Raw genomic sequence first — 57,671 nt, 5'->3', positions numbered from 1 at the left:
ACGCGCTGAACGCGGTGCTGATCGGCTCGGCGGTGCACTTCGTGACCATCCCCGCGTGGGGCGCGCTGTCGGACCGGATCGGGCGCCGGCCGGTGACGCTGATCGGGGCGGCCGGCATGGCGGGCTGGGCCTTCGCCTTCTTCGCACTGCTGGACACCCGTTCGTTCCCGGTGATCGTGCTGGCCGTGACCGTCGGGCTGCTGTTCCACGGCGCGATGTACGGGCCGCAGGCGGCGTTCATCTCGGAGATGTTCGACACCGAGGTCCGCTACTCGGGCGCCTCGCTGGGCTCCCAGCTGGCGTCCATCGTCGGCGGTGCGCTCGCCCCGATCATCGCGGTCGAGCTGCTGAAGGACTACGGCTCGGCGCTGCCGGTCGCCGTGTACCTGTGCGCGGCGGCGCTGGTCACGGTGGTGACGGTGGCCCTCGCCCGGGAGACCCGCGGCCGCAGCCTGGCGGCCCCGGCGGGCGACGGGGCGGCCGCCGTGCGGCAGCCGACGGCCCGCTGACCTCCGGGGCACGGGACCGTATGCTCACCGGGGTGACAGCTTCAGCCGGTGCCGGTGCCCAGCCCGGCGGCGGGGCCGGTGCGGCCGGCGCCGCCGCCGGGCTGCGCCGGCTGCTGGACCTGCTGGCCGGGGGCGCGCCCGCCGAGGACTTCGCGCGCCCTGCCGCGGAAGCCCGGGCGGCGGGCCTGCCGGCCGCGGCGGTCGCCGAGGTCGAGGAGGCCACGGCGGTGGCGCTGCGGGTCCGGCGGACCATCGGCCAGCACCGGCGCCGGGAGGCCGAGCTGACGGCGCTGTTCGACACGGCGGGCGACCTGGCCCGGCTGCGGGACCTGGACGCGGTGCTGCGGGCCATCGTGCACCGGGCGAAGCTGCTGCTCGGCACGGACGTCACCTACCTGTCGCTGAACGACGAAGCCGCCGGGGACACGTACATGCGGGTCACCGACGGGTCGGTGGCGGCGGCCTTCCAGCAGGTGCGGCTCGGGCTCGGCGAGGGACTGGGCGGACTGGTGGCGCAGAGCGCCCGGCCGTACGTGACGAGCAACTACCAGGCGGACACCCGGTTCCGGCACACCGACGCCATCGACAGTGCGGTCGCCGAGGAGGGCCTGCGGGCCATCCTCGGCGTGCCGCTGCGGGTGGGCGCGCGGATCATCGGGGTGCTGTACGCGGCGGACCGGGCGCCGCGCGGGTTCACGGCCGACGAGGTGGCGCTGCTGTCCTCGCTGGCCGACCACGCGGCCGTCGCGATCGACGGGGCGAGGCTGCTGGAGGAGACCCGGGCGGCGCTGGACGAGCTGAACGCGGCGTCGGTGACGATCCGGGCGCACAGCGAGGCCATGCGGCGGGCGGAGCGGTCCCACGACCGGCTGACGGACCTGGTGCTGCGGGGCGGCGGGGTGACCGAGGTGGCGGTGGCGCTGGCCGGGCTGCTGGACGGCGGGATCGTGGTGCACGACAGCGAGGGCATCGAGCTGGCGCGGGCCGGGGCGGGCCCCGCGGGTCCGCCGGCGGCGGCCGCGGTGGCCCAGTCGCGGGCGAGCGGGCGGGCGGTGCGGGCCGGCGGGAGCTGGCTGTGCGCCGTGATGGCCGGTCCGGAGCCGCTGGGGAGCATCGCGCTGACCCGGCGGGACGGACTGGGCGACGCGGACCGGCTGCTGTTCGAGCGGGCGGGCGTGGTGACGGCCCTGTTGCTGCTGCTGGGCCGGTCGGTGGCGGAGGCCGAGGACCGGATCCGCGGGGAGCTGCTGGACGACCTGCTGTCGGGGACGGCGGAGCCGTCCGGGCTGTCCGGACGGGCCCGCCGGCTGGGCGTCAACCTGACGCGGGGACATGCGGTGTTCGCGGTGGCGGCGCCCGGGGTGCCGGGGCCGCGGCTGCTGTCGGCGGTGGCCCGGCTGGCACAGGCCCGGCGGGGGCTGGCGGGGCCGCACCGGGACGAGGTGGCGTTCATCGCGCCCGCCGAGGAGCCGGGCCGGCTGGCGCAGTCCGTGGCGCAGGAGCTGGGCGGGCTGCTGGACGCCGAGGTCACGGTGGGCGCGGCGGGTCCGGTGGACGGGCCGGGCGGGCTGCCCGCCGCCCACGCGGAGGCCCGGCGCTGCCTGGCGGCGCTGCGGGCGCTGGGGCGCACCGGCCGCGGCGCGGCGCTGGCCGACCTCGGGTTCGTCGGACTGCTGATCGGCGAGCGGGCGGACCTGTCGGCGTACGTGCGGGGCGAGCTGGGGCCGGTGCTGGACTACGACGCGGAGCGCGGCACGGACCTGGTGCACACCCTGGCGGCGTACTTCGCGGAGGGCAGCAGTCTGACGCGGACGAAGGACGTGCTGCACGTCCATGTGAACACCGTCGTCCAGCGGTTGGAGCGGGTCGGGACGCTGCTGGGTCGCGACTGGAACACGCCCGCGCGCACCTTGGAGCTGCAACTCGCCTTGCAGCTGCATCGCTTGACGAACAGTCAATAGCTTTTCCGGATGGGGCCGTACGGGCTCACCGGAGCCGGTCTAGGGCGGCGAGCACGGGTGCGGCGCCGTCCTCCGCGGCGAGGGCGGCGGCCAGCCGGGCACCGCGCTGCCGGTGGCCGGGGTCTTCGACGGCGCGGCGGACCGCGGCGGCGAGCCGGTCCGCGGTCAGGTGCTGGAACCGCAGGGCGGCGGGGGCGACGCCGAGAGCGGTGAGACGGGCGGCCCAGAAGTGCTGGTCGAGCTGGACGGGAACCGGTACGGCAGGCACTCCGGCGCGCAGCCCGGCGGCGGTGGTGCCGGCCCCGGCGTGGTGGATCACCGCAGCCGTGCGGGGGAACAGCCAGGCGTGCGGCACGTCGGCGACGGTGAGCAGGTCGTCGCCGTCGGCGTGCAGGCCGCTCCAGCCGCTCTGCACGATGCCGCGGACCCCGGCGGCCCGCAGGGCTTCGGCGAGCAGGGCGCTGAGGCGGTCCGGCCGGTCGGTGACGAAGCTGCCGAAGCCGGCGAACACCGGCGGCGGTCCCGCGTCGAGGAAGGCGGCGAGCCTCGGGTCGGGCCGCCAGCCGGGCGGGACGGGCGGCCACCAGTAGCCGCCGACCCGGTGGCCGGGGGGCCAGTCCGCGGGGCGGGGCACGACGTGCGGGCTGTAGCCGTGGTGGACGGGGCGGTCCGGGTCGAGGCCGAGCGGACCGGTGAACGTACGGCGGGGCAGGCCGAGTTCGCGTCGCAGCGCGGTGACGGACGGGGCGAACAGCCGGTCGCCTGCGGCCCACAGGGCCTGGGCGGCGAGCCGGTTGCCGTGCCGGCCGAACGAGCGGGCGCCGCTGACCAGGGGCGGGTGTGCGCCGGTGGGGGTGACGGGCTGGAGGTGGGCGCCGAGGCACGGCAGCCGGTGGGCCTCGGCGAGGGCGGCGCACATCGGTTCGGTCAGCGGCGAGGCGATCAGCACGTCGGTGCCGGCGCGGACCGCGTCGACGATCCCGGCGGTGAGCCGGGGCATGAACGCGCGGGCCATCCGGATCACCCGGGCCAGTGCGACGGGCGCGCTGACCGCGCGGGCGAGGCCCTGGCCGGCGGCGGAGGCGAGGATGTCCTTCGGGTCGACGGGCAGCGGCCGGAAGCCGAGCCCGTGGCGGCGGACGGCCGCCTCGAACCGGGCGTGGGTGGCGAGGTCCACGGTGTGCCCGGCGGCTGCGAGCCGCACTCCGAGCCCGGTGTACGGGGCGACGTCGCCCCAGGATCCCGCCGTCACGATGAGTACGCGCACGACCCCACCATGCCAGGCATCCGCCGATATTCCATCCCGCCCGACCCCTGAGACCCTGCGGGTCGATCCCGGCCCGGCCGGCCCCTTGCCCTCGCGGGGGCTCCGGACCGGGCCGGGCCAATCCAGCCCCTCCGGCGCTTGAGGAGCGGGTCCGGGCAGAGCCCGGTGCCCGGCGCCGCCACCTCCAGCCTCTCCGGCGTTTGAGGAGCGGGTCCGGGCAGAGCCCGGTGCCCGGCGCCGGCCGGGTTGCCCTTCTTGGGGCTCCGCCCCAAACCCCGCTCCTCAAACTCCCCCAGCCCCAGGGGGCCGGGAGGTACCCCCTGGAGGGGCTGGATTCTGCCCCCCGCCCGGTGGGCAGCCGACCCAAGGAGTCACACAGCACGGTGGACAACCGGCCCTGGCGGGCTGGTTGCGGGGCTCCGCCCCAAACCCAGCTCCCGCCGGAGGGGCTGGATATTGCTCCGCCCGGCGGGCAGCCGACCCAAGGCGCTGGATTGGCCCCGCCCGGCGGGCAGCCGGCCCAAGCAACCGGAGGCGGTCCAGACCGGCGGGCAGCCGAGGCCGGCGTAAGGCGCGGCGGCGGCAGCCCCGGCAGGGGATGCGACCGCGGGCCGGCGGGGCGCATCCTGGCAGTGTGACCGGGTACGGCGTGGCCGGGCACCCAGCCCCACCGGGGCCGCCGGCTCCGGACGGGGACGCGCACGGGACGGCGGCGGCGCCGGGCGGTCCGGACGCGCTGACCCTGGCGCTGGCCCGGGCCACCGTGAGCACGACCGAAGCCGTCGGCGGGTACGCCGGCGGCGTCTACCTGCGCTCGCGGACCGACGGCCTCCTGCGGCTGTCGGTGCTGGCCGGACTGCCCGGCCGGCTGTTCGGCCCGTGGTGGCGGATGCACGTGAACCGGCCGTTCCCGGTGGCCCAGGCCCACCGCACCGGCCAGGCGGTGCACCTGGCGGACGCCGAGGAGGCGATGCGGCGGTTCCCTCAGCTGATGGCGGGGCTGCCGTTCCCGTTCGGATCGCTGTACGAGCCGGTGGCGGGCGGCGGCGAACGGTACGGGGTGCTGATGGTGCTGCGCCCGGCGCAGGCGGGGGCGCCGGTGGGCGCGGCCGACCGCCGGGCGATGCGGGACGGCGCGGCCCGGCTCGCCGCGGCCCTGGCCGCCCTGGAGGCGGCGGGCACGCCGGCCGAGTGGGAGGCCGAGCCGGTGTGCGTGCAGCTGCCCGAGCCGGCCGCGCCGCCGGTGCGCAGCGGGCACTTCACCTGGGACCTGGACACGGGGGCGATGGCGGCGGACGCCGGGCTGTGCGAGCTGGCCGGGGTGGATCCGGCGGCGTTCCGCGGGACGGCGGCCGAGCTGATGGCCCGGTGGGCGCCGGAGGACCGGTTCGGCATCCGGGCGGCGGCCCTGGCGCTGGGCGGCCCGGAGGGGCCGTCGACCCGCCGGATGCCGCTGCGCGGCACGGACGGGCGGATCCTGCTGCTGGAGATGACGGCACTGCCGGACCGCCGGCTGACCGGGTTCGTGCTGGATCCGGGCGCGGGCGCGGTGCCCGACGAGGCGGCGGACCGGCTGCCGCAGGCGGTGGTGTCCGTCGACCGGCTCGGGCGAGTGACGTACGCCAACCCGGGGACTCGGGCGGTGCTGGGCGTGGGACGGGCCGAGCTGACCGGCCGGGTGCTGTGGGAGGCCCTGCCGTGGCTCGGGCACCCGGCGTACGCGGACTACTTCCGGTCGGTGCTGCTCTCCGGGGACCACGTCAGCTTCCCGGCCCGCCGTTCGCCGCGGGAGTGGCTGACGGTGTTCCTGCACCCCGACCGCAACGCGGTGACCGTGACCTTCGCGGCCACCGAGCATCCGGCGTACACCCCGGGGTCGGTGGTGCGGCCGGGTGCCGGGACGGGCTCCCCCGCGGACCGGGCGGCCGCCCTGTACCGGCCGGTCGCGCTGGCGATCGCGCTGACCGAGGCGGTCACGGCGCGGCAGGTGTCGGCGGTGGTCACGGACGAGCTGCTGCCCGCGTTCGGCGGCCGCCAGCTGGCGATCTACCTGCTGAACGAGCGGCACCTGTACCTGGCGTGGGAGACCGGTTTCCCGCACGGGTTCCTGGACCGGTTCGACGGGGTCTCGCTGGACGAGCGGCTGCCGGGCGTGGAGACGCTGACGTCCGGCCGGCCGATCTTCTTCGAGTCGATGGAGCACCTGGCGGCCGCGTACCCGGGGATCCCGCTGGACTCCGACGTCGGTGCCCGGGCCTTCCTGCCGCTGATCGCCTCGGGCCGCCCGGTCGGCTCGTGCATCCTCGGCTTCGAAGCGCCGCGCGGCTTCAGCCCCGAGGACCGTACGGTGCTGACCGCCCTGGCCGGTCTGATCGCGCAGGCCCTGGAGCGGGCGCAGCGGTACGACACCGAGGCGGCGCTGGCCCGCGGGCTGCAGGACGCGCTGCTGCCGCACCGGCTGCCGCGGCACGAGGGGCTCGACACGGTGGGCCGGTACCTGGCGGGCACCCAGGGCATGGACGTGGGCGGCGACTGGTACGACGTCATCGAGGCGGGTGACGGGCTGCTGGCGCTGGTCATCGGCGACGTCCAGGGGCACGGGGTGGCGGCTGCCGCGACGATGGGCCAACTGCGCAGCGCTGTACGGGCGTTCGCGCTGGGCGGGAACAGCCCCCAGGATGTGGTGCGGGGCACGAACCGGCTGCTGATCGACCTGGATCCGGGCCAGTTCGCGAGCTGCTGCTACGTGCTGCTGGACCCGGTGACCGGTGTCGCGCGGGCGGCCCGGGCCGGGCATCCGCAGCCGCTGCTGCGCCGGGCGGACGGGGTGACCGAGGTGCTGGACCTGCCCGGCGGGGTGGTCCTCGGGGTGGACGGGTCCGCGTCCTATCCGGTGGCGGAGCTGGCGCTGGAGCCGGGCGCGGTGCTCGCGCTGTACACGGACGGGCTGGTGGAGCAGCCGGGGACGGACATCGACCTGGGCGTGGAGCGGCTGCGCGGCGCGCTGGCCGGCGCCGGCCGGGTGCCGCTGGGCGACCTCGCCGACCGGCTGATCGGCGAGGCCCTGCGCACCGCCGACCGCCCGGACGACATCGCCCTCCTGCTGGCCGCCCGCAGGGCGCCGGGGCCGCAGGAGGGGTAGCCGGTCCGGCCCGGGCACCCGGTCCGGGAGGCGTGTCAGAAGAGGGTCGCGAAGCGCTGCCAGCCGGTGCCGATCCGGACGCGGGGGGCCAGCGTGGCGGTGCCGCCGCGGCCGGTGGCCGAGTAGCGGTAAAGGTCGCCGCGGGCGTCCCGGGCCACCAGGTCGGCCTTGCCGTCGCCGTCGAGGTCACCGGGCGCGACCAGGGCGTCGTACGTGTTCCAGCCCGCGCCGATCAGTACGCGGGGCCGGAACGGGGTGGCGGCCGTGCCGGTGCCGGCGTACAGGTAGAGGCGGCCGGTGCGGTCGCGGGCCAGCAGGTCGGCGCGGCCGTCGTTGGTGAGGTCGCCGCTGCCGGCGAGCACGTCGTACACCTGCCAGCCGCCGCCGATCTTCACGCGGGCGCCGAGGGCGGTGTGGAAGGCGCCGTTGCCGGGGTGCAGCCAGAGGGTGCCGGCGGAGTCGCGGGCGAGCAGGTCGCCGCGGCCGTCGCCGCTCAGGTCGCCGGGGCCCGCCGTCAGCCCGTAGGACCAACTGCTGGATGCGAGGCGGCCGTTGAGGTAGAGCGCCGTGCCCTGCACCTGGAGGAACGTGGCGTGGTTGCGCAGGTGCAGGGCGGCTGCGTAGCCGGTCTTCATCCCGGCGGGCAGGGTCGGGTCGGCGGGGTCGGAGATGTCCCAGGGCGGGCCGTACCGGCCGTCGGCGCGGGTGTCGTGGCGCAGCCAGCGCCAGTCGGCGGTGATGCCGACGGTCTGACCCTTGCCGTAGACGGGCGGCGCGCCGCCGCCGGCGGTGAGCCGGCGGTGCTGCCAGCCGTCGCCGTGCCGGACCGCCGGGCCGAACGTGCCGTCACCGAGGGCGGAATGGCGCTGGAGGGTGCCGTCGGGGGCGCGGCCGAGGAGGTCGCCGAGGCCGTCGCCGTCGAGGTCGTCGGCGCCGACGAGGAGGGGGTAGCGGTTCCAGCCGGTGCCGGCGGCGACGCGGGCGCGCAGCGGGGCGGCGGCGTCGCCCGTACCGCGGTAGAACCACAGGGTGCCGTCGAGGGAGCGGGCGAGGAGGTCCCCGGTGCCGTCGCCGTCGGCGTCGCCCGGCGCGGTGATCTGGTCGTAACCGCCCCAGCCGTGGCCGACCTTGGCGCGCGGGGCGAACGGTCCGCCGGCGGTGCGGCCGGTGCCCCGGTACAGGTAGAGGTCGCCGCCGGGTTCGCGGGCCAGCAGGTCGGGGCGGCCGTCGCGGGTGAGGTCGCCGGCGGCCACCACCCGGTTGTAGATCTGCCAGCCGCGGCCGGTCCAGCGGGCCGGTCCGGTGCCGGTGGCGGCGGCCGTGTGGAGGGTGAGGCGGCCGTCGGCGGACAGTGTGAGCAGTTCCGGCCTGCGGTCCCCGTCGAGGTCGCCGGCCGGGATCAGGTCCTTGAACACCTCGGCGAGGTCGGCGGCGTCCAGGGCGTACGGGGCGGGCGCGTACCCGCGGCCGCTGGTGAAGACCTGGGTGAGGGTGTCGTACCCGGTGGCGACGAGGTCGCCGCGGCCGTCCCGGTCCAGGTCGAAGCGGGGTGCGGCGGGCGCTGCGGCCGCGCGGCCGGGGTGCGGGGGCGGGCCGCCGGCGCCGGGAGCGCCCGGGGCGGGTGCGCCCGGGGCGGGTGCGCCCGGGGCCGGTGCGGCGGCCGCGGCGAGCGCGAGGGCGCATCCGGCGGCGGTGAGGCCGAGGCGTGTGCGGCGCGGCAAGGACACGGGTCCCCCCTGAGGTCGGCGGTCCGGCGGTGGTGCGCGGTGCGTCGTACCCACAGCGTGCAGAGCCTTCCCGCGCTGCGGGCGGCCGACGCGGCGGAGTTCACGCCGAGTTGGCCGCCCGTACGCGTGCAGCCCGCGGCCGCCGTCAGACCTGGTACCGGTCGGGGGCGAAGAGGTGCAGGTGGCCGGCGACCCAGTCCGAGGTGCGGCGCAGCCCCTCCGGCAGCGGCACCTGCGGCTGCCAGCCGGCCCAGTCGCGGGCCCGGGAGTTGTCCGACAGCAGCCGCTCGACCTCGCTGCCCGCCGGCCGCAGCCGGGCCGGGTCGACGACCACGCGGGCGTCCCGGCCGGAGGCCGTGATCAGCTCGCGGGCCAGGTCGCCGACGGAGATCTCGGTGCCGGTGCCGAGGTTGAGCACGTGGCCGAGGGCCCGGTCGCATTCGGAGGCGGCGAGGAACCCCTCGGCGGTGTCGGTGACATAGGTGAAGTCACGGGTCGGGGTGACCGATCCGAGCTTGATCTCCCTTGCACCGGAGTGGAGTTGGGCGAGGATGGTGGGGATGACGGCGCGGGCCGACTGGCGGGGCCCGTACGTGTTGAACGGGCGGACCACGGTCACCGGCAGCTCGAACGCGTGGTGGAAGGAGAGGGCCATCATGTCCGCGCCGATCTTCGAGGCGGAGTACGGGGACTGCGGCTGGAGCGGGTGGCTCTCGGATATCGGGGCGGTGATCGCGGTGCCGTACACCTCGCTGGTGGAGGTGTGCACGAGCCGGCGCACGCCGTGGCGGCGGCAGGCCTCGGCGACGTTCTCGGTGCCGGTCACGTTCGTCTGCACGTACGCGCCGGGCGAGTCGTAGCTGTACGGGATGCCGATGAGGGCGGCGAGGTGGAAGACGGTGTCGCAGCCCTGGACGGCGTCGGAGACCCGGCCGGCGTCGCGGACGTCGCCCGCGAGCATCTCGACGGCGCTGCCGGGCCCGAGGTGGTGGGCCAGATGGCCCTTCTCGGCGTACGGCTTGTAGTGCACGAACGCCCGCACCCGGGCGCCGCGCGCGACGAGCAGGTCGACGAGGGCCGAGCCGATGAACCCCTCGGCGCCGGTGACGAGCACGGTCCGTCCGTGCCAGGGGTGGGGGTGGGGGGTGGTGGTGTGCATGGTGGTCGTCCTGTCCGGTGGAGGGCTCGGGTGGTCGTGGTGAAGGGTCATGCGTGCTGCGGGCGGGCCGCGGCCCCGGCGGCCGGGTGGCCGGCCAGGCGGAGGACCTCGGCGGCAAGGAGCTCGGCCGCCCGGGCGTGCGGCCCGGGGTCGGCGGCGCCGCTCATCGCGGCGAGCCGGGCCGGGTCGGCGAGCAGCGGCCCGACGAGGCCGGCCAGCCGCTCGGCCGTGGCCTCGGCGTCGGGCAGCAGCAGGCCGGCGCCGTCGTCGGCCAGGACCCGGGCGTTGTGGGTCTGGTGGTCGCCGGGGGCGTGCGGGTAGGGCACGAGCACGGCCGGGACGCCGGTGCAGGCGAGTTCGGCGACGGTGGCGGACCCGGCCCGGCACACGATGAGGTCGGCGGCCGCGTACACGAGGTCCATCCGGTCCAGGTACGGCACGGCCCGCGCGATCCGGTCGCCGCCGTTGCCGGCGAGGTCCCGCCGGGCCGCGTCGAGGGCCGGCGGCCCGGTCTTCACGAGCAGCCGTACGTCGTCCCGGTTCCGCCACTCCCGGGCCAGGCCGGTCGCGGCGGCGGTGAGCCGGGCGGCGCCGAGGCTGCCGCCGTTGAACACGACCAGCCGGGCCCCGGCCGGCACCCCGAGCATCCGGCGGGCCCCGTCCCGGCAGCCGGCCCGGTCCAGCCCGGCGAGGGCCGCGGCGATCGGCATGCCGGTGGTCAGCGCCCGCTCCCCGCCGGCCAGGTGCCGCCGGCTGCGGTCGAACGCGACCGCGATGTGCGGGGTCAGCCGGGCCGCGAACCGGTTGGCCCGCCCCGGCACCGCATTGGACTCGTGGATCAGCGCGGGCAGCCCGGCCAGCCGGGCCCCCAGCACGGCGGGCGCACTGGGATACCCGCCCATCCCCACCACCACCTGCGCACCCTGCCGGCGCAGCACCCCCCGCGCCTGCTGCGCCGACCGCAGCAGCGCGGCGGGCAGCAGATACCGCCGGGCCCCCAGCGCAGGATCGAACGGAATCATGTCGACGGTGTCCAGCCGGTACCCGGCCCCCGGCACCAGCCCGGTCTCCAGCCCCCGCTCGGTCCCGATGAAGGAGACCCGGGCCCCCGGCACAACCCGCCGCAACTCCTCGGCGAGTGCCAGCCCCGGATAGATGTGCCCACCGGTACCCCCGGCCCCGATGACAACGGAAAGTGATGCGCTCATGGAGAGCAGGGTCGTGCGGCGGTCTAAGAAGGTTCTAAGAGGTGGGTTTGGCAGGATTTGGGGATGCGGAAGCGGGTTCTGGTGGTTGATGACGAGGTTGAGGTGCGGGCGGCTGTGGTGGACGGGTTGGAGGTGGAGGGGTTCGAGGTGCGGGAGGCCGGGGACGGGCTGGAGGCGCTGTCCGCGGTGGCCGGGTGGCAGCCGGACGCGGTGGTGCTCGACGTGATGATGCCGGTGCTGGACGGGCTCGGGGTGTGCCGGCAGTTGCGGGCGGTCGGGGACCGGACGCCGGTGCTGGTGCTCACGGCACTGGATTCGGTCAGCGAGCGGGTGGACGGGCTGGAGGCGGGGGCGGACGACTACCTCGTCAAGCCGTTCGCTCTGGACGAGCTGGTGGCCCGGGTACGGGCGCTGCTGCGGCGGGCGGCGCCCGGGCCGGCCGAGGGGGGCGGGCCGCTGGTGTTCGGGGACCTGTCGCTGGATCCGGAGACGCGCACGGGGCGGCGCGGGGAGCGGCACCTGGAGTTCAGCCGGACCGAGGCGGCGCTGCTGGAGCTGCTGCTGCGGCATCCCGGGCAGGTGCTGCCGCGGGAGCTGATCCTGGAGCTGGTGTGGGGGCGTGACTTCGGTCCGGACTCCAACTCGCTGGCGGTGTACGTGGGTTATCTGCGGCGGAAGCTGGAGGCGGCGGGCGAGCCGCGGCTGGTGCGCACCGTGCACGGGGTCGGGTACCGGCTGGACGCGGCGTGACCGGGCGGGGTGCGCGGCGGCTCGGCGGGCGCTGGCGGCGGCGCGGGGCGCTGCGGACGCGGCTGGCGGTGGCGGCGACGGCGGCCGTCGCATGTGTGGTGGTGTGCGTGTGCACGGCGGCGTTCTTCATCGTCCGGTACGAGCTGTACCGGCAGCTCGACCTGAACCTGACGCAGTCGGCGCGGCTGGTCGCCCAGCAGAACCGGCGCGCGGGGCCGGGGGTGCTGGCCGGGGAGTGCCGGTTCCTCGCGGCGCCGGCCTGCGCACAGCTGGTGCCGGCCGCTGCCGTGCGGGATCCGCGCGAGCCGTACCTGCTGCCGGTGAGCGGGGCCGTACGCCGGGTCGCGGCAGGTGAACACCCGGGGTTCCGCAGCGACTTCACCCTGTCCGGGCATCCGGCGCGGATGCTGACCACGCCGTACGGGGACGGGCTGGCGCTCCAGGTGGCGCTGCGGGCCGACACCGTGGCGGAGGGGGTCGGGCAGGCGGCGTGGCTGCTGGTGCTGGTGGGGGCGGGCGGGGTGCTGCTGGCCGCCGTGCTGGGTTCGTGGGTGGCCCGTACCGGACTCGCGCCGGTGGCCCGGCTGACCGCGACGGCCGAGCGGATCACGGCGACCCGGGATCCGGGGCACCGGATCGAGCTGCCGCCGCCGGGGCGGGAGGACGAACTGACCCGACTGGCGGGCAGTTTCAACAGCATGCTGGACGAGCTGGAGCAGTCGGTGACGGCGCAGCGGCGGCTGGTCGCGGATGCGTCTCACGAGTTGCGGACACCGCTGACGGCACTGCGGACCAATGCCGAACTCCTCGCACGGGCCGATCGCCTGACGGAGGCTCAACGAACCCGGGCGGCGGGGGCGTTGGGGCGGCAGCTGCGGGAGGTGACGGGGCTCGTGAACGATCTGATCGAGCTGGCGCGGGACGAGGAGCCGCAGCCGCTGGTGGAGGACGTACGGGTGGCCGCGCTGGTGCAGCATGCGGTGGCGGCGGCCCGGACGCACTGGCCGGCCGTTCCGTTCGCGCTGGAGGTGGCGGACGGCGCAGCGGGGGCGGTGGTGCCGGGGGTGCCGGCCCGGCTCAGCCGGCTGCTGTCGAACCTGCTGGACAATGCGGCGAAGTTCAGCCCGGCGGGGTTGCCCGTGGAGGTCGGGCTGCGGTGTCCCGGCGGGGTGGCGGAGGTGACCGTACGGGATCACGGGCCGGGGATTGCGGCCGAGGACCTGCCGTACGTCTTCGACCGGTTCTACCGGGCGGGGTCGGCGCGGGCCCTGCCGGGGTCGGGGCTGGGGCTGGCGATGGCCCGGCAGATCGCGCAGGCGCACGGGGCGGTGCTGGTGGCGGAGCCGGCGGCCGGGGGTGGGGCGCTGTTCCGGGTGCGCTTCGCGGAGCGGGCCTGAGCGGGCCTGACGGGCCTGAGCGGGCCTGAGCGGGGGGCCTGGAGCCGAGCCCGGTCCGGAGGCCGAGCGGGTCCGGCTCCAGCCCCCGGGCTCCGCCGCGGCCCCCGGTCCTCAAACGCCGGACGGGCTGGACGCCCCCGCCCGGAAACGCCACCGGCGGGGCTGGACGGTCCAGCCCCGCCGGGTGGGTGGTGCGGGTTCGGGGGCGGGGCCCCCGGGAGGGTCAGGCGAGGGTCGCGAGGGCCTGGTTCAGGGTCGCGGACGGGCGCATGACGGCCTGGGCCTTGGTCACGTCGGGCTGGTAGTAGCCGCCGATGTCCACCGGGCTGCCCTGGACGGCGATGAGCTCGTCGACGATGACCTGCTCCTGCTCGGTCAGCGTCTTGGCGAGACCCGCGAAGGCCTCCGCGAGCTGCGCGTCGTCGGTCTGCTTGGCCAGCTCCTGGGCCCAGTACATGGCCAGGTAGAAGTGGCTGCCGCGGTTGTCGATGCCGCCGACGCGACGGGTCGGCGACTTGTCCTCGTTGAGGAAGGTGCCGGTGGCGCGGTCGAGGGTGTCGGCGAGGACCTGGGCGCGGGCGTTGCCCGTGGTGGTGGCCAGGTGCTCGAAGGAGGCGGCCAGGGCGAAGAACTCGCCGAGCGAGTCCCAGCGCAGGTAGTTCTCCTTGACGAGCTGCTGGACGTGCTTCGGGGCGGAGCCGCCGGCGCCGGTCTCGAACAGGCCGCCGCCCGCCATCAGCGGGACGACCGACAGCATCTTGGCGCTGGTGCCCAGCTCCAGGATCGGGAAGAGGTCGGTCAGGTAGTCACGGAGCACGTTGCCGGTGACGGAGATGGTGTCCTCGCCGCGGCGGATGCGCTCCAGGGAGAACTTGGTGGCCTCGACCGGGGCCAGGACCTTGATCTCCAGGCCCTCGGTGTCGTGCTGCGGCAGGTACGCGTTGACCTTGGCGATGAGCTGCGCGTCGTGGGCGCGGGTCTCGTCCAGCCAGAACACGGCCGGGGAGCCGGTGGCGCGGGCGCGGGTGACGGCGAGCTTGACCCAGTCCTGGATCGGCAGGTCCTTGGTCTGGCAGGCGCGGAAGATGTCGCCCTCGGCGACCTCCTGCTCCAGGACCGTGTTGCCCGCGGCGTCGACCAGGCGGACCGTGCCGGCGGCGGCGATCTCGAAGGTCTTGTCGTGGGAGCCGTACTCCTCGGCCTTCTGCGCCATCAGGCCGACGTTCGGGACGGAGCCCATGGTCGACGGGTCGAAGGCGCCGTGGGCGCGGCAGTCCTCGATGACGGCCTGGTAGACGCCCGAGTAGCTGCTGTCCGGGAGGACGGCGAGGGTGTCGGCCTCCTGGCCGTCCGGGCCCCACATGTGGCCGGAGGTGCGGATCATGGCCGGCATCGAGGCGTCGACGATGACGTCGGACGGCACGTGCAGGTTGGTGATGCCCTTGTCGGAGTCGACCATGGCGAGGGCCGGGCCCTCGGCGATCTCGGCGTCGAAGGAGGCCTTGATCTCGGCGCCGTTCGGGAGGGCGGCGAGGCCGTTCAGGACGGTGCCGAGGCCGTCGTTCGGGGACAGGCCGGCGGCGGCGAGGGTCTCGCCGTATGCGGCGAAGGTCTTCGGGAAGAAGGCGCGGACCACGTGGCCGAAGACGATCGGGTCGGAGACCTTCATCATCGTGGCCTTGAGGTGCACGGAGAACAGCACGCCCTCGGCCTTGGCGCGGGCGACCTGCTCGGCGAGGAAGGTGCGCAGGGCGGCGACGCGCATGACGGAGGCGTCGACGACCTCGCCGGCCAGGACCGGTACGGACTCCCGCAGCACGGTGGTGGTGCCGTCGGCGGCCACGTGCTCGATGCGCAGGGTGCCGGCCTCGGAGACGACCGTGGACTTCTCGGTGGAGCGGAAGTCCTCGGCACCCATGGTGGCGACGTTGGTCTTCGAGTCGGCGGTCCAGGCGCCCATGCGGTGCGGGTGGGCCTTGGCGTAGTTCTTGACCGAGCCGGGGGCGCGGCGGTCGGAGTTGCCCTCGCGGAGGACGGGGTTGACGGCGCTGCCCTTGATCTTGTCGTAGCGGGCGCGGACGTCCTCGTCCTTGTCCGTCTGCGGGTCGTCCGGGTAGTCCGGAAGGGCGTAGCCCTGGCCCTGCAGCTCGGCGACGGCGGCCTTCAGCTGCGGGATCGACGCCGAGACGTTCGGCAGCTTGATGATGTTGGCACCGGGGGTCTTGGCCAGCTCGCCGAGCTCGGCGAGGGCGTCGGCGATGCGCTGGCCCTCCTCCAGGTACTCGGGGAAGGCGGAGATGATCCGCCCGGCGAGGGAGATGTCCCGGGTCTCCACCTTCACGCCGGCCGTCGAGGCGTACGCCTGGACGACGGGCAGGAAGGAATGCGTCGCCAGGGCCGGGGCCTCGTCAGTGTGGGTATAGATGATGGTCGAGTCAGTCACCGGATCTCCGCTCCACGTCACGTCTGCAACATTGCTCGACATCAAGATATCTCGTGATCGAGGCGTTCCCGACAGGGGTGGGGCACTGGTGCGCGAACGGCGTGGCGACAGCGGGCCGGATCAGGCCCCGGGGGCGGGATCGGACCCCCACGAGACCTCCGCAGCGCCACGACTCCTTCACGGTGGGTGACGGCCCACCCGGGGTCGCGGGCGGGCCCGCACCCCTTCGCGACACGCGTCCTGACGTGGGCCTTGCACGAACCTGACGGAATGGCGGCAAAAATCCGACGGTGCATCAGGTCGGTTGTCCCGGACTCTTGACTCCGATGCCGGCAGTCGCGATTCTCGACACGCCGTTTGCGCCGGACATGACAATCACGCCATGCGGTCATGAGGCCGGACGGCTGGTCCCCCACCGTGCCGCCCCAACCGAGACGTGAGTGATGACCATGACTGCACCCCCACGCAGCAGGCGCCGCCCCCTTGTCCTTCTGACGCTGCTGCTCGCCCTGCTGGGCCTGTCCCTCGTCCCGGCGTCCGGAGCCGCGGCCGACCCGGGCTGGTGGACGCCCACCGCGCGGCCCGCGCCCGACTCCGAGATCGGCGTCACCGGCGAGCCCTTCAAGGGCACCGACGACAAGGGGCGGGTGCGCGGCTTCGTCGACGCCCATGACCACATCATGTCCAACGAGGGCTTCGGCGGCCGCCTGATCTGCGGCAAGCCCTTCTCCGACCAGGGCATCGCAGACGCCCTCAAGGACTGCCCCGAGCACTACCCGGACGGTTCGCTCGCCGTCTTCGACTTCATCACCAAGGGCGGCGACGGCAAGCACGACCCCGACGGCTGGCCCACCTTCAAGGACTGGCCGGCCCACGACTCGCTCACCCACCAGCAGAACTACTACGCGTGGATCGAGCGGGCCTGGCGCGGCGGCCAGCGCGTCCTCGTCAACGACCTCGTGACCAACGGCGTGATCTGCTCGGTCTACTTCTTCAAGGACCGCAGCTGCGACGAGATGACCGCCATCCGGCTGGAGGCGCAGAAGACGTACGACATGCAGGCGTACGTGGACAAGATGTACGGCGGAGCGGGCAAGGGCTGGTTCCGGATCGTCACCGACTCCGACCAGGCCCGCCAGGTGATCGAGCAGGGCAAGCTGGCCGTGGTCCTCGGCGTGGAGACCTCCGAGCCCTTCGGCTGCAAGCAGATCCTCGACATCGCCCAGTGCGGCAAGGCCGACATCGACCGGGGCCTCGACGAGCTGCACCGGATCGGCGTGCGCAGCATGTTCCTGTGCCACAAGTTCGACAACGCGCTGTGCGGCGTCCGCTTCGACTCCGGCGCGCTCGGTACGGCGATCAACGTGGGCCAGTTCCTGTCGACCGGCACCTTCTGGAAGACCGAGAAGTGCACCGGCCCGCAGCACGACAACCCGATCGGCCTGGCCGCCGCCCCGCAGGCGGCGAAGGAGCTGCCGGCCGGCGTGAGCGTGCCCACGTACGCCGCGGACGCGCAGTGCAACACCCGGGGGCTCACCGAACTCGGCGAGTACGCGGTCCGCGGGATGATGAAACGCAAGATGATGCTCGAAGTCGACCACATGAGCGTCAAGGCCGCGGGCCGGGCCTTCGACATCCTGGAGTCCGAGTCCTACCCCGGCGTGATCTCCTCGCACAGCTGGATGGATGCCGAGTGGACCGAGCGCCTGTACAAGCTCGGCGGCTTCGCCACCCAGTACATGAGCGGCGCCGAGGGCTTCAGCGCCGAGGCGAAGCGCACCGACGCCCTGCGGGACAAGTACAACGTGGGCTACGGCTACGGCACCGACATGAACGGCGTCGGCGGCTGGCCCGGCCCGCGCGGCGCGGACACCCCGAACCCTGTGAAGTATCCGTTCCGCAGCGCCGACGGCGGCTCCGTCATCGACAAGCAGACCACCGGGCAGCGGACCTGGAACATCAACACCGACGGCGCCTCGCACTACGGGCTCGTGCCCGACTGGATCGAGGACGTCCGGCTGGTCGGCGGCCAGGACGTGGTGGACGACCTGATGCGCGGGGCCGAGTCCTACCTCACCACCTGGGGCAACTCCGAGCGCCACAAGTCGGGCGTCAACCTCGCCACCGGCGCCGCGGCCGCGGCCTCGACCTCCGAGTGGTGGAACCCGTTCGTCAGCTACCAGCCCGGCCGGGCCGTCGACGGCGACTCGGGCACCCGCTGGGCGAGCGAGTGGAACGACAACCAGTGGCTGCGCATCGACCTCGGCTCCGCGAGCCTGGTCAAGCGCATCACCCTGGACTGGGAGACCGCGTACGGTCGGGCGTACCGGATCGAGGTGTCCACGGACGGCTCCGACTGGCGGACCGTGTGGTCCACCGAGGCCGGTGACGGCGGCCTCGACACGGCCCGGTTCACGGGCGTCACGGCGCGGTACGTACGCATCCAGGGGCTGCAGCGCGGCACCCAGTGGGGCTACTCGCTGCACGAGGTCGGCGTCTACAGCAGCTGACCGCCCGCGCGCACGACGGACGACCGCACGACGGAAAGGCGGACCATGGCACGCATGCCCTCGGCGGAGCGGCGCAGGCAGCTGACCGAGGCCGCGATCCGCGCGATGACCCGGGACGGGGTCGCGCAGACCACGACCCGGTCCATCGCCGCCGAGGCAGGCGTGTCCCTGAGCGTGTTCCACTACTGCTTCGACTCCAAGGAAGCACTGCTGGAATCCGTCATCACGACCATCACCGGGCACTACGTGACGATCGTGAAGGAGGCCATCCGCCCGCGCACCACCCTCCGGGAGACCGTGCGGGCCGGCTTCCGGGCGTACTGGGACCACGTGGCCGCCCATCCGGGCGAGCACCTGCTCACGTACGAGCTGACCCAGTACGCCCTCCGCCGGCCGGGCCTGGAACACCTGGCCCGCCGCCAGTACGAGCTGTACACCGCCACGTACGCACAGCTGATCGAACAGCTCCGCGACAGCGTGGAGTTCGAGCTCAGCGTGCCGGTGCAGGTGCTCGCCCGCTATCTTGCGGCGATGACCGACGGGCTGACCCTGAACCTGCTGGTCCTCGGCGACGACGCGGCCGCGGCGGCCGTCCTCGACATGATCGACGACCATGTCGCGGGGCTGGTCGTCGACGGGGCGCACAGCCCCGCGGCCGTGTCCTGACCGGTCGCGGCGGGGCGGCAGCCGGTCACGGCGGGGCGCTGCCGTGGTGGGCGCTGCCGTGGTGGGCGCCGCCCTCGACGGTGCCGCCCAGCCGGGCCCGTACCGCGTCGAGGGCGCCGGGGTGCTGGGCGACGAGCACCCACCGGTCGCCGACGAGGTAACTCCCGCCGTACGCCCGGGCCTCCGTCAGCCAGGCCTGCTCCCCGGCCGGGGTCGCGAAGGTCAGCAGCCGGTACGCGCCCTCCCCGGTGCGGCAGGCTCCCTCGCGCAGCTCTCCTGCATCCGTGACCACTTCGGGGGTGCAGGGGACGGCCGAGGCGAGCGGTTCGAGGGGCGGGGGGCCGGGCACGGCCCGGGGGCCGCCCCCGGCCGAGCAGGCCGTGAGCAACACGGCGGCCACGCACAGGAGTCCGGCCGTACGCGGCACCGCCGTGCGAGGGCCGGCGGGGAACACGGCTCCGGGGCTCACTACTTGCCGGCCTTCTTGCCGTTCTCCTTGACCGCCCACCACACACCGTCCTTCCCCTGCCCGTTCACGTCGCCGGGGCGGGTGTCGCCGGTGTACGTGTAGAGGAGCCAGCAGTCGACGGCGAGCTGCTTGGAACCGTCGGGCCGGGTGAAGGAGTTGACCAGTGCGGGGTCGACGCCGACGACCCGGTCGCGGTCGACGGGCGGTGCGGGCTTCCAGACGTCGAGGCAGGGTCCGGTGCAGCGCGTCTTCATCGGCCAGGCGCTGTCCTTGTCGAAGCGGTAGAGGGTACGGCCCTTCCCGTCGACCAGGATCGTGCCGAGGGCGGAGTTCTGCCGGGCGGCCAGCCCGGGGGCCGGGTCGGCGGAGGGCTCGGCGGCCGGGGCGGGGTCGGCGGCCCGGCGGGCGGCCGCACCGGCCGCGGGCTTGCCGTCCGCGCCGAGGGCGTGCCAGGTGCCGCCGACACCCTCGCCCTTGGCCTCGCCGGGCTTGGTGTCGGGGGCGTACCGGTAGACGGGCCAGCCGGCGAGGGTCAGCTGCCGGGTGCCGTCGCCGCGGACCACCTCGCCCAGGAGCCCGGGGTCGATGACCGAGCCCGCGGTGGCGTCGTCGGCGGGCACCGGCGGCCATGTGGTGGCGCAGGAGCCCTCGCAGTCGGACGCGGGCGGATTGGCGGTGTCCTTGTCGAAGCGGTAGAGGGTGAAGCCGCGGCTGTCGGTGACGGTGGGGCCGACGTCGGCGATGTCGCGGACGGCGAGCTGCCTGGCCGGCTCCCGCTTGGCCTGACTGCCGCCGGAACCCCCGGAGTCGGCGGCGTCTCCGTAGCCTCCGTCGCTGCCGTAGCCGGCGCCGCTGCCGGCCGGGGCGCTGCCGGCGGCGCTCTGCACCAGCGTCTTGCCGTCGTCCGCGCCGCAGCCCGCCGCGAGGAGGACGGCCGCCGTGGTGACGGCGGCCCAGGCGAGGCGGCGGCCGCCGGGGAGGGTCCGGCGGGCGGTGGTATGCAGGTGCCGGTACCGGGCGTCCCGGCTCGGATCGAGGTCTGCGTTCGGGTCCCCACCCGGGATCGGGGCCGCGCTCCGGTTCGGGTTCGGGATCGGGTTCCGGCTCGGGGCCGCGCTCCGGGTCCGGTTCGGGATCGGGTTCCGGCTCGGGACCGCGCTCCGGGTCCGGTTCGGGTTCCGGTTCATGTTCGCCACTCCTTGGTCGGGTCTGGTCGGATGTGATCGGGTGTCGGTCGTCCCGAGCCGGTGCGCCGTGGCGGACCGGCCGGGCCGCCGGGTGGGGAGGTCAGTCCTGGATGCGCAGGGCGAGGGCCGGGCAGCGCCGGACCGCGCGGACCGCCTGGCCGCGCTGCCGGCCGGGCACCGGCATGACGGCCCGGGCCGGGTAGCCGTCGGCGCCGAGTTCCACGACGCCGGGGACGATGTCGGCGCACAGCCCGTGGCCCTGGCAGAGCGTCCAGTCGACCATCAGGGCCTCGGTCCGCGGCCGCCGCGCCACCGCGGGCGCCGCGGCGGCGGGCAGGGCCGGCAGGGCGGGCCGGTCGGGCACGGGCACCGGCAGCGCCCCGAGGACGGGCCGGCCGCAGCCGGCGCCGGCCGCGTGGGCGGCGAACTCCTCGGGGAACGCGGCCGCAGCCGAGGCCACGAACCGGGCGGTCCCGTCGGGGTGGCTGCACGCACCTCGGCCGACCACCGCACCCATGGCGCGGTCCAAGGCCTCCAACGAGGCCCTGCCGCCGCCGCGTTCGACCTCGGCGAGGACGTCGGCGACCGCGGGCAGCCCGAGGAAGCACGGCCCGCACTGCCCGGCCGTCTCGCCGGCCAGCCAGCGCGCGACCCGCAGGGTCTCCCCCAGCGGGCAGGTGTCCGGCGGCAGCGGCAGGACGGCGCCGGCTCCGAACGCGGCCCCCAGCCCGTCGAGGGACTCGCGCGAGACCAGGGCCCGCGCCACGTCCTGCCGGGCCAGCCACTTGCCGTGGTAGCCGCCGGTCAGGACGCCCTGCCCGGCGTCGAGCCCGCACAGCCGCAGCACGTAGGGCAGCGGCACGCCGGTCGGGGTCTCGACCACCCAGGTGCCGGCCACCGTCAGCAGCACGGTGCCGGGTTCGGCGGGCAGGCCGGTCTCGCGGAACGGCAGGGCGCCGAGCCGGGCGGCCACCGCCAGCTGGGCGAAGGTCTCGGTGTTCGACAGCAGGGTCGGCAGCCCGCCCAGGCCGCTCTCGCTGGTGCGGATCCGGCGCCCCGAAGGGAGCGCGGCGGCGCCGCCGAGTCCGGCCACGACGGCCGAGCCCTCGCCCGCGACGAATCTGTCCGGGAGCTGTTCGACGCGCACCCGGCGGGCGTCGGGGCCGCGTTCGGCCACGGCGGCCCGCACCGAGCGGGCCACGTCGGCGCGGTGGACGGCGACGGCCACCTCCGAGGCGCCGAGGGCGGCCGCCGCCAGCAGCGCGCCGTCGAGCACCAGGTGCGGGGCGTACAGCAGCAGGGCGGTGTCCTTGAGGCAACTCGGCTCCCCCTCGCTGCCGTTGACGACGACGGCGGTACGGGCCACCGCCCGGTCCGCGGCCGCCGTGATGACGGCCTGGAGCTTGCGGGCGAAGGGGAAGCCGGCCCCGCCGCGGCCCCGCAGCCCGGTGTCCTCGGCGAGTGCGACCAGTTCCTCGGGGCGCAGCCGGGGCAGTGAGCCGTGCACGGTCAGGTGTGCGACCCGGTCCAGCCGGCCGGCCCGGTCCAGCCCGGCGAACAGCCGGGGCGCGCCGACCGCGGCGAGCGCCGGCAGCGCCGCGCTCACCAGGGTCCTCCCCCGGCCGTGGCCGCCCCGAGCGGCTCGCCCCGGGACCCGCCGGAGAACGGCGGACCGGCGGGCACGGGCGGCAGAACCGGCATCGGCGGCACGACGGGCACGGCCGGTGCCACGGGCAGCCCGACGGGCCCTGCGGACACGGGCGGCACGGCGGGCATCGCCGGTACGGCGGGTTCGAGGGGCCTGACCGGGCCGGGCGGCCCGTACGGCACGACCGGGCCGGGCGGCGGCGCGTACGGGTCGAACGGTACGGACGGCCCGGGCGGGGCGGCGAGGACGACGGGCATGCGCTGGGTGGTCTCGGGGTCCGGCACGGGCCGGGGGTCCTGCGGGGGCCGGGCCGGCGGCGGCGGAGGTGCCGGCACCCGGTCGGCGCGCAGCCGGAGCAGGAGCGCGACGGCGGCGCCGGCGAGTGCCAGGGCGTAGCCGGCCGTGACCCAACCGGCCGCTGGCCGGCCGGACTTGAGGCCGTGCAGCAGGGCGGCGCCCCAGGCCGGGTAGGCGGCCATGTGCAGGGCGCGCCACCACCGGGACCGCTGCCGGGAGGCGCCGCCGGCGGCGAACCGGCTGCGGACCGCGCCGGTCACGGCGACCGCGAGGAACATGTAGCCGGCCAGGGTGCCGAGGCCCAGCAGGACCGGGCGGCCCGGGTCGGCGAACGGGACGGCCGCCGCGGTGGGGCCGATCCGCTGCTCGGCCACCTTCACCGCGATGTGCAGGGCGAGGAAGCCGAGTCCGGCGAGCGCGAGCCCGCGGTGGACTCCCTGGGCGAGGATCCGGTGCGCGGAGCGCAGCAGCCGCCGGTCGGTGGCGGCCAGTCCCCACAGCACGGTGGCGGTGAGGGACACCAGGGCGAGGACCCCGGCTCCGTGGTCGAGGAAGGCCCAGAGCCGGCCGTAGGCGCCGGCGTCGGCGGCGATCAGGAGGAAGAGCAGCAGGGCGACGCCGAGGGCGTACGCCCTCAGGTGGCGCGGGCGGTGCGGGCGGGCCCGGGTGCGGGCGCGGGCCGGCGGGTGCCGGTGGTCTGCCGCCGGTGCGGGTCCGGAGTGGCGCCCCTTGCGGTGTGTTCCCCGTAACCGGGCCACCTGCTGAGGGGAGATGGGCATGGGATGCCTCCCGTTGACGCGAGCGCGCGGGCATCGGGCCGCTGCGGCGAGTCGCATCGGGTCGCTCTGGACTCAGCAGCCTCGCCGAAGTTCACCGGACCCCCCGGTGATTTATCGAAACATGACAAGTTCTGGTGAGCGCGGGTCGAACACCGGCGGAGCCCCGGCATGATCCCCCGCAAACATCCCGGAGGCAAAGAGACCACAAAGCTCCGGCGGGATGGGGGAACCTTCGCGAGGCTGCGGAGGACCGGGGGGAAGGTCTCGACCCACCAAGAACTAGGTGACATGTACGAACTGGTGAACCGCATACGGTCACGCCAGCAGAGCGAGGCGGCACGCGTTCCGCGGCACGTCCTCACCTCCCTGGCGGAGACCCTCATGGTGGAACTTGAGCGAGTCATTCCAGGATTTGCAAACCTGATGGAGGAATCCGACCGCGAACTGATCAAAAAGCGGATCGAACAGTCACTCAGGAACGCACTCGGTCGCACCGGCCCCCCGGCCAGGCCCGGACCGGAGTGCACGGACGCGCCCGGGGCCCCGACCGCCGCAAAGGCCGGGCCCGAGGACGCTCAGCAGGCCGGGCCCGCCGCCCCCGGCAGGGCCGCAACCACCCCCTGTGGCCCGCCCGGTGCACCGCCCGGCCCCCTTTCCCCCGTGGCCGAAACCTTTCCACCTGCGACCGCCGAGGAAGCCCGGCGCGAGCTGTTCGAGGTGCTGGCCGCCGGCGCACCCGGGTCCGGTACCCCGCTGCCCGAACTGTCCCGGCTGGCCGGCTGGCCGCTGCCGGAGACCGTGCAGGCGGTGGCGCTCGTGACCCCGGGCGAGGCCCCGCAGCTCACCGCGCTCGGCGACACCCTGGTCGGCGCGGTGGGCGAGGAGCTGTGCCTGCTGATCCCCGACCCGGAACGGCTCGCCGGCGAGGGCCGCGAACCGGACGGCGGGGACGACCCGGACGGCCGGGCGCTGCTGAACGCGGCGCTGCGCGGCCGGACGGCGGCCGTCGGCCATGTCGTCCCGCTGTACGACGCGGCCTCGTCGGTGCGCTGGGCCCGGCGGCTCCTGGCCATGACGCCGGCCCGCAGCGGGGCCGAGTGCAGGGCCGTGTTCGTGGACGACAACCTGTCGGGCCTGCTGCTGATGCAGGACGAGTCCCTGACCCGGGCGCTGGCCGCCCGCCGGCTCCGGCCGCTGGCCGACCTCACCCCCCGCCAGAGCGAGCGGCTGGAGATGACCCTCCTGGCCTGGCTCGAAGGCGGCGGCGCGCCGGAGGCCGCGAAGGCGCTCCAGGTGCACCCGCAGACCGTCCGCTACCGGCTGCGCCAGATCGAGCGCCTCTTCGGTCCGGGCCTGCGCGATCCGGGGACCCGTTTCGAGCTCGAAATGGCGCTTCGGGCACGCCGGTTGGCGGCGCAGGTGGAGCGGGCCCGGCGGCAGTACTCCCGGCTGCTGCGCGCGCCGCGCGGGCTGCGCGGCGGCCTGCGGGCTCCCGGTGTGTCCAAGGAGGCGCGCGTCAACGGACTGTGACGTGCCGTCACGCACGGAGGGCCGCCGGACGGGGTTCCGTCCGGCGGCCCTCCTTCGGCAACCGGGCCCGGGTCGGGGAGGAGACCCGGGCCCGGGCGGTTCAGCGACAGCGCCGCCCGCTGTTGATGCAGTCCACGGCCTGCCGCATCAGCCCGTCCCGCATCACGTTGATGAAATCGCCGTGGTCCGTGACGGGTTTGTGGAGCTGTTCGGGGAAGCTGTCCACCGCGAACGGCGCGGACCGGCCCCCGCCGGGAACCGCGTACACGATCCGCTGGACGAGCTGCGGAACGGCCCGGAAGCCGCGCGGGCAGCGGCCGTCGGCCTGCGCGAACGCCACGTGCGTACGGTGGTTGGCGCTGTCGGTGTCGCGGCCGTTCCAGCAGCTCTGGAAGGAGAAGGTGCGCACCACGTCGCTGCCGGACGGGCACAGCGGGTACTTGGCGCGCAGCTGCCGGTCCTCGAAACCGGTGCAGCTCCACGAGGCGTTGGCGTTGGCCGTGCCGTTGGTGAAGGCCTTCGCGTCGCCGGTGATGATGCGCAGGAACCGCGGCATGGCGGTCACCCGGCCCGCCGGGCTGCCGACGAAGGTGATCGACACCTCCTTCGGCGTCAGGATCGTCCCGGAGTTGCCCTCGGTGCCGCCGCCGGGCGCGTCGGCGTCCCGCTCCCGCCGCCCGTCCTGGAGCCGGAGCACCGGCCAGTAGTAGGTGGACTGGTCGCCGTTGGCGCAGGTGGTTCCGGCGGCCGCGAGGCTGTCGTTGGTGGCGAACGCGTCCGAGGCGCGGTTGCCGACGTAGTCGTGCATGTGGTGGGCGCCGTTGGAGACGCCGGGGGCGACGATCACGTTGTCCGAGTTGAACCGGCCCTCCCGGTTGGTGCCGCAGCGGGACCGGAAGCTGCCGGTGGAGGCGTTGCGCTGCCGCGGGGGCCGGTTGACGTTGGGGCGTACGTTCCTGATGTCGACGAAGTCCGACCGCGCGGGCGCGTTCCCGGAGGCGTTGCCGCTGCCCCGGTCACCGCTCCGGCCGCTGCCGGCGGCGTCCGCGGACACGTTCCCCGCCGGCTGCGGTCCCGGGGTGATGCGGCAGCCGCTCAGGCCCTCCAGCCCGGCGGGACGGGCCGCCCCGCCGCGGGCGATGGCGTCCGCGACCCCCGCGACGGCCGTGGCCCGCCGGTCGCGCAGCCCGGCGAGCACCTGCCGGCCGGCGCCGGGATCCCGTACCAGCGCCTGGTAGGCGTCTGCGGTCTGGGCGTCCATCCGGGCGAGCAGCCGGTCCACCTCGGCGCGGGCGGGCGCCGGCACCTCGCGCAGCCGGTCGCCGACGTCCGGGCAGTCGACCGTGCCGGACCAGGCCGCCGCGGCCGCGGTGCCAGGCCCGGACCCGTCGGTCCCGCCCGCCCCGGGCGGGGCTCCGGAGGCGTGGGCGGCGACCAGCGCCGTCCCCGCTCCGCCGAGGACCAGTACGGCGGCCCAAGCGGCGGTCTTGTTCCTGAGCCGGCCGCGCGTGTGGCGTCGAGGGCTCATCGCGGATCACCTGCCTTTGCTGAGGGCGTCGTAATCGACCAGCCCGGTGTCCTCCAGGACCGTGATGTGGTCGAGCACGACGGAATTGGTGACGGTGGCCAGGGACCTGACCATCGCGTTGCGGCTGTTCGCCCGGACCTGTGCGACCAGCGCGAAGACCTTGCCGTGGGCGGCCCGCAGCAGGTTCGCGAACAGCTGCTCGTACCGTTCGCCGCGGGCCGTGTGCAGCTGGTCCAGCCAGCCCTGCTGCTCGGCGTTCGGCCGGTCCGGGAGCGGGATGTCCAGCACCTCGCCGGTCTTCAGGGCCCGGCGGTCCAGCTCGGTGTGCCCCATCACGAGGTGCTCCCCCGCGGTCCGCACGGACTCGCGGCCGCCGCGCTGCATCGCCTCCCGCCCGGCCGGCAGCTCCCACAGCCCGGCCAGCCGGACCCGCCGTACGAAGTCCCGGTCCTGCGGGGTGAGCGGACCGTACGGGGTGCTGACCGTGCCCCGGCCGTCGTCCGTGAACGGCGCGCCGGCGGCGGCCTGCCCCCGGGTCTGCCCGAACGAGTGAACGGGGACCAGCAGGGCGGCCAGGGTCGCGGCGAGCGCACCGACGACCAGGAGAGTGCCGACACCGCGGCCCGAGGTGAGGGTTCTGCGGACGGACGGACGCACCGGTTCCTCCTTGTGCCAGGGGGGAGTTCGGGGGCGGTTCCCGGGGGTGGCACGGGACGCTAATGCCGGGCCGGGGGTGCGGCCCGCCTCTCATCGGCCCCCGACAAAGACCGGCCCGGCCGCCCCGGCGGCTGCTACCCTGCGCGGCCCGCGGCCCGCCGCTGCTGCCCGCCACTGCGGTACGCCGGACCCGCGGTTCGCCGCCCCTGCACGGTGCCCGGTCCGTACGCTGGCCCGGGACGGCGGGTCCCGATGCGGGCAAGGGCGGCGTAGGAGGCGGCAGGTGCGCGACGCGGAGTTCTTCCGGCGCTGGATGGCGGCGGCCACGGCGGCCGTCGACCGCGAGGCGGCCCGGCTGACGGAGCTCGACTCCCCCATCGGGGACGCCGACCACGGCGCCAACCTGCAGCGCGGCTTCACCGCGGTGCTGGCCGCCCTGGAGGCGGACCCGCCGGACCATCCGGGCGGGGTGCTGCAACTGGCGGGCCGGACCCTGATCTCGACCGTCGGCGGAGCCTCCGGACCGCTGTACGGGACCCTGCTCCGGCGCGCCGGGAAGGAGCTGGGCGAGGCCGCCGAGGTCGGCGACGACGAGCTGCGGCGGGCCCTGTACGCGGGGGTGGGCGCGGTGGCGCAGCTCGGCGGGGCGGCGCCCGGCGACAAGACGATGCTGGACGCGCTGGTGCCGGGAGTGGCCGCACTGAGCACGTCGTACCGGGCCGCCCGGGACGCGGCGGAGCACGGGGCGCTGGCGACCGTGCCGCTGCGGGCCCGCAAGGGCCGGGCCGGCTACCTGGGCGAACGGAGCATCGGCCACGAGGACCCGGGCGCGGCCTCGTCGGCGCTGCTGCTGGCGGCGCTCGCGGACGTGGCGGAGGCGGCGGCCGCCGAAGACGCGGCGGGCGGTGCGGCATGACCGGGCCGCTGGTCGGGATCGTGCTGGTGTCGCACAGTGCGCGGGTGGCCGAGTCGGTCGCGGAACTGGCGCAGGGGCTCGCCGCGGGCGGCCCGCCGGTGCCGCTGGCGACGGCGGGCGGGACGCTCGACGGCGGGCTCGGCACCAGCGCGGAGCTGATCGTCGCGGCCGCCCGCGCCGTGGACCGCGGCGCGGGCGTGGCCCTGCTGGCCGACCTGGGCAGTTCGGTCCTCACCGTCAAGGCCCTGCTCGCGGAGGAGGGCGAACTCCCGGCGGGCGCCCTGCTGATCGACGCGCCGTTCGTGGAGGGCGCGGTGTCCGCGCTGGTGACCGCCTCGGCGGGGGCGGACCTGGCAGCGGTGGCCGCCTCGGCCGCGGAGGCGTACGCGTACCGCAAGGTCTGACGCGGCCCGCGCGGGCCGCTCCGGGCGGTCAGCGGCCGCGGAGCTGGTCCATCTCGCGGCGGTCGCGCTTGGTGGGCCGGCCGGTGCCTCGGTCCCGCAGGCCGGTGGCGGCGGCCTCGGTGCGGGTGGGCGGCGGCGGGCTGTTGTCGACCAGGCAGTCGGCCGCGACCGGCGCCCCGACCCGCTTGGTGATCACCCGCTGGACCACCACGATCCGCTCCCGGCCCTCGTGGAACAGCCGCACCTCGTCGCCCGCCTTGACGGTCTGGGCCGGCTTGGCGCGATCGCCGTTCACCCGTACGTGCCCGGCCCGGCAGGCCGCGGCGGCCAGCGACCGGGTCTTGGCGAGCCGGACCGACCAGATCCACGCGTCCACGCGTGCGGTGGTTGCTTCGTCAGCCATGCCGGAACTCTAGCGAACCGGGTACCCGCCGGCTTTGGCAATTACCACAAGCAGGGTCGCATCTGCGGGTCGATCATCCGAAGAGAATTGCAAATGACGGATTCCAGCCCCTACGGTGTCGCACATGCAGTGCCGAGTCTGCGGCCCCGCCGCCGGTACCGGCTTCCCCGCTGCATCCGCTCAGCCGTCGTCCGAGCCCGCTCCGCCCGTCACCGGCGCCCCTCATCCGCAGTGGGACCGCACCACCGGTCCCGTCCCGTCGAGGAGAACTGGCCTCATGTCCCCTGCCGTCACCCGCCGCCGCGCCGCAGCCGCCGTCCTGACCGCCGCCCTGCTCGTCCCGCTCGCCGCCTGCGGCGACAACAGCAGCAACGACAGCGGTTCCGGTTCCGCCGAGGAGACCGGTGCCGCAGCCCCGAAGGGCGCCGAGCTCACGGTGCTGGCCGCGTCCTCCCTGACCGACGTGTTCAAGACCGCGGGTGCCGCCTACGAGAAGGCCCACCCCGGCACGAAGATCAAGTTTTCGTTCGCCGGCTCCCAGGAGCTGGCCGCCCAGGTCAAGCAGGGCGCCCCGGCCGACGCGCTGGTCACCGCCGACACGAAGACCATGGACGGCCTGACCGCCGACCTCGGCGGCACGCCGGTCGTCATCGCGAAGAACCGTCTGGTCATCGCCACCACCAAGGGCAACCCGCACAAGGTCGGCGCCCTGAAGGACCTGGCCGACACCAAGCTGAAGGTGGTGCTGGCCGCGCCGGAGGTCCCGGTCGGCCGCTACAGCAAGAAGATCCTGGACGCCCAGAAGGTCACCGTGAAGCCGGTGTCCCTGGAGCCGAACGTCCGCGCGGTGCTGTCCAAGGTCGAGCTGGGCGAGGCCGACGCCGGCCTCGTCTACAAGACGGACGCCGCGAAGGCCGCCGGCAAGGTCGAGGCCGTGGTGATCCCGGACGCCCAGAACGCCGTCGCCTCGTACCCGGCCGCCACGCTCAAGCAGTCGGAGAACGCCGCGGCCGCCGCCGCGTTCGTGGCGTGGCTGAGCACGCCCGAGGCGCAGCAGATCCTCCGGGACGCGGGCTTCCAGCAGCCGTGACCGGCCGGCCGGCACACGGCCCAGGGGGGACTGCCCGGTCCGGGGGGACGGGCAGTCCCCCCTTCCGCTGCCCGGACCGGGTAGAACGGACGGGCCCCGCACCCGACGCCCGCGCCCGCCTCCGCCTCCGCCTCCGCACCGACCCAGAGCACAGGAACCGCATGAGCAGACTCCGTACGCCCCGCACCCCGTTCGCGCTGGCCCTGCCGGCCCTGCTCGCGGTGGCGTTCCTGCTGCTGCCGCTCGTCGGGATCCTCGTCCGCACCTCGTGGGGCGACCTGGGCGCGCACCTGACCACGCCGGGCGTGGTCGAGGCGCTGCGGCTGTCGCTCTTCGTCTCGTTCTGCGCGCTGGGCCTGTCCCTGGTGCTCGGCGTGCCGCTGGCCTGGCTGCTGGCGCGGGTGGAGTTCCCGGGCAAGGCGGTGGTGCGGTCGCTGGTGCTGCTGCCGATGGTGCTGCCGCCGACGGTCGGCGGTGTGGCGCTGCTGCTGGGCTTCGGGCGGCGCGGGCTGCTCGGGCCGTGGCTGGAGGGGACGTTCGGGATCACCCTGCCGTTCCACACGTCGGGGGCGGTGGTCGCGGCCACGTTCGTGGCGATGCCGTTCCTGGTCATCAGCCTGGAGGGGGCCCTCGGCGGGCTGAAGACCAGCTACGAGGAGACGGCCGCCTCGCTCGGCGCCTCACCGCTGCGGGTGTTCTTCACTGTCACCCTGCCGATGGTCGCGCCGGGTCTGATCGCGGGCGCCGCCCTCACCTGGGCGCGTGCGCTCGGCGAGTTCGGCGCCACCATCACCTTCGCCGGCAACCTCCCCGGCACCACCCAGACCCTCCCGCTCCAGGTCTACCTCCTCCTCCAGGACCAGCCGGAGGCCGCGACCTCGCTCTCGCTGCTGCTCCTGGCCATCGCGATGGGGGTGCTGATCGCCCTGCGCGGACGCTGGACGGGGACGCCGGCCACCGAGAAGCGGGCGCCCGCGGACGGGGACGTGCAGACGGACGGGCCGGCCGGCACGGACCCGGGTGCAGGCCCCGTGACGGACGGGCCGCCGCCCGCCGCCGGCGGCTCCGGGCCCGCCTCGCTGCACGCCGAAGTGACCGGTTTCAACGAGCTGACCCTCGATGCCGGGGCCGGCACCACCATCGCCGTGGTCGGCGAGAACGGCGCCGGCAAGACCACCCTGCTCCGCGCCCTCCTCGGCCTCACCCCGCGGGCGCACGCCCGGCTGCGGCTCGGCGGCACCGACGTCACGGCCCTGCCGCCGCACAAGCGGCAGGTGGCCTGGGTCCCGCAGGACGGCGCCCTGTTTCCGCACCTGAGCGCCCTCGCCAACACCGCGTACGGGCTGCGGGCCCGCGGGGTGGGGCGGGCCGAGGCCCGCCGGGAGGCCCGGGAGTGGCTGGACCGGCTCGGCGTCGGCGTGCTCGCGCACCGCCGGCCGGGGCAGCTGTCCGGCGGTCAGGCGCAGCGGGTCGCGCTGGCCCGGGCGCTGGCCGCCCGGCCGCGGCTGCTGCTGCTGGACGAGCCGCTGGCCGCGCTCGACCAGACCACGCGGGCGCGGGTACGGCACACCCTGCGGACGCACCTCGCCGGGTTCGGCGGGGTCTGCCTGATCGTCACGCACGACCCGGTGGAGGCGGTGTCGCTGGCCGACCGGGTCCTCGTGCTCGCCGGCGGCCGCACCCTCCAGGACGCGTCGCCCGCCGAGGTCACCCGGCATCCGCGGTCCCCGTGGGTGGCCCGCATGCTCGGCCGCAACGCCTGGCCCGGCACGGTCGCCGACGGCGTGCTCACCACCGCGGGCGGCGGGCGGCTGATCCTCGCGGACGCCGCACCCGAAGGCGCCGCCGCGCTCGCGATCATCGCCCCGGAGGCGGTCGCGGTCCACCGCGAGCGGCCCGGCGGCAGCCCCCGCAACGTCTGGCCCGGCACGGTCCGCGAGATCACCGCCGTCGGCAGCCGCCTGCGCCTCCTGATCACCTCCGCCTCGGCCCCCGACCTGGTCGCCGAGATCACCCCCTCCGCAGCCGCCGAGCTGGGCCTCGCGGAGGGCGCCGCGGTCTGGACGAGCGTCAAGGCCACGGAAGTCACCCTGGTCACCCTCTGACGACCGCCGGTACCCACGCGCGCGGCCCGGGTGCGGTACCGGCCGCGGGCCGGGACGCGGGACGGCCCGTGCCCGCCCGGCCGACGCGGTACCCCGGCGGCACGGTACCCCGGCGGCACGGCGGCCCGGGCGTCCGCATCCGCGAATGCCCGCCGTGGAAGGCCCGTAGGTCCGCCGGGCCCGGGACGCAAGGGCGCAGAACCGTCAGCGGGTCCCCGGTTCGGCCATTCCCCCGCGAAGCCGGGAAACCGTGTGCGGATCCCGCTACCGTCGTGCCCGCGGTGCCGCTCCCCGGGACCGGCCGCCGGACCCGGCTCCCCCCGGACCGGCGGCCACCCTGCCGTTTGCCTGCGGGAACGCGGGGCGTGCACGAAGGCCGCTCAGGGTCCGGCCGCCTCCTCCGGGGGCCCGGCGGCCGCCTCCGGAACCGCGAACTCGCACCAGATGCACTTGCCGCCGCCCCGGGGCTCCACGCCCCACCCGTCGGCGAGCACGTCGATCAGCTGGAGGCCGCGGCCGGACACCGCCCAGTCGCCCGCCTCCCGGCGGCGCGGCAGGGCACTGGAGCCGTCCTCGACCTCGACCCGGATCCGGCCTTCGACGGTGACCCGCAGGATGACCTCGCCGCCGCCGTCGGTGTGCACGAGCACGTTCGTCATCAGCTCGTCGGTGACCAGCTCGATCTCGTCGGCCCGGTCGCGCGCGCCCCAGGCAGCGGCGGCCGCCCGGACCAGGTGGCGGACCGTGGAGGGCCCGTCGGGGTCGCCCGGCCGCAGGTGGTGGCGGAGCGGTCCGCCGCCGCGGGGACCGGTGACGCCCTGCCGGCGCAGCAGGAGCAGCGCCATGTCGTCGCCTCCCCCGGCGTCTCCCACCAGGTCGCACAGCGCGTCCGCGAGTGCCTCCGGCTCGGCGGGCCCGTGCCGGACGGCGGCCATCAGTTCGCGCATCCCGAGGTCGGGGTCGGCGCCGGGCCGTTCGATCAGGCCGTCCGTGCACAGCACGAGGGTCTCCCCGAGATGGAGCTCCAGCGCGGTCACCGGGTAGCCGGTGCCCAGCCCGCCCGGCCCCGCCGCCGCTTCCTCGTCCTCCGCCACGACCGGCCGCGCCGGCAGCCCCAGCGGGAGTCCGCCCGCGACGGTCACCCGGTGGCAGCTGCCGTCCCCGCGCCGCACCACCGGGTCCAGGTGCCCGGCCCGGACCAGCTGGAGCAGTCCCGTGGCCAGGTCGACCTCGACGTACGTGCAGGTCGCGAAGCGGTCGGTGTCGAGTTCCCGCAGGAAGGCGGAGGCCCGGGCCATCGCCGCACCCGGCGTGTGGCCCTCGGTCACGTACGCCCGCAGCACGATCCGCAGCTGGCCCATCACGGCCGCGGCGTCCGTGTCGTGCCCCTCGACGTCGCCGATCATCACGCCGAGCCGGCCCTCGCCCAGCCGCACCACGTCGTACCAGTCCCCGCCGATGTCGCGTCCCATCCGGGCGGCCCGGTAGCGCACCGCGATCTGCGCGCCGGGGACCTCGGGGATGCTGCGCGGCAGCAGCGCGCGCTGGAGGCCCTCGGCGAGGTCGTGCTCCTGCTCGTACAGCATGGCCCGCTGCAGGCTCTGTGCGATGCCGCTGCCCAGGGCCACCAGCAGGTTGCGCTCCTCCGCGGAGAACCCGCCGTCGCGCGCGTACAGCAGCCCCAGCGCGCCGATCGGGCGGCCCTGCGCGATCAGCGGCAGGTAGGCGCCGCTGCGCACGGACAACGGCTCGATGTACGGCCACAGCAGCGGGAAGCGGTCCTGGAACTCCTCCCGGGAGGACAGCAGCACCGGCTGCAGCGTGCGCACCGCCTCGGACATCGGGAACTGCGCGTCGATGCGGGTGTACTCGATCTCCGGTACGTACGACCCGAGCTGCCCCTCGGCGACCAGGTGGATCCGGCCGCCGTCGACCACGCCGAGCATCACGCTGACCGCGCCGAGGTGTCCCAGCGACTCGGGGTCCTTGAGGATGTCGGTGACGTCGTTGACGGTGCGGGCGTGGGCGAGGATCGCGGTCGTGCGGTCCACCACGCCGGTCATCCGGCGCCGGGCCTCGTTCCGCCCGGCCCACTCGTCGCCGGCGCCCGGCTCGTGCGGATCCGGGGAGGCGTCGCGGACCACGCCGATGATCCGGTACGGGCGTCCCGCGTCGTCGCGCAGGATGTGCCCCTGGCTGTGGGTCCAGCGCGAGGTGCCGTCGCGCAGCCGGATCCGGAAGTAGGCCCCGTACGCGCTGCGGCCCTGCTTGAGGGCTTCCGAGACCCGGGCGTCGAGCCGGGCGTCCTCGCCGGGCGGGATGCGGACCCGCAGGCCGGCGGCGGTGCGGTCGAACTCGCCCGGCCGCAGGTCGAAGACGTCGAGGGCGGTCGGGTCCAGGTGCATCTGCCCGCTGTCGAGGTCCCAGTCGAAGGTGCCCATGCGGTTGAGCGCGAGGCTCAGGTCCGGCCGGGCCGGCCACGCCTCGGGGGGCGGCACGGCCGCCCGGTGCAGTCCGGTTTCGGCCATGGTCCAACTGTCTCACCGATCGGGCCGGAGGGGCCCGGGGAAGGCGCTGCGCCTGCGCCCGCCCTGCGGGTGACCCCTCCGGCCCGCACGGGTGCCGGGGCTGCTACCAGATCTGGTCGACCCACTCCGGGTGGTCGATGAACGGGTTGCGGTTGTGCTGGTAGGTGTCGTAGATGATCTGGTTGCGGCGCTGTTCGAAGGCGTCCGGCGGGTCGATCCGGTTCCATTCCTTGAGCAGGCTGATCCGGCCGAACAGCGGCGCGGAGCCGTTGTTGACGCGGTCGTTCATCTCCAGGTCGGCGAAGCCGTCGCCGCCGTCGTAGCGGACGGCCATGTAGAGCAGCATGCGCGCCACGTCGCCCTTGACCGCGTTGCGCGGCTCGAAGGAGTCGGCGTCGGTGTAGCTGCCCGGGGCCTCGGAGACGGGGCTGCCGCCCAGGTCGAAGTCCTTGTTGCCGCGGGTGCTGTTGACGGTGACGTCCTCCGGGCGGAGGTGGTGCAGGTCGGTGCCCGGGCCCGTGACCTCGCCGAAGTCGCCGTGGCTCTTGGCCCAGACGTGCTCGCGGTTCCAGTCGTTGATGCCGCCGCCGTTGGTCGCCTTGGACTGGGAGCGGCCCGAGTAGACGAGGATGACGTTGTTGGTGTTCGCCGGGTCCTGGTCGGTGACCTTGAGGGCGTTCCAGACAGCCGAGTAGCTGATCTTCGACTGGTTCTTGATGATGTCGTGCAGCGCGTACTTGAGGGCGGCACCGGTCTTGCCCGCGGCCGGGGCGTAGTACACCTCGGGGGTCACGGTGGCGGCGGCCGGGACGACGGCGGGCCGGGACTGGCCGGCGGTGGCCGGGGCCGGTATGAGGAACAGTCCGGCCGCGGCCACCGCCGCGAGCCCGGCGGCCCAGGGGGCCCGGGAGAGTCTCTTCACGTGGGGGACACCTCTTCAACGCACCGCTCCCGCCGGTCCAGTCGGCGGGACGTCAGGTGGCAGAGCGAGGGTCACATTGTCATGTGCCGAACAGATGAAGAAAACATGTCCGGCGTCAGATCTTCAGCTGGTGGACGCGCGTAGCAGGACCCGTCGTGACATACCCGGCAGCCGGACGCTACGCGCGTGGCGGACACCACATTTCAGCCACGCCGGTACGCGGCTCCGACGGCCCCCGCGGCGATCAGCACGGCCGCCGCCGCCACCCGCAGCGCCTCCCCCATCGCCGCCGTGAACGCGGCTGCGCGGGCGGGATCGCCGAGCGTGCCGTCCAGCCGGGACGCCAGCACCGTGCCGACCACCGCGACACCGAGGGCAGCGCCGACCTCCCGGGCCGCCGTGTTCAGCCCCGAGCCCAGCCCGGCCTGGTGCTCGGGCAGTTCGGCGACCACGCTCAGGGTCAGCGCAGGCGCGCACAGCCCGGTGCCCGCGGACAGCACCAGCAGGTACACCGCGTACAGCGGGTACGGGGTGCCCGCCCCCGCCGTGGAGACCAGCAGCAGGCCCGACCCGATCAGGGCGAGCCCGAGGGCGGCCGGCAGCCTCGGCCCGTACCGGTCCTGGAGCCGCGCCCCGTACTTCGGCACGAGGGCCATGCCGACGGTGAGCGGGACGATGGCCAGCCCGGTCTGCGCGGGCGAGAAGCCCTTGGCGTACTGGAGGTACTGGGCGTTGACGAAGAACAGCGCGAACAGGCCGAAGAACGCGGCGCCGATGCCCAGGCAGCCGGCCCGCAGCCGGCGCGAGCCGAACACCCGGGGGTCGAACAGCGGGTGCGCGGCGCGCAGCGCGTGCCGGACGAACAGCGCCAGCAGTACCGCTCCCGCACCGAACGAGCCGAGCACCTGCGGCGAGGTCCACCCGTACGCCGGCCCCTCGATGATCCCGTGGACGAAGGCGAGCAGGGCGCCGGTGAGCAGGACCGCGCCGGCCGGGTCCAGAGGGGCCTCGGGGCGCCGCGGGATCCGCGGCACGAGGCGCGCGGTGGCGAGCGCGAGCAGGGCGGCGAGCGGAACCACGGCCCAGAACAGGGCGCGCCAGCCGAGGTACTCGCCCGCCAGGCCGCCGCCGACGTTGCCCGCGAGGCCGCCGAGGCCGGCCGACAGCGTCCACGTGGCCAGGGCCTGGCCGCGCCGCTCGGGCGGGGTGAGGTGCACGAGGACGGACATGGTGGCGGGCATGATCAGGGCCGCGCCGGCGCCGCAGATCCCGCGGCCGGCGATGAGCACCGCCGGGTCCCGGGCGAGGGCGCTGACAGCGGCCCCGGCGCCGAACAGGGCGAGACCGCCGAGCAGGGCGCCCTTGCGGCCGTACCGGTCGCCGACCGCGCCGGCCGGGATGAGCAGGGCGGCGAACACGATGACGTAGGCGTCGACCGCCCACAGGAGCTGGGTGGACGTCGGCTCCAGGGCGGAGGCGGCGAGTTGCGGGATCAGCAGGTTGACGGCGGCGACCATGCCCTGGGCGACGAGCACGCAGGCGCACAGGACGAACAGGGCGGGGCGGGTCGGGCGGCCCGGCGGGGCGGCGGTTCCCGGGCGGGTCTGGGCAGGGCTGGACAACGGCTCCTCCTCGGAGCTCGTGCGGTGGGATGGGTGGTGGTGCGGGTGGTGCCGTGGGTGGTGCCGTGGGTGTTGCTCCGGGTGCGAGGGGGCCGGGCCCGGGGATCTCCCCTCGCCGGTTCACCGTAGGCTGGCCGCCGTCCTGCTTTCCAGTGCAACTTTCGCAAGGAATGAATGCGTGTGACGCAATCCAGGCTGGATCTGAACCTGCTGGTGGCCCTCGACGTACTGCTGGAGGAGTGCAGCGTCTCCGGGGCGGCCGCCCGCCTGCACCTGTCGGAGCCGGCGATGAGCCGCACCCTGGGCCGGATCCGCAGCGCCCTCGGCGATCCGGTGCTGGTCCGGGCGGGCCGCACCATGGTGCCGACGCCGCACGCGCTGGCGCTGCACGCCGAGGTGCGGGAGGTCGTGGAGCGGGCGCGGGCGCTGTTCCTGTCCGGGGGCGAGGTGGACCTGCGCACCCTGACGCGGACGTTCACGGTGCTGGCGCACGACGCGTTCGCGGCGGCGTTCGGGGCGACGCTGTTCACGCGGGTGTCCCGGGAGGCGCCGGGGGTGCGGCTGCGGTTCCTGTCGGAGAGCCACGTCGACGTGCCCGCGCTGCGGGAGGGCACCGCGGACCTGGAACTGGGCGTGGTGGACTCGTATGCCCCCGAGGTGCGGGTGGAGCACGTGCGCGACGAGCGGATGCTGGGGGTCGTGCGGGCCGGTCACCCGCTGCTGCGCGGCCGGCTGACGGCCCGCCGGTTCGCGGCCGCCGAGCACCTCACGGTGTCCCGGCGCGGGCGGTTGGAGGGGCCGGTGGACACCGCGCTCGCCGCCCTCGGGCTGGACCGGCGGGTGGTGGGCTCGGTGGGCTCCTTCCCGGCGTCGCTCTTCGTGCTGCGGGACACCGACCTGGTCGGCCTGATCACCTCCGGGCCGGCCGCGCCGCTGGCGGAGAAGCTGGGGCTGGAGTGCTTCGAGGTACCGCTGGAGTTGCCGGCCCTCCCCTTCGGCCTGGCCTGGCACCCCCGGCACGACGCGGATCCGGCACACGCGTGGCTGCGGGAATGCGCGCGCGAACTGCTGCGCGGGGGTGCGGCGGGCTGACGCGGCTCACTGGCCGTCGGTACCCCCGTCCTGCTGATCGGCCGGCTGCCCCGGGTCCACCGGCTGCTGCTGCTCGGCGGACGCGGTGGTCTGCTGGTCCGCGGGCGGCGGGGGCGCCGGCTGCGAGGCCGGTGACGCGGGCGGCGGCGGAGCGACGACCGGCGGGCACGGCGAGGGCGGGTCGATGCCCACCGCCGGCGGCGGAGTGACCACCACGCCGTTCGACAGCACCGGGCAGGGGGTGCGCACAACGGGCGGGGGCGGCGGGGAGGACGCCGGAGCGGGCTCGGAAGCGGGCTCGGAAGCGGGTTCCGGAGCAGGCGACGAGGGGGGCTCGGAGGCCGGTTCCGAGGACAGCTCCGCGGCGGGTTCGTCAGCCGGGGACGAGGCCGGTTCGGAGGTGCCCGAGGAGGTCTCGTCGTCCGGGACGAGGTTGTTGCGGCCCGGCGACTCGGTGTCCTCCGACGGCGTACCGGAGTCCGAGTCGGCGGGGCTCACCGGTTCCTCGTCCGGCGGCGAGAGCGAGTCGTCCGGGCTCGGGGGCGAGGTGACCGGCTCCGGCACCCACGGCGAGGGGTCCGGCGGCGGCGGTACGGGCCTGTCGTGGCGGCCGTGGTGGTCGCCCCGGTCCCGCTCGTACCAACGGCGGTCGTCACGGTCGTAGATGACGAACTTGTTGATGATCGTCACCGAGGGTGCGATCACCACGACGTTCACCGGCCGGTACGAGGGCCAGGCCTGGCCCTTGCGCACCGGGTCGCCCTGGAGCGCCACCGGCGGCCCGAGCGGGTTGCCGCACGCGCACCGCACCCTCGGCACGCCGCGCGAGTCGACGAGCACCGCCGTGCCGGCCTGCAGCACCGCCTGGTAGCTGGTCGGGCGGCCGTCCCGGTAGCCGTGGTTGGTCACCCGGGTGTCGGAGCGCAGCTGCACCGTGGTGAGGGAGCGCAGGTAGCCGGGTACGGCAGCGGGCTGGATGCCGAGCGCCGAGGCGAAGGCGGTGTTCTTCGGGGGCTGGGAGCCGAGGGTCTTGATCTGGAGCTCGACGTTGCAGCTCGCCACGTTCTTGGTGCCGCCGTACAGGCCGGGCGCGGAGCCGGCCACGCTCTGCGTGACGATCCGGCCGCCGGGCGGCGGGGTGCTCGCGGGCGGCGGGGGCGGTTCCTGCGTCTGTTGCTTCTCCTTGCCGGCGGGGGTGACGGTGGACGCGGTGTACGGGTCGGGGCCCTCGGCGGAGGCGGCCTGCAGGAACACCTCGCCGCCGCTCTTGGGCGTGCCGCCGGGCCGGGTGAGGACGACGGCCAGCACGACGGCGGCGACGAGCGCGAGGGCGGCGGTGGCGATGCGGGGGACGGAGCGCCACCAGGGCTTGCCGTTGCCGTCGCCGGGGCCCGGGCCGGTCCCGCTGCCGTCCCCGCCGCCTCCGCCCCCGGGCGGGGCGGGCGGGACGCCGCCGTGCGGGATCGTCGGCGGGCCCTGGCCGGCGGAGCCGGAGAGCGGGCCGGACGGGGGTCCTGTGGGGCGGTCGCCGGACGGCGGCCGGCCGGAGGGCTGAGTGGTCACGGGCGCCCCTTCCCTCACGTTCTCCAAGGAGCCGGGCGATCCGGACGTACTGTCCCGAACCAGACACCTCTGGCGACCATTCTGTGCGCCATCCGGGTGACCGCCGCAACCGCTGGCCGTGCCGGGCCCGCAAAAACCGGGGCTCCGCCCCGGGCCCCGCGCCTCAATCGCCGGCGGGGCTCAAAGACCGGGGCTCCGCCCCGCACCCCGGTCCTCAAACGCCGGACGGGCTGAAATACGCCCCCTGCCCGTCCGGCGATCGATGCGCGCGGGGCCGGGGCGGAGCCCGGAAGTTCCGGCCGGGCGAAAACCCAGCCCCGCCGGCCACAAGGGCGCGGGGCCGGGACCGGACCCCGAAAACCCAGCCCCGCCGGCGATTGAGGCGCGGGGCCCGGGGCGGAGCCCCGAATCCTTGAGCCCCGCCGGTCACAAGGGCGCGCGGGGCCGGGACCGGGCCTTGGGCTCGGCGGGCGGGATGGGGGCGTGGTGCTTACGGTGGCAGGGTGACTGCGAGTGCAGGGACGCAGGCGGCCCGCCCCGGCCTGAAGGGCTGGCGCGACGCACTGCTGGCAGCTGCAGCCGGCTTCGCCGCCATGACCGCCGTGGCCGCCGCCGGCCTCGCCGCGGCCGGCGCCGGCTCACTGCCCGACGGCGCGTTCCCCCGCGTCCTCGCGGCCGTGGTCGTCATGGCGGCCGGCGGCTCCGTGGAGGTGACCGGCGGCGCCGGCTTCCTCGGCGGGGCCGACGCCGCGATCTCCGTACTGCCCCTGTCCGTCACCCTGGCCGGCGCCCTGACCGCCGCCCTGCTCTTTCTGCGCCCGCTGCGCCTCCGCGCGGTGGCCGGCACCGGGGAACTCCTCGTGCGGGCCGGGCAACTGGCCGTCCTGTGGCTGGCCCTGCTGACCGGCTACGCGCTCGTCGCCCGCCAGACGTTCGGGATCAGCACCGGCGACAACCCGCTCGGTGACATCGCCGAGGTCCTGGACGCCGCACCCACCGTCGGGTTCCGGGCCGACATCGCCGCCACCCTCGGCTTCGGGCTGCTGTGGATCGCCGGGCTGATCGTGCTCGCCCTGCTGGTGTCCCGCCGCGCGCCGCTCCCGGCCCGCCTGGTCCGCTTCCACGCGGCGGTCCGCCCGGCCGCGTCCGCGACGGTCCTCATGCTGCTCTCCTACGTCGTCCTCGGGATCGGCATCGGCATCGTCGTCGCCCTGACCCGCGGGCACGCGGCGGAGACCTTCGCGGTGGTCCTGCTCGGGCTGCCCAATCTGGTGTGGGTCGCGCTGACCCTGGGGCTGGGCGGAGCGTGGGAGGGGCGGGTGGACGGGCCGTTCGGGCTGCCGATGCCGCAGATCCTCGACGACGTCCTGCGCACCCCGGACGTGTCCCGGCTCGACGTCGCGTCGCTCGCGGAGTACGACGGGCGGGCGTGGTGGCTGGTGGCCGTCGCGGCGGTGCTGCTGCTGGTGACGGGCGTGGTGGCGGCGATGCGGTCGCCGGCCTGGATGAAGCCGTGGCAGCATGCGGTGCACTTGGGGGTGGCGCTGGGGGTCGCGGTCCTGGCGGTCTGCCTGCTGGGGGACGTGCAGGCGCGGATCGCCCTCTCCCTGCTGGGGATCGGCGAGGTCGACGGGCTCGGCGGGCGGGTCGAACTCAGTCCCCTTCTGTGGCGGACGGTCGGCCTGGCGGTCCTCTGGGGCGCCGTCGCCGGCCTCCTGGGCGGCCTCACCGCCACGCGTCTGCGCCGCCGCGACTGACCCCGCCAGGGCCGCCCTTCGGGGCTCACCGGACGGACTGGGGTGGGCGGAGCCCAGAACTTCGGGGCCCGCCCCGGACCCCGCGCCTCAAACGCCGGCGGGGCTGGATTCCGCCCCGCGGTGTCGCGCCTGCCGGGCCGGGTCGCACTCTTCGGGGCTCCGCCCCGGACCCCGCGCCTCAAACGCCGGCGGGGCTGGATTCTGCCCCGCGGTGTCCAGCCGTACGGGCACACCCGGCCATGGCGGCACCCACCAGCCAGGCCCGCAGGAAAGGTCCGGGCAGGGGGCACATTCCAGCCCGTCCGGCGCTTGAGGACCCAGGCACGGAGCGGCGCCCCGATCCTTGAGCCCCGCCGATCCCACCTCACGCCACCCACCCCGCCACACCCCCCAGCCCGTCCGGCGCTTGAGGACCGGGGTGCGGGGCGGAGCCCCGGTCCCTGAGCCTCGCCGGCGATGGATGCGCCGGGGCCGGGGCGGAGCCCCGGTTCGGGAAGGGGCGGGGTGGGGAAAGGCAACGCAGGGTCAGTGGGGGCGGGGGCCCAGGACCGGGAGGGCCCAGGAGGGCGGAGGGGGAAGCGGGCGCGGCCCTGACGCCGGCTCCCGTGGGGCCGGGGCCCCGGGGGGCAACGGGGCGGGACCCGGGGACGGCGGGCCCGGGGGCGCCGGGTCCGGCCGCGCCGCCAGACGCAGCGCCCCCGTGAACTGGAGGCAGCTCGCAAACCGGTCCCCCGGCACCTTCGCCAGCGCCCGCCCCACCACCTCGTCCACCCCGCCCGGCAGATCCGGCCGCACCGCCGACACCAGCGGCGGCAGATCCGTCTTGTGCGCCATCAGCACGAGGAAGTCGTTGTCCCGCTGGAACGGCGGCGCCCCCGTCAGCAACTCGTGCACCACACACCCCAGGCTGTACTGATCGCACCGCCCGTCCAGCGCCAGCCCGTCGATCTGCTCGGGCGCCATGTAGTTCACGGTCCCGACGATGTCGCCCACGGTCGTGATCCCGCTCAGCGACAGGGACTTCTTCGTCAGCCCGAAGTCGGCGAGGTACACGTGCTCGGGATGGTCCTCGTCGGTGCCGGCCGCGACCAGGATGTTCGCCGGCTTCACGTCCCGGTGGACGAGGTCGTGGTCGTGCGCCGCGTCGAGCGCGGACGCCACCTGGGTGGCGATCCGGATGGCGGCGGCCAGCGGCAGCGGACCGGTGCGGTCCAGCAGGGCCCGCAGGTCCTGCCCGGGGACGTACCGCATGGCGATGAACAGCAGCCCCTCCACCTCGTCGGCCTCGAACACCGGCACGATGTGCGGGTGGTCGATGGCGGCGGCCGCCTGCGATTCCTGGGTGAAACGAGCCCGGAAGGAGTCGTTGCGGGCCCACTCGGGAGCGAGCACCTTCAGCGCGACGGTACGCCCGAGCCGTACGTCGTGTGCGCGGTACACCACGGCCATCCCGCCCCGCCCGAGTTCGGCCTCCACCCGATACCCGGCGATCTGCCGCCCCGTCAGGTCGTACGGCAGCCCGCTGTCGTCCCGCCCGACCCCGCTCACCGCCGCTCACCGGACCCGGCCGGCCCGACCACCCGCGTCGGCGCGTGACCGGCGGCCGCCCCGGGGGGCTCGGGCCGCGGCCCCTGGGGCGGGCCGGAGGCCGGCGGAGAGGTCTCCCCCGGTACGTCGAACTGCACGCCCACCGGGTCCGTCCGCGCCACCTCCGGGCCCGGCCCCGCCACCGACGTGCGGGCCGCCGGGGTCTCCACCGCCGCGTACGTCGTCAGGCGGGTGCCGTCGTCGTACATCCAGCGGCCGGCGGTCTCGTCGTACAGCCAGGCCGACTCGCCGTCGAGGACGATGCCGGCGCGCAGGCCGTGCGTGGCGCGGCGGAAGCCCTCCGCGTCGGTCCGGCCCGCGGCCAGGTCCGCGGCGGCGGCGCGGTAGCGGTCGAGGAGTTCGGCGGCGCGGGCCAGCAGCGGGGCCGGGTCCTCGGCGCGGCTCAGCGGCTCCCCGGCGGCGGGAGGCCGGCCGGGTACGGCGACCAGCAGGCGGCCGTCCACCCACGCCGACCAGCCGTTCGCGCACAGGATCTGCGCCCAGGCGCCGCGCCGGGCGAGGAGTTCCACCGGCAGGAACGCGTCGAGCGGCTGGGTGGGCCGGGACACGTCCGGTCCCTCCCAGGCCGGCAGCCCCTCCTGGGGCACCACGTGCGTGGGGCGGAACTCCGGGGCGCCTTCGCCGGCCATCGCGGTCACTTCCGCATGATGGCGGGCTCGTGGCGGCGCAGCAGCCGCACGACGACCAGCCCGAACACCAGGGACAGCGCCACCAGCATGCCGAGGTTGAGCAGCCAGACCCCGGTGGCGTGCTCGAAGAACGGGTCGGCGGTGATCTTCCCGGGGACGATGTCGGCCAGACCGATCGTGCCGGCCATCGCGGCCAGCGCCCACCGCGAGGGCACCAGCCAGGCCAGCTGCTCCACGACCGGTACGCCGTCCAGCTTCAGGAGCGCCCCGCAGAACACCACCTGCACGATGGCCAGCAGCACCAGCAGCGGCATGGTGACCTCCTCCTTGCGGACGAGGGCGGACACCAGCAGCCCGAGCATCATCGCGGTGAACGAGAGCAGCGCGACGGCGATGACGAGCTCGGCGAGCGGCGGCAGCAGCACGCCCTCCCCGCCAGGCGCGCCGAGGTCCACCCCGGCGAGGCCGACCAGGGTGAGGACGACCGCCTGCACCACGGTGACGGTGCCGAGGACCACCACCTTGGACACCAGGTATGCGGAGCGGGAGAGGCCGACGGCTCTCTCGCGCCGGTAGATGGCCCGCTCCTTGACGAGTTCACGGACCGCGTTGGCCGCGCCGGTGAGCACGCCGCCGACGCACAGGATCAGCAGCGCGTTCATGGCGGTCTCGGCGGTGAGTTCGCTGCCGGCGAGGGCGCGGGCCATGGCGCCCATCACGAACGGCAGCGCGATCATGATGACGAGGAAGGTGCGGTCGGCGGCGAGCGCGGCCGCGTACCGGCGGACCAGGGTGCGCAGTTGGGCCCCCCAGCTCTGCGGGGTGGGCGGCGGGGGCGCGGGCGGCCGGGCGGACGGCCCGCCCCCGGCGGGGGCCGGGCGGGCGGCGGCGTCGGCGATGTACTGCCGGTGCAGGGCGGAGCGGCGGTACTCGCCCGCCCAGTCCCGGTCCCGCTCGTTCTCGAACGCCTCGAAGGCTTCCGGCCACTGCTCGAACCCGAAGAAGCCGAGGGTGTCGGCGGGCGGCCCGTAGTAGGCGATCCGGCCGCCGGGGGCGAGCACCAGGAGGCGGTCGCAGACGTCGAGGGAGAGCACGCTGTGGGTGACGACGATGACGGTGCGGCCGTCGTCGGCGAGTCCGCGCAGCATGTGCATGACCGACCGGTCCATGCCGGGGTCGAGGCCCGACGTCGGCTCGTCGAGGAACAGCAGCGAGGGCTTGGTGAGGAGTTCCAGGGCGACGGAGACGCGTTTGCGCTGGCCGCCGGAGAGGCTGTGGATGGGCTGGTCGGCCCGCTGCTGAAGGCCGAGTTCGCGGATCACCTCGTCGACGCGCGCCTCGCGTTCGGCCTTGGCCGTGTCCTGCGGGAAGCGGAGTTCGGCGGCGTACGCGAGGGCCCGGCGGACGGTGAGCTGGGCGTGCAGGATGTCGTCCTGCGGGACGAGGCCGATGCGGCTGCGGAGTTCGGCGTAGTCGCGGTACAGGTCGCGGCCGTCGTACAGGACGGTGCCCTGGTCGGCGGGGCGCAGCCCGGTGAGGGCGCCGAGCAGGGTGGACTTGCCCGCGCCGCTGGGGCCGACGACGGCGAGCAGGCACTTCTCGCCGACGGGGAAGGACACGTGGTCGAGGAGGACCTTGCGGCCGTGGTCGACGGCGACGGCGAGGTCCTGGACGTCGAGGGAGACCGTACCGGTGTCGACGTACTCCTGGAGGTGGTCGCCGACCAGGCAGAAGGCGCTGTGCCCGATGCCGACGATGTCGCCCTCGCCGATCCGCGCGCGGGTGACGGGAGCGCCGTTGAGGTAGGTCCCGTTGTGGCTGCCGAGGTCGACGATCTCGTACGTGCCGTCGGCGTGGGCGACGAGTTCGGCATGCCGGCGGGAGACCACGAGGTCGTCGACGACCAGGTCGTTGCCGGGTCCGCGGCCGATCCGGAACGGGGCCCGGGCGGGCAGCGGCCGGACCGAGGTCGGCTGCCGGAAGGTGCCGGTCAGACCGGGGCTGTGGACGCCGGAGGGCCGGGAGTTGCGGTAGCCGGGGGCGGCGGGCGGGGCGGGCGGCGGGCGGCCGGCGAGGACGGCACGGGGCCCGTCGGTGAGGCTGCCGAAGCAGAGCACGGTGCCGGGTCCGACGCCCCAGGCGTGGATGCGGCGGCCGTCGGCGTACGTGCCGTTGGTGCTGTCCTCGTCCTCGACGGTCCAGTGGTCCCCGTCGGGGCGGAGGACCGCGTGGTGCCAGGAGACCCGGGCGTCGTCGAGGAAGACCTCGCTGAGGGGGTCGCGGCCGACGTGGTAGACCCGGCCCGGGCTGATCACCATGGTGGCGCCCGTGTCGGTTTCCAGGACGAGCTCGGGCGCGGCCTGCGCGCCGGACGGCTGGACCATGAGCAGATTTTCCCACGAACCTGACCGGAGGGCATAACCGCAGGTCAGAGCCCCCTTATGTGTAATGACAACGGTCACCGGTGCAGCCTTTGCCGTTCCCGCCGAGGTGCGCTTCACTTCACGCGTCGGACGGACCGCTTCGAACGCATTTCGGGGGACCGCATGGGCTCGCATGCACACGATCACGACCACGATCAGACGCACGACCGCTCCGGGGGCCACGCCGGGCACGCCGGCCACGCGCACGGCCCCGGCGGCCACGCGCACGGGGTGGCGGAGAACGCCGACCGGCGCTGGCTGGGCATCGCCCTGGGCCTGATCGCCGCGTTCATGGCCGTCGAGGTCACGATCGGCATCCTGGCCCGCTCGCTGGCCCTGCTGTCGGACGCGGCGCACATGCTCACCGACGCGGTCTCGATCGTGCTGGCCCTGATCGCGATGAGGCTGTCGGCGCGGCCCGCCAAGGGCGGCTTCACGTACGGGCTCAAGCGCGCGGAGATACTGTCCGCCCAGGCCAACGGGCTGACGCTGCTGCTGCTCGCGGTCTGGCTGGCGTACGAGGCGGTGCGCCGGCTGGTGGATCCGCCGGAGGTCGAGGGCGGGCTGGTGCTGGTGACGGCGCTGGCGGGCATCGTCGTGAACGTCATCGCCGCCTGGTGCATATCGAAGGCGAACCGGACCTCGCTGAACGTCGAGGGCGCCTACCAGCACATCCTCAACGACCTGTTCGCCTTCATCGGCACCGCCGTCGCCGGTCTGGTCGTGCTGACCACCGGGTTCGTGCAGGCCGACGCGATCGCCACGCTGGTCGTGGTGGCGCTGATGGTCAAGGCCGGGTACGGACTGGTCCACGAGTCGGGCCGGATCTTCCTGGAGGCCGCCCCGGCGCACCTGGACCCGGATGCGGTCGGCGACCGGCTGGTGCGGCACGGCCCGGTGGCCGAGGTGCACGACCTGCACATATGGACGATCACCTCGGGCGAGGCGGCGCTGTCCGCGCACGTGCTGGTGGAGCCGGCCGGCGACTGCCACGCCGTGCGCCGGGAGCTGGAGCAGCTGCTGCGCGGCGACTACGGCATCGGCCACACCACGCTCCAGGTCGACCACGTGCAGGAGGAGTTGCTGACGGTGGGTACGGCGGGCGACGCCGGGGACCCGCACTGTGCCGCCCCGCACGGGCCGGTGCACCGGGAGGGCCCGCACGACCACTGACGCTCCCATACTCCCGTCGCCCCGGCAGTTGGGGGCCGGGGCGGCGGGGCAGGGATGAGCGCATGACACAGAAACGCAGTGCAGGTCTGCTCCTCCACCGCCCCGGCCCGGACGGCACGGAGGTCCTGCTCGGGCACATGGGCGGGCCGCTGTGGGAACGGCGGGACGCGGCTGCCTGGTCCATCCCCAAGGGCGAGTACGGACCGGCGGAGGCGCCGCAGGCGGCGGCCCGCCGGGAGTTCGAGGAGGAACTGGGCCGGCCCGCGCCGCCCGGCCCGTACGTGCCGCTGGGCGAGGTGCGGCAGGCCAACGGCAAGCTGGTGACGGTGTGGGCGGTGGCCGCCGACTTCGACCCGGCCCGGATGCGTCCGGGCACCTTCACCATGGAGTGGCCGCCCGGCTCTGGGCGGAGAGAGGAGTTCCCCGAGCTGGACCGGGTCGCCTGGTTCACCGTCGGGGCGGCCCGCGGGAAGCTGGTGGCGGCGCAGACGGCGTTCCTGGACCGGCTCTCCGAACACCTGGCGGAGCAGCCGGCACCCTGACGGGTTGCCCCCTGCGGGGGTGGGAACCGGCCGTGGCGGGAAACGTGTCTGGTGAGGTGTCACAGCCAGCAGTCAGGGCACACCACTCAGGCACGTCGCGGCGGGCCGGTCCGCCCAGGGGGCGCAGATGAACGCGTGGACGGTCCCCGGTTACACGGAGACCCGGGAGCTCGGCTCGGGCGGCAGCGGACGCGTGGTCCTCGCCGTGCACGGGGCGACCGGGACTCCGGTGGCCGTGAAGTACCTCAGCGAGCGGTTCCGCCGGGATCCCGCGTTCGTACGGGAGTTCCGCGCGGAGGCCCGGCTGCTCGGCGGGCTGCACTCGCCGCACGTGGTCGGGCTGTACGAGTACGTGGAGGCGCCCGAGGGCGCGGCCATCGTGATGGAGCTGGTCGACGGCATCGCCCTGCGCGCGCTGCTCGCCCAGGAGGGGCACACCGGCCCGGAAGCGGCCCTGCTGGTGCTGAAGGGGTCGCTGCTGGGGCTGGCGGCGGCGCACCGGGCGGGGGTCGTGCACCGCGACTACAAGCCGGAGAACGTGCTGGTCGGTCAGGACGGCGCGTCGAAGCTGGTGGACTTCGGGATCGCGGCGGGCCGCGGCACCACGCCCGGTGTCGCGGGTACGCCGGCGTACATGGCGCCCGAGCAGTGGCAGGGCCGGCCCGCCTCGCCGGCTGCCGACGTGTATGCGGCGACCGCCACGTTCTTCGAGTGCCTCACCGGCCGCAAGCCGTACGCCGGGGAGAACTTCGCCGAGCTGGCGCTGCGGCACATCGAGGCACCGGTGCCCGACGCGGAGGCACCAGAGCCGGTACGGGCGCTGATCCGGCGGGGCCTGGCGAAGGCGCCGGAGGACCGGCCGGAGAACGCCGAGGCGTTCGTCGCGGAACTGGAGGCCGTGGCGGCGGCCGGGTACGGGCCGGACTGGGAGGAGCGCGGGCAGCGCAAGCTGGCCGCGCTGGCGGCGCTGCTGCCGCTGCTGTTCCCGTCGGCTGCCGGCGGTGCGGCGGCCGGCACGACGGCGCTGGCCGAGACGGCGCTGGGCGGTGGCGGTGGCGGTGGCACCTGGTGGCCGGGGCGGGGCGGCTGGTTCGCCACCGCGATCGCGGCCGTGACCGGCGCGGTGCTGGTGTTCGCGTCGCAGGCGGCGGGCGGGGAGCCGGGCGGGCGGGCGGCGGTGAGCAGTTTCGCGACGACGGCCGCATCGCCGGGGGGCGGCGGGCCGACGGCGCAGCCGGCCACCCCCTCGCCCTCGCCTTCGGCTTCGGTCACCGGATGGCCGTCGGGTACGCCGGAGTCCTCGCCGAGCCCGAGCCGGTCCGGGTGGCCGCCCTCCCCGGCACCGACGTGGACGCCCACCCGGACCCCGACGTGGACACCGACGTGGACACCGTTGCCGACGCCGACCCGGACCGTCCGCCCGTCCCCGTCTCCGACGCCGAGCGTGACCACCCGGCCACCGGAACCGCCGGTGCGGGTGCGGTCGGTGGAGGTGTCCTCGTTCCGGCAGACCGGGGTGGCCGGCGGCGAGGCGGTCGTGTCGGTGGCCACCGAGGGCCGCGGCCCGGTCTCGGTGACGCTCGAGTGGTTCACCTCCGACGCGTCCGGCCGGCTCGGCGCCGCGGAAGGCACGGACGTCCTCACCGTCCACGGCGGCCCCCTGACCGCGACGCACTCCTTCACCGGCAGCGGCTGCTACTGGGCGGTCCGCGCCACCACCCGGCCCGCGGCCGGCAACGGCTCGTCCGTACGGGAGCTCCTCACCAGGCGGTGCACGATCACATGAGCGATCCACGGATTCCCTACAGCCAGGGTCCCGCGCCGGACTCCGACGGCGACTACAGCGCGACGGTGCTGGGCAGCCACTGGTTCGACGGGCCGGGCGACCACCCCGACACCGTGCGGACGACCCGGCAGCTGCCGGTGCCCGACCGGGTCGAGGGGGCGGTGCTGCGCTTCGGGCCTGGGGTGACGGCGGCGGTGCCGCGGCCGCGCGGCTTCGACGGCACGACGCTCGTCTGGCACGGCGCCCCGCCGCCGCCCGAGCCCGTCCGCCGCGGCGGGCTGCGCCGGTACGCGCTGGCCTGCGCGGTGCTGCTGGCGGTGCTCTGCTATCTGGGCTGGCAGCGGTACGGGCCGGCGATGGAGGTCCACAGCGTACGGGTGTCCGCCCCCGCCGACGGCCCGGCGTGTGACTCGGCCGCCGAGATCACGGCCCTGGTCCGCACCGACGGCCGCCCCGGCACGCTGGCCTACCGGTGGGTCCGCAACGACGGGACCCGCTCGGAGACGCTCACCGAGCGGGTGCCGAGCGGCCAGCGGGAAACGCGCCTGCGGCTGCTGTGGACGTTCCGCGGCCGGGGCGAATACCGCGCCGAGGTCCGCGTCGAAGTCCTGTCCCCGCTGCCCCGGACGGCCGGTGCGGAGTTCACGTACCGCTGCGGCTGAGCGCGGTGGTCAGGCCGGTCCGGTGCCGGGGAGGCGGATGACGGCCTTGCCGCCGTCGAGGTCGACCCGGGTCCGGGGCGGCGCGCCGTCCTCCTCGTCCGCGCGCAGGACGAGGGAGCTCTGGCGCTCCTTCAGTTCGTTCTGCTTGCCCGGCGAGAAGCTCGCGTGAAGCTGCTCGAAGCCGATGGCGGAGACCTGGCCGTTGCGGCCGCTCCAGCGCGCGGGGAGCAGGCCGGCCCGGCCGGCCCGGACCAGGGCGAAGTCGGCGAAGGCGAGGGCCGTGAGCGCGATGGCCAGCCCCGGCAGCGTCAGGAATATCGCAAGCCCCATCGCATCCCCTCTCCGCACGGTCCGGCCTCCGACCCTACTCCCTCCAACAGCCGCCCCCACCGGCACGTGAGAACCAGGACCGAATCCCGCCGCAACCCCCAACCAGGGCTCCGCCGCACCCCCCACCCCACCCGGCGCTTGAGGACCGGGGTCCGGGGTCCGGGGTCCGGGGCGGAGCCCCGAAATCCAGCCCCGCCGGCGTTTGAGGCGCGGGGTCCGGGGCGGAGCCCCGTTCTCTGAGCCGCGCCGGCGACCGGGGCCCGGGCTCAGGCGCGGGCGTGGGTCGTGATGTCGGCGGCGAAGGCCTCCAGGAGGGCCGGCGTCGCGGTCGGACGCCCGGCGGCGACGGCCGCCAGGTAGTCCGCCGTGGTGGCCCCCGGCACGACCGGCTCCGCCCCCCGCACCAGATCCCGCTCGAACGACACCTGCGCGGCGATCCGCGCCGCATGCTCGATGTCCGCCGGCGAGAACATCTCGGTCGCCGCGACCAGCGCCGCCACGTCCACGTCCGCCCGCCCCGCCGTGTAGCGGGACCAGATCGCCGCCCGCGCCGCCTCGTCGGGCGTCCCGATCGGGATCAGGTAGTCGAAGCGCCCGGGCCGCAGGAACGCCGGATCCAGCGACCGGACGGAGTTCGTCGCGCACACGAGCAGCCGCTCGTCCCCCTCCCGGAACCGCGGGATCAGCTTCAGCAGCTCGTTCGTCACCCCGTGCACCCCGCCCGGCCCGCCCACCGCTTCCCCGCGGACCGGCGCGATCTCCTCGACCTCGTCGATGAACACCAGCACCCGCTCCAGCTCTCCGATCCGTGCGAACGCCGTGCGCAGCGCGGCCGCCAGGTTGCCCTCGTCGGCCAGCCGCGACGGCAGCAGCTCCACGAACGGCCAGCCCAGCCGCGAGGCGATGGCCCGCGCGAACGTCGTCTTCCCGGTCCCCGGCGGCCCGAACAGGGTGATGGCCCGCGGCGGCCGCACGCCGTGCTGCGCCGCCCGCTCCGGCTCGGCGAGCGGCAGCACCACCCGCCGTTCGATGAGGTCCTTCTCCTTCTCCATGCCGGCCACCCGCCCCCACAGGCCGCCGGGCAGGAAGGCGCCGCCGAGGTCGTCGAGCAGCCCGGCCGCCGGCCCGTGCAGCGGCTCCGTCTTCTCGAAGTACGCCACCGCCGGCTGCCGCGTGTAGCCGGCGTTCAGCAGCCCCTCCCCCAGCAGGTCCTCCTCCGGCAGCACGTACGCGATCCGGCCGACCCGGGCGGCGACCAGCCGGCGCTCCAGCTCGACCAGCAGCGCACTGGCCAGCCCCCGCCCGCGCCAGCCGGAGTTGATGGCGATCCGCATCACCCAGGCCCGCTCCCCGGACACGGTGGCGAGCGCCGCGCCGATGGGGACGCCCTGGTGGACGGCGACCACCGCGGGCTGCCGCCCGGTGAGCGCACCGATGCACTCGGCCAGCGAGAACACCGACTCCTGGCCGAGTTCGGCGGTGGTGTCGATCAGATGGACCACCGCGGCGAGATCGCTCTCGCGGTAGTCGTGGATCAGCCAGCTGCTCACCGGGTGGCTCCCCTCTCGTGCTCCTGCGCCGAGGCTAGGCGCGGGCCGTGGCCGGATTTCAGCTCCGCGGTGCACAAGGGCAACCCGCGGCCCCTCCGTTCCGTCTATAGACGCGGGCCGGAGCCGGCAGGACCGCCGGCCCGCCCGTCCCACCGCCCGCCGCGACCGCCCCGAGAGCCTGATGCCTCCCATATCCGCCGTTGTCCCGCAGGCCGCCCCCGCGGCCCCGTTGCCGTCCGGCACCGGGCGCCGGCCGGCCCGTTCCGGGCCCGTGCCGCCGGCCGCGGCGGTGCCGCTTGTGCCCGTACTGGCCGCGCTGGCGCTGGGCCTGTGGGGGCTGTCGCGGGGGCACAGTCTGTGGCGGGACGAGGCGGCGACCTGGCAGTCCGCGCTGCGGACGGTCCCGGAGATCTGGCACATGCTCGGGCAGGTGGACGCCGTCCACGGCCTCTACTACTTCTTCGTGCACGGGCTGTTCACGGTCTTCGGGGACAGCACCACCACGCTGCGGCTGCCGTCCGTGCTGGCCGTGGCGGCCGCTGCCGGGTTCACCGCGCTCACGGGGGCGCGGACCGGCGGCCGGTGGGCGGGCCTGGCGGCCGGCCTCACCGTCGCCCTGCTGCCGGCGATGCAGTTCCACGCACAGGAGGGCCGCCCGTACGCCCTGGTCACGGCGGGTGCGGCGGCGTCCGGCTGGCTGCTGGTCCGGGCGCTCGACGGCCCTGGCCCCGGGCGGCGCCCGATGTGGGCGGGGTACGGGCTCCTGCTGCTGGGCTGCGCCCTGCTGAACTGGTTCTCGCTGCTGGTGGCGGCCGCGCACGCCGCCACCCTGGCCTGGGTGCGCGCGGACCGGGCGCTGCTGCGGCGGTGGGCGGCCGCGGTGGCCTGCGCGGTGGCCGGTGCGCTGCCGCTGGTGCTGTTCAGCCGGTCCCAGTCGGGGCAGGTCTCGTGGATCCCGCCGACGACCTGGCACACCCTGGCCGGCCCGGGTGCGCTGCTGCTGGCCGGCGGGGCGTGCGCGCTGGTCCGCGGGCCGCGGGCGGGCCGGCCGGCCGCGCCGGCGGTGGGCCTGCCGCTGCTCGTCGTGCCGCAGCTGGCGCTGCTCGCGGCCTCGCTCGCCAAGCCGCTGTACCTGGAGCGGTACGTGCTGTTCTCTATGCTCGGGCTGGCGCTGCTCGCGGGCCATGCGCTGGGCGCGCTGGTACGGGCGACGGCCCGCCGGTCGCCGCGGGCCGCGGCGCTGGTGGTTCCGGTGGCGGCGCTGGCGGCGTTCGCGGCGCTGCTGCCGCTGGAGCGGGCCGAACGGGCACCGGGCAGCCGGGCGGACGACGTGTTCGCGGTGGCCGGCGAGGTGGCCGCAGCAAAGCGGCCGGGGGACGCCGTGCTGTTCCTGCCGGCCGCGCGCCGGGACACCGCGCTGGTCTCCCCGGAGGCATTCGCGGGCGTCGCGGACATCGCGCTGGTCCGCACCCCGGCGGAGTCCGGCACCCTCAAGGGCGTCGAGGGCAGCCAGGGCCGGCTGCGCGTGGCGATGCTCGGCCGGCAGCGGATCCTGCTGGTCACGGACGCGCGCCCACGACTGCCGGGCAATGCGCTGGACCGGCTCAAGCTCCGGGTGCTCCGGCAGCACTTCCGCGTCGAGACGGACCTCTCCGTACGGGGGCGTCGGCTGACGGTGTACGAGCGGCTGCCCGGGCAGCGGGACGGCGACTCGCACCGGATGTCCGGAACGTGATCTTCCGTCGCCGGTATTCACAGCTGATTCTCAGGTAAAACCGGGCCTGGGCCATAGCCGCGCGGCCCATCGTCGGGGCATGATCCACCGCATGCCCTACCGATCGGCACCGGGCATCCGGGCAACCCCCAGGATGCTGATCGCCACGACGGCCCTGGCCGTGCTCGTCGCGGCGACGGGTGAGCCCGCGGCCTCCGCTCCCCTGCCTCTCGGGGTGACCGCGGAAGCGCGGCCGAGCCGGGTCACCGACCGGGTGGGCGCCCTGTTCGCGGGCGACCTCGACGGCGGGCACTTCTGCACGGCGTCGGTGGTCCGCAGCGACGACCGGAACCTGATCGCCACCGCCGCGCACTGCCTGGACGACGTGCAGAACACGGTGTTCGTGCCCGGCTACCGCGACGGCGAGGCTCCGTACGGGGTCTGGCGGGTGACCGGTGCGTACGTGGATCCGGCGTGGCAGACGGCCGAGGACCCGGACGCGGACATCGCGTTCGCGACGGTGGCCCCGCTGGACGGCCGGCAGGTCCAGGACGTGCTGGGCGCCTTCCCTCTGGCCACCGCGCAGCCGGACGACGTGACGGTGACGGTCGTCGGCTACCCCAATGCCCGGGAGACCCCGCTGATCTGCGCGAACACCACGAAGAAGTGGAGCAGTACGCAGCGCGAGATCGACTGCACGGAGCTGAGCGGCGGCACCAGCGGGAGCCCGTGGCTCACCTCGTCCGGTGCGGTCGCGGGCGTGCTCGGCGGGTACGAGGGCGGCGGCACGGTCCCGGAGGTCTCGTACAGCGCGGTGCTCGGGGACACGGCCCGGGCGCTGTACGAGGAGGCCGCGGTCTCGGGCGGCTGACGCGGCCCGGCCGGCTCACATGCCGGCGGGTTCGAACCAGGCCGGACCGTCCTGGGACGCCCGGCGGATCCGGTCGAGGGCGAAGGGCTCCAGCGGCGGCAGCCCGTCGGGGGCGAACCAGGCGACGTCGAGCGATTCGTCGTCGTTGACCTTCGCGGTGCCGCCGACGGCCCGGCAGCGGAACGTGATGTCCATGTACTGGCACTCGTCGCCGTTGGCGTAGGTGACGGGATGCAGGGCCTGGACGAGGACGACGCGTTCGGCGACGCACCGCACCGCGGTCTCCTCGTACACCTCGCGCACGGCGGTCTCCGCGGGCTGCTCGCCGGGCTCGGCGATGCCGCCGATGACCGACCAGCCGCCGGTGTCGGCGCGGCGGCCGAGCAGCACCCGCCCGTCCTCGTCGAAGACGACGGCGGTCACGCCGGGCAGCAGGAGCAGCTGGTGCCCGGCGGTGGCGCGGATGCGGCGGATGAACTCGGGGGTGGCCATGCCCCGACCCTAGGGCCTGTCGTCAAACTCCTGTCGTCGCCCGGAGGGCGGCCCCGCGGCGTCTGGTGCGTGCTCTCGGCGTGCCGGGCGGGAGCCCTTGTACTGGACGTACTCGGGCTTTCGCCCGGTGCGGCGAGAGTGCGTGCCAGGCGTCGCGGGGCAGACGGGAGTTTGACGACAGGCCCTAAGGGGCCTCGGGAGCCATCCGGCGCCGGGCGCGGGCCGCGCCGTAGAGGACCCAGCCGAGCGGGGCGGCGGCGAGGACGAACAGCATGTACTCGGGGAGGGCGCCGAGCCGGGTGGCGGGCGTCAGGGAGGAGCGCAGCGGGACCTGCTCGACGAGGGCCGCGGGCTCGAACATCGCGGTCTGCCGGACGACGGTGCCGTCGGGCCGGATGACGGCGCTGACGCCGCTGGTGACGGGGACGAGCACGGTGCGGCTGTGCTCGACGGCGCGCACCCGGTCCATGGCCAGCTGCTGGTACGTCATCTGGCTGCGGCCGAAGGTCGCGTTGTTGCTGGGCACGGAGATGACCTGGGCGCCGGCCCGGACGGTGTCCCGGACCCGGCCGTCGAACGCGGCCTCGTAGCAGGTCACCAGGCCCACGCCGGTGCCGGCCATGTCGAAGACGCCCGGCTTGTCGCCGGGGCCGAAGTCGCGGCGGACCCGGTCCACGTCGGAGCTGAACATGCGGGCGACGGAGCGCATCGGGATGTACTCGCCGAAGGGCTGGATCTGCCGCTTGTCGTAGGTCGCGGTGGGGCCCTTGACCGGGTCCCACAGGATCTGGGTGTTGCGCAGCGGCCCGGTCTGCGGGGCGAGCACGGCACCGATGGAGACGGGCACGCCGATCGCCTTCACGGCGCGGTCGATGACCTCGTACGCGTCGGGGCTGGTGTACGGGTCGAGGTCGGAGGAGTTCTCCGGCCAGACCACGAAGTCGGGGCGGGGCACCCGGCCGGCCTTGACGTCGTCGGCGAGCTGCTCGGTGCGGCGGGCGTGGTTGTCGAGGACGGCGCGGCGCTGGGCGTTGAAGTCGAAGCCGGCACGGGGCACGTTGCCCTGGATGACGGCGGCGGTGGCGGTGCCGTCCTCGGCGCCGGAGTGGAGGAGCGGGCGGGCGGCGAGGGCGCCGGCGACCGGGACCAGGACGGCGAGGGCGGCGGCCGCGGTGGCGGCGGGCCGGAGGGGGGCGGCGGCTGCGCCGGGCCGGGCGGTGCGGAGGGTGCGCAGGACGGCGTACAGGCCGAAGCCGCAGAGGGCGACGGCGAAGCCGACGAGGGGGGTGCCGCCGGCGGCGGCGAGCGGGATGAAGACGCCGTCGGCCTGGCCGAAGGCGATCTTGCCCCAGGAGAAGCCGCCGAAGGGCCAGCGGGCGCGCACGCCCTCGGCGGCCACCCAGACGGCCGCGGCCCACACCGGCCACAGCGGGAGCCGGGTGACGAGGGCGATGCCGACGCCGCCGGCGGCGACGAACAGGGCCTCGACGAGGGTCAGCGCGAGCCACGGCACCGGGCCGACCTCTTCGCCGGTCCAGACGAGCAGCGGCAGCAGGAAGCCCAGCCCGGCGAGCAGTCCGAGCCCGAACGCGGCGCGCGGCCGCCGGCCGTACAGCACGTGTCCGAGCAGGGCGAAGGCCGGTACGGCGAGCCACCACAGGGGGCGGGGCGGGAAGCTGAGGTACAGCAGCACTCCGGCCGCGGCGGCCAGTCCGGCGCGGCCGGTCGCCGCCCCTCGCCGGCGCCGGCCCGGCGCTGCGGGGGCCTGTGTGTCCTCGGCGATCCGTGTCGCGCTGCTGCTCATTGCCGGAGTGTACGACGCGGCCCTGTGCGCCCGACGGGGCCGGTACCGTCCCGGCCCCGCAGGATCAGGCGCGGCCCGGTGGGGCCAGGGCCAGGAGCCGGGCCTGGATGACCCGCACGGCAGCCTCCGCGTCGTCCACCGTCACGGTGAACAGCCGCCCGTCCCCCATCCGCAGCACCACCCCTTCCCCCCGCCGCACCACGACCGCCGTCCCCATCTCCGGCCGCCACCGGTACCCCCACCCGCCCCACTGCCGGGGCGTCACCGCCGGTTCGAACGACGCCGCCGCCACCTCGCTGAGCCGGATCCGCCGCCGCGGCACCCCGATGTGCCCGCACCGGACTTCCATCACCTCGTCGTCGACGGTGACGGCGACGTGGACGAACGCCAGCGTGCCGTACAGCACGAGCAGCCCGGCGGCCACGCAGCCGACCACGGACATGGCCGGCGCCACGAGCCCCGTGGTCCACGCGGATCCGACGGCCAGCGCGATGCCCAGCGCCATGAAGGCCGCACCGCCGGCGGCGAGCAGCCACTGCGCGCGATTGGTGGCCCGCCCCGTCCAGAGCGCGGCTGAGGTGCCGCGGGGATGCTCCATGGCAGGCAGCGTACTCAGCCCGCCACCGGCCGGCACCGCACGTGGGCCGCCCGGAGGAACGTTGCTGCGCAGGGAGCGCGTCAGCCTCGCACCGGCGCGGCCCCCGCCAGCAGCCGGCCCGCCTCGTACGTCAGGGCCTCCGCGGGCAGCTCCCCGGTCCGGCCGCTGAGCAGCACCGTCAGCCCGCCGGTCGCGGCGGCCCCGGGTGCGGCGGGCACGCCCACCCGGCGCAGGGCCTGCGCGGCCACCGCGT

At 75.5% G+C, this 57,671-nt stretch carries 44 protein-coding genes and 1 pseudogene (2 of these 45 running past the window's edge); 20 read left to right on the top strand and 25 right to left on the bottom strand.

Annotation, left to right across the window (positions count from 1 at the left end):
* Nucleotides 1-509: the 3' portion of an MFS transporter gene (locus tag LG634_RS18195; RefSeq protein WP_226734904.1), read on the top strand. Its footprint begins 856 nt before the window's first position; the window shows 509 of its 1,365 coding nt (coding positions 857-1,365); its start codon lies beyond the left edge, outside the window; the stop codon is at nt 507-509.
* A 20-nt stretch (nt 510-529) separates the two neighbouring features.
* Complete coding sequence (locus LG634_RS18190; RefSeq protein WP_372482447.1) at nt 530-2,470, top strand: helix-turn-helix domain-containing protein; 1,941 nt, start codon at nt 530-532, stop codon at nt 2,468-2,470.
* 25 nt (nt 2,471-2,495) lie between these two features.
* Here the strand turns inward: LG634_RS18190 and LG634_RS18185 are convergent, their stop codons facing one another.
* Nucleotides 2,496-3,737, bottom strand: coding sequence for a glycosyltransferase (locus LG634_RS18185; RefSeq protein ID WP_226734902.1), 1,242 nt, complete (start codon nt 3,735-3,737; stop codon nt 2,496-2,498).
* 598 nt (nt 3,738-4,335) lie between these two features.
* On the opposite strand from LG634_RS18185, the gene LG634_RS18180 reads away from it, so the two are divergent.
* Nucleotides 4,336-6,879 (top strand): SpoIIE family protein phosphatase, encoded by a 2,544-nt coding sequence (locus tag LG634_RS18180; RefSeq protein ID WP_226734901.1) that lies wholly within the window; start codon nt 4,336-4,338, stop codon nt 6,877-6,879.
* A 35-nt stretch (nt 6,880-6,914) separates the two neighbouring features.
* Here LG634_RS18180 and LG634_RS18175 read toward each other — a convergent pair whose 3' ends face one another.
* The 3 genes from LG634_RS18175 to LG634_RS18165 form a co-directional block, all read right to left on the bottom strand.
* Nucleotides 6,915-8,606, bottom strand: coding sequence for an FG-GAP repeat domain-containing protein (locus LG634_RS18175; RefSeq protein WP_226734900.1), 1,692 nt, complete (start codon nt 8,604-8,606; stop codon nt 6,915-6,917).
* A 145-nt stretch (nt 8,607-8,751) separates the two neighbouring features.
* Nucleotides 8,752-9,765, bottom strand: a complete 1,014-nt coding sequence (locus LG634_RS18170; protein WP_226734899.1) for an SDR family NAD(P)-dependent oxidoreductase — start codon at nt 9,763-9,765, stop codon at nt 8,752-8,754.
* A gap of 47 nt (nt 9,766-9,812) precedes the next feature.
* Nucleotides 9,813-10,973: a UDP-N-acetylglucosamine--N-acetylmuramyl-(pentapeptide) pyrophosphoryl-undecaprenol N-acetylglucosamine transferase gene (locus tag LG634_RS18165; RefSeq protein ID WP_226734898.1), complete on the bottom strand. Its 1,161-nt coding sequence runs from the start codon at nt 10,971-10,973 to the stop codon at nt 9,813-9,815.
* A 63-nt stretch (nt 10,974-11,036) separates the two neighbouring features.
* On the opposite strand from LG634_RS18165, the gene LG634_RS18160 reads away from it, so the two are divergent.
* Both LG634_RS18160 and LG634_RS18155 read left to right on the top strand, forming a co-directional pair.
* Entirely contained in the window at nt 11,037-11,723 is a 687-nt protein-coding gene (locus LG634_RS18160; RefSeq protein ID WP_226734897.1) for a response regulator transcription factor, read from the top strand.
* Entirely contained in the window at nt 11,720-13,120 is a 1,401-nt protein-coding gene (locus LG634_RS18155) for a sensor histidine kinase (protein WP_226734896.1), read from the top strand. The genes LG634_RS18160 and LG634_RS18155 overlap by 4 nt, the downstream gene beginning before the upstream one ends.
* Before the next feature lie 223 nt (nt 13,121-13,343).
* Here LG634_RS18155 and LG634_RS18150 read toward each other — a convergent pair whose 3' ends face one another.
* The gene (locus tag LG634_RS18150) at nt 13,344-15,563 is read right to left on the bottom strand and encodes an NADP-dependent isocitrate dehydrogenase (protein ID WP_226734895.1); all 2,220 of its coding nucleotides are present in this window, start codon (nt 15,561-15,563) and stop codon (nt 13,344-13,346) included.
* 443 nt (nt 15,564-16,006) lie between these two features.
* On the opposite strand from LG634_RS18150, the gene LG634_RS18145 reads away from it, so the two are divergent.
* Together LG634_RS18145 and LG634_RS18140 are read left to right on the top strand one after the other, a co-directional pair.
* Nucleotides 16,007-18,073: a galactose-binding domain-containing protein gene (locus tag LG634_RS18145; protein WP_372482446.1), complete on the top strand. Its 2,067-nt coding sequence runs from the start codon at nt 16,007-16,009 to the stop codon at nt 18,071-18,073.
* 45 nt (nt 18,074-18,118) lie between these two features.
* Nucleotides 18,119-18,739 (top strand): TetR/AcrR family transcriptional regulator, encoded by a 621-nt coding sequence (locus LG634_RS18140; RefSeq protein ID WP_226734893.1) that lies wholly within the window; start codon nt 18,119-18,121, stop codon nt 18,737-18,739.
* A 25-nt stretch (nt 18,740-18,764) separates the two neighbouring features.
* On the opposite strand, the gene LG634_RS18135 is transcribed toward LG634_RS18140, so the two are convergent.
* The 4 genes from LG634_RS18135 to LG634_RS18120 all read right to left on the bottom strand — a co-directional run bounded on the left by LG634_RS18135 (nt 18,765) and on the right by LG634_RS18120 (nt 23,119).
* The gene (locus LG634_RS18135) at nt 18,765-19,139 is read right to left on the bottom strand and encodes a hypothetical protein (RefSeq protein WP_226734892.1); all 375 of its coding nucleotides are present in this window, start codon (nt 19,137-19,139) and stop codon (nt 18,765-18,767) included.
* A gap of 68 nt (nt 19,140-19,207) precedes the next feature.
* Nucleotides 19,208-20,395, bottom strand: coding sequence for an SCO0930 family lipoprotein (locus LG634_RS18130; protein WP_226734891.1), 1,188 nt, complete (start codon nt 20,393-20,395; stop codon nt 19,208-19,210).
* Between the two features lie 100 nt (nt 20,396-20,495).
* Complete coding sequence (locus LG634_RS18125) at nt 20,496-22,001, bottom strand: NADH-quinone oxidoreductase subunit NuoF family protein (RefSeq protein ID WP_226734890.1); 1,506 nt, start codon at nt 21,999-22,001, stop codon at nt 20,496-20,498.
* Nucleotides 21,998-23,119, bottom strand: coding sequence for a hypothetical protein (locus LG634_RS18120; protein ID WP_226734889.1), 1,122 nt, complete (start codon nt 23,117-23,119; stop codon nt 21,998-22,000). The genes LG634_RS18125 and LG634_RS18120 overlap by 4 nt, the downstream gene beginning before the upstream one ends.
* 660 nt (nt 23,120-23,779) lie before the next feature.
* On the opposite strand from LG634_RS18120, the gene LG634_RS18115 reads away from it, so the two are divergent.
* Entirely contained in the window at nt 23,780-24,649 is an 870-nt protein-coding gene (locus tag LG634_RS18115; RefSeq protein ID WP_226734888.1) for a PucR family transcriptional regulator, read from the top strand.
* A 100-nt stretch (nt 24,650-24,749) separates the two neighbouring features.
* Here LG634_RS18115 and LG634_RS18110 read toward each other — a convergent pair whose 3' ends face one another.
* Together LG634_RS18110 and LG634_RS18105 are read right to left on the bottom strand one after the other, a co-directional pair.
* Entirely contained in the window at nt 24,750-26,177 is a 1,428-nt protein-coding gene (locus tag LG634_RS18110; RefSeq protein ID WP_226734887.1) for a DUF1996 domain-containing protein, read from the bottom strand.
* Between the two features lie 6 nt (nt 26,178-26,183).
* Nucleotides 26,184-26,834: a DUF4142 domain-containing protein gene (locus LG634_RS18105; protein ID WP_226734886.1), complete on the bottom strand. Its 651-nt coding sequence runs from the start codon at nt 26,832-26,834 to the stop codon at nt 26,184-26,186.
* Nucleotides 26,835-27,117: 283 nt separating this feature from the next.
* On the opposite strand from LG634_RS18105, the gene dhaL reads away from it, so the two are divergent.
* Nucleotides 27,118-27,750 (top strand): dihydroxyacetone kinase subunit DhaL, encoded by a 633-nt coding sequence (gene dhaL, locus LG634_RS18100; protein WP_226734885.1) that lies wholly within the window; start codon nt 27,118-27,120, stop codon nt 27,748-27,750.
* Nucleotides 27,747-28,154, top strand: a complete 408-nt coding sequence (locus tag LG634_RS18095; RefSeq protein ID WP_226734884.1) for a PTS-dependent dihydroxyacetone kinase phosphotransferase subunit DhaM — start codon at nt 27,747-27,749, stop codon at nt 28,152-28,154. Before dhaL ends, LG634_RS18095 begins: the two co-directional genes overlap by 4 nt.
* A 28-nt stretch (nt 28,155-28,182) precedes the next feature.
* Here LG634_RS18095 and LG634_RS18090 read toward each other — a convergent pair whose 3' ends face one another.
* Nucleotides 28,183-28,557, bottom strand: coding sequence for an RNA-binding S4 domain-containing protein (locus tag LG634_RS18090; RefSeq protein WP_226734883.1), 375 nt, complete (start codon nt 28,555-28,557; stop codon nt 28,183-28,185).
* A 277-nt stretch (nt 28,558-28,834) separates the two neighbouring features.
* Here LG634_RS18090 and modA point away from each other — a divergent pair, with 277 nt between their 5' ends.
* On the top strand, nt 28,835-29,647 hold the full coding sequence (gene modA, locus LG634_RS18085) for a molybdate ABC transporter substrate-binding protein (protein ID WP_226734882.1): 813 nt from the start codon (nt 28,835-28,837) through the stop codon (nt 29,645-29,647).
* Between the two features lie 161 nt (nt 29,648-29,808).
* Nucleotides 29,809-31,752 (top strand): ABC transporter permease, encoded by a 1,944-nt coding sequence (locus LG634_RS18080; protein WP_226734881.1) that lies wholly within the window; start codon nt 29,809-29,811, stop codon nt 31,750-31,752.
* 380 nt (nt 31,753-32,132) lie between these two features.
* On the opposite strand, the gene LG634_RS18075 is transcribed toward LG634_RS18080, so the two are convergent.
* The 3 genes from LG634_RS18075 to LG634_RS18065 form a co-directional block, all read right to left on the bottom strand.
* Nucleotides 32,133-34,280 carry a SpoIIE family protein phosphatase gene (locus LG634_RS18075; RefSeq protein WP_226734880.1) on the bottom strand — a complete coding sequence of 716 codons (2,148 nt, stop codon included), beginning with the start codon at nt 34,278-34,280 and terminating at the stop codon, nt 32,133-32,135.
* Nucleotides 34,281-34,383: 103 nt separating this feature from the next.
* Entirely contained in the window at nt 34,384-35,073 is a 690-nt protein-coding gene (locus tag LG634_RS18070; protein WP_226734913.1) for an endonuclease I family protein, read from the bottom strand.
* Between the two features lie 332 nt (nt 35,074-35,405).
* Nucleotides 35,406-36,824, bottom strand: coding sequence for an MFS transporter (locus LG634_RS18065; protein WP_372482444.1), 1,419 nt, complete (start codon nt 36,822-36,824; stop codon nt 35,406-35,408).
* Nucleotides 36,825-36,998: 174 nt separating this feature from the next.
* Here LG634_RS18065 and LG634_RS18060 point away from each other — a divergent pair, with 174 nt between their 5' ends.
* A complete protein-coding gene (locus tag LG634_RS18060) occupies nt 36,999-37,916 on the top strand; it encodes a LysR family transcriptional regulator (RefSeq protein WP_226734879.1) in 918 nt (305 codons plus the stop codon).
* 255 nt (nt 37,917-38,171) lie between these two features.
* Here the strand turns inward: LG634_RS18060 and LG634_RS18055 are convergent.
* A pseudogene (locus tag LG634_RS18055) lies at nt 38,172-39,479 on the bottom strand (DUF6777 domain-containing protein); the annotation flags it as partial.
* 503 nt (nt 39,480-39,982) lie between these two features.
* Here LG634_RS18055 and LG634_RS18050 point away from each other — a divergent pair.
* Nucleotides 39,983-41,236, top strand: coding sequence for a streptophobe family protein (locus tag LG634_RS18050; RefSeq protein WP_226734877.1), 1,254 nt, complete (start codon nt 39,983-39,985; stop codon nt 41,234-41,236).
* Between the two features lie 525 nt (nt 41,237-41,761).
* Here the strand turns inward: LG634_RS18050 and LG634_RS18045 are convergent.
* From LG634_RS18045 to LG634_RS18035, 3 genes are read right to left on the bottom strand one after another with little or no spacing between them, the layout of a single operon-like run.
* Nucleotides 41,762-42,784 (bottom strand): serine/threonine-protein kinase, encoded by a 1,023-nt coding sequence (locus tag LG634_RS18045; protein WP_226734876.1) that lies wholly within the window; start codon nt 42,782-42,784, stop codon nt 41,762-41,764.
* Nucleotides 42,781-43,473 carry an SH3 domain-containing protein gene (locus LG634_RS18040; RefSeq protein ID WP_226734911.1) on the bottom strand — a complete coding sequence of 231 codons (693 nt, stop codon included), beginning with the start codon at nt 43,471-43,473 and terminating at the stop codon, nt 42,781-42,783. The genes LG634_RS18045 and LG634_RS18040 overlap by 4 nt, the downstream gene beginning before the upstream one ends.
* 5 nt (nt 43,474-43,478) lie before the next feature.
* Complete coding sequence (locus LG634_RS18035) at nt 43,479-45,857, bottom strand: ABC transporter ATP-binding protein/permease (protein WP_226734875.1); 2,379 nt, start codon at nt 45,855-45,857, stop codon at nt 43,479-43,481.
* A 162-nt stretch (nt 45,858-46,019) separates the two neighbouring features.
* Here LG634_RS18035 and LG634_RS18030 point away from each other — a divergent pair, with 162 nt between their 5' ends.
* The 4 genes from LG634_RS18030 (at nt 46,020) to LG634_RS18015 (ending at nt 50,059) form a co-directional block, all read left to right on the top strand.
* Complete coding sequence (locus LG634_RS18030) at nt 46,020-47,069, top strand: cation diffusion facilitator family transporter (protein ID WP_226734874.1); 1,050 nt, start codon at nt 46,020-46,022, stop codon at nt 47,067-47,069.
* Between the two features lie 62 nt (nt 47,070-47,131).
* Entirely contained in the window at nt 47,132-47,611 is a 480-nt protein-coding gene (locus LG634_RS18025; RefSeq protein WP_226734873.1) for an NUDIX hydrolase, read from the top strand.
* Between the two features lie 127 nt (nt 47,612-47,738).
* Nucleotides 47,739-49,397, top strand: a complete 1,659-nt coding sequence (locus tag LG634_RS18020; RefSeq protein ID WP_226734872.1) for a serine/threonine-protein kinase — start codon at nt 47,739-47,741, stop codon at nt 49,395-49,397.
* On the top strand, nt 49,394-50,059 hold the full coding sequence (locus LG634_RS18015; protein ID WP_226734871.1) for a hypothetical protein: 666 nt from the start codon (nt 49,394-49,396) through the stop codon (nt 50,057-50,059). The genes LG634_RS18020 and LG634_RS18015 overlap by 4 nt, the downstream gene beginning before the upstream one ends.
* 9 nt (nt 50,060-50,068) lie before the next feature.
* Here LG634_RS18015 and LG634_RS18010 read toward each other — a convergent pair whose 3' ends face one another.
* Nucleotides 50,069-50,389, bottom strand: a complete 321-nt coding sequence (locus LG634_RS18010; RefSeq protein ID WP_226734870.1) for a DUF6191 domain-containing protein — start codon at nt 50,387-50,389, stop codon at nt 50,069-50,071.
* 266 nt (nt 50,390-50,655) lie between these two features.
* Nucleotides 50,656-51,939, bottom strand: a complete 1,284-nt coding sequence (locus tag LG634_RS18005; RefSeq protein WP_226734869.1) for an ATP-binding protein — start codon at nt 51,937-51,939, stop codon at nt 50,656-50,658.
* A gap of 298 nt (nt 51,940-52,237) precedes the next feature.
* Between LG634_RS18005 and LG634_RS18000 the strand changes: the two genes are divergently transcribed.
* Both LG634_RS18000 and LG634_RS17995 read left to right on the top strand, forming a co-directional pair.
* Nucleotides 52,238-53,674: a glycosyltransferase family protein gene (locus LG634_RS18000; protein WP_308072548.1), complete on the top strand. Its 1,437-nt coding sequence runs from the start codon at nt 52,238-52,240 to the stop codon at nt 53,672-53,674.
* A gap of 91 nt (nt 53,675-53,765) precedes the next feature.
* The gene (locus tag LG634_RS17995) at nt 53,766-54,524 is read left to right on the top strand and encodes a trypsin-like serine peptidase (RefSeq protein ID WP_226734868.1); all 759 of its coding nucleotides are present in this window, start codon (nt 53,766-53,768) and stop codon (nt 54,522-54,524) included.
* Nucleotides 54,525-54,539: 15 nt separating this feature from the next.
* Here the strand turns inward: LG634_RS17995 and LG634_RS17990 are convergent, their stop codons facing one another.
* The 4 genes from LG634_RS17990 to LG634_RS17975 all read right to left on the bottom strand — a co-directional run.
* Nucleotides 54,540-55,016 carry an NUDIX hydrolase gene (locus LG634_RS17990; protein ID WP_226734867.1) on the bottom strand — a complete coding sequence of 159 codons (477 nt, stop codon included), beginning with the start codon at nt 55,014-55,016 and terminating at the stop codon, nt 54,540-54,542.
* Between the two features lie 184 nt (nt 55,017-55,200).
* Entirely contained in the window at nt 55,201-56,820 is a 1,620-nt protein-coding gene (lnt, locus tag LG634_RS17985) for an apolipoprotein N-acyltransferase (RefSeq protein WP_226734866.1), read from the bottom strand.
* Nucleotides 56,821-56,884: 64 nt separating this feature from the next.
* Nucleotides 56,885-57,418, bottom strand: a complete 534-nt coding sequence (locus LG634_RS17980) for a hypothetical protein (protein ID WP_226734865.1) — start codon at nt 57,416-57,418, stop codon at nt 56,885-56,887.
* An 80-nt stretch (nt 57,419-57,498) separates the two neighbouring features.
* Nucleotides 57,499-57,671, bottom strand: partial view of a glutamate racemase gene (locus LG634_RS17975; protein ID WP_226734864.1) — the 3' portion only. 619 nt of this gene lie beyond the right edge of the window; 173 of the gene's 792 nt are visible here — the last part of the coding sequence; its start codon lies beyond the right edge, outside the window; the stop codon is at nt 57,499-57,501.

This window comes from Streptomyces bambusae, from assembly GCF_020532645.1.
GTDB lineage: Bacteria > Actinomycetota > Actinomycetes > Streptomycetales > Streptomycetaceae > Streptomyces > Streptomyces bambusae.
The sequence above is the reverse complement of the archived record's forward strand: the minus strand, read 5'-3'. Positions and strand labels throughout refer to the sequence as shown.

What these genes read in the sequence shown, in the direction of transcription:
- LG634_RS18190 (WP_372482447.1), top strand. Translation starts at nt 530, where the DNA reads ATGCTCACCGGGGTGACAGCTTCAGCCGGTGCCGGTGCCCAGCCCGGC.
- LG634_RS18180 (WP_226734901.1), top strand. Translation starts at nt 4,336, where the DNA reads ATGCGACCGCGGGCCGGCGGGGCGCATCCTGGCAGTGTGACCGGGTAC.
- LG634_RS18170 (WP_226734899.1), bottom strand. Translation starts at nt 9,765, where the DNA reads ATGCACACCACCACCCCCCACCCCCACCCCTGGCACGGACGGACCGTG.
- LG634_RS18165 (WP_226734898.1), bottom strand. Translation starts at nt 10,973, where the DNA reads ATGAGCGCATCACTTTCCGTTGTCATCGGGGCCGGGGGTACCGGTGGG.
- LG634_RS18160 (WP_226734897.1), top strand. Translation starts at nt 11,037, where the DNA reads ATGCGGAAGCGGGTTCTGGTGGTTGATGACGAGGTTGAGGTGCGGGCG.
- LG634_RS18145 (WP_372482446.1), top strand. Translation starts at nt 16,007, where the DNA reads ATGACCATGACTGCACCCCCACGCAGCAGGCGCCGCCCCCTTGTCCTT.
- LG634_RS18140 (WP_226734893.1), top strand. Translation starts at nt 18,119, where the DNA reads ATGGCACGCATGCCCTCGGCGGAGCGGCGCAGGCAGCTGACCGAGGCC.
- LG634_RS18130 (WP_226734891.1), bottom strand. Translation starts at nt 20,395, where the DNA reads ATGAACCGGAACCCGAACCGGACCCGGAGCGCGGTCCCGAGCCGGAAC.
- LG634_RS18120 (WP_226734889.1), bottom strand. Translation starts at nt 23,119, where the DNA reads ATGCCCATCTCCCCTCAGCAGGTGGCCCGGTTACGGGGAACACACCGC.
- LG634_RS18110 (WP_226734887.1), bottom strand. Translation starts at nt 26,177, where the DNA reads ATGAGCCCTCGACGCCACACGCGCGGCCGGCTCAGGAACAAGACCGCC.
- LG634_RS18095 (WP_226734884.1), top strand. Translation starts at nt 27,747, where the DNA reads ATGACCGGGCCGCTGGTCGGGATCGTGCTGGTGTCGCACAGTGCGCGG.
- LG634_RS18090 (WP_226734883.1), bottom strand. Translation starts at nt 28,557, where the DNA reads ATGGCTGACGAAGCAACCACCGCACGCGTGGACGCGTGGATCTGGTCG.
- modA (WP_226734882.1), top strand. Translation starts at nt 28,835, where the DNA reads ATGTCCCCTGCCGTCACCCGCCGCCGCGCCGCAGCCGCCGTCCTGACC.
- LG634_RS18080 (WP_226734881.1), top strand. Translation starts at nt 29,809, where the DNA reads ATGAGCAGACTCCGTACGCCCCGCACCCCGTTCGCGCTGGCCCTGCCG.
- LG634_RS18075 (WP_226734880.1), bottom strand. Translation starts at nt 34,280, where the DNA reads ATGGCCGAAACCGGACTGCACCGGGCGGCCGTGCCGCCCCCCGAGGCG.
- LG634_RS18060 (WP_226734879.1), top strand. Translation starts at nt 36,999, where the DNA reads ATGCGTGTGACGCAATCCAGGCTGGATCTGAACCTGCTGGTGGCCCTC.
- LG634_RS18040 (WP_226734911.1), bottom strand. Translation starts at nt 43,473, where the DNA reads ATGGCCGGCGAAGGCGCCCCGGAGTTCCGCCCCACGCACGTGGTGCCC.
- LG634_RS18035 (WP_226734875.1), bottom strand. Translation starts at nt 45,857, where the DNA reads ATGGTCCAGCCGTCCGGCGCGCAGGCCGCGCCCGAGCTCGTCCTGGAA.
- LG634_RS18030 (WP_226734874.1), top strand. Translation starts at nt 46,020, where the DNA reads ATGGGCTCGCATGCACACGATCACGACCACGATCAGACGCACGACCGC.
- LG634_RS18025 (WP_226734873.1), top strand. Translation starts at nt 47,132, where the DNA reads ATGACACAGAAACGCAGTGCAGGTCTGCTCCTCCACCGCCCCGGCCCG.
- LG634_RS18020 (WP_226734872.1), top strand. Translation starts at nt 47,739, where the DNA reads ATGAACGCGTGGACGGTCCCCGGTTACACGGAGACCCGGGAGCTCGGC.
- LG634_RS18015 (WP_226734871.1), top strand. Translation starts at nt 49,394, where the DNA reads ATGAGCGATCCACGGATTCCCTACAGCCAGGGTCCCGCGCCGGACTCC.
- LG634_RS18010 (WP_226734870.1), bottom strand. Translation starts at nt 50,389, where the DNA reads ATGGGGCTTGCGATATTCCTGACGCTGCCGGGGCTGGCCATCGCGCTC.
- LG634_RS17995 (WP_226734868.1), top strand. Translation starts at nt 53,766, where the DNA reads ATGCCCTACCGATCGGCACCGGGCATCCGGGCAACCCCCAGGATGCTG.
- LG634_RS17990 (WP_226734867.1), bottom strand. Translation starts at nt 55,016, where the DNA reads ATGGCCACCCCCGAGTTCATCCGCCGCATCCGCGCCACCGCCGGGCAC.
- lnt (WP_226734866.1), bottom strand. Translation starts at nt 56,820, where the DNA reads ATGAGCAGCAGCGCGACACGGATCGCCGAGGACACACAGGCCCCCGCA.
- LG634_RS17980 (WP_226734865.1), bottom strand. Translation starts at nt 57,418, where the DNA reads ATGGAGCATCCCCGCGGCACCTCAGCCGCGCTCTGGACGGGGCGGGCC.